64 protein-coding genes (1 of these 64 running past the window's edge) are annotated in these 57,671 nt (G+C 30.7%); 11 read left to right on the top strand and 53 right to left on the bottom strand.

The annotated features are described in order from the left end of the window. The 3 genes from AC5M21_RS02685 to AC5M21_RS02675 all read left to right on the top strand — a co-directional run. Positions 1 to 542, top strand: the 3' portion of a protein-coding gene (locus AC5M21_RS02685) for a DegV family protein (RefSeq protein ID WP_008787300.1). It extends 331 nt beyond the left edge of the window; 542 of the gene's 873 nt are visible here — the last part of the coding sequence; the start codon falls outside the window, past its left edge; it ends in the stop codon at positions 540 to 542. 99 nt (positions 543 to 641) lie between these two features. Further along, positions 642 to 2,393 carry a ribonuclease J1 gene (gene rnjA, locus AC5M21_RS02680; RefSeq protein WP_017143939.1) on the top strand — a complete coding sequence of 584 codons (1,752 nt, stop codon included), beginning with the start codon at positions 642 to 644 and terminating at the stop codon, positions 2,391 to 2,393. Then, positions 2,390 to 3,211 carry a metallophosphoesterase gene (locus tag AC5M21_RS02675; protein ID WP_008787298.1) on the top strand — a complete coding sequence of 274 codons (822 nt, stop codon included), beginning with the start codon at positions 2,390 to 2,392 and terminating at the stop codon, positions 3,209 to 3,211. The genes rnjA and AC5M21_RS02675 overlap by 4 nt, the downstream gene beginning before the upstream one ends. Before the next feature lie 7 nt (positions 3,212 to 3,218). On the opposite strand, the gene AC5M21_RS02670 is transcribed toward AC5M21_RS02675, so the two are convergent. The 11 genes from AC5M21_RS02670 to AC5M21_RS02620 form a co-directional block, all read right to left on the bottom strand. Continuing rightward, on the bottom strand, positions 3,219 to 4,031 hold the full coding sequence (locus AC5M21_RS02670) for a MurR/RpiR family transcriptional regulator (RefSeq protein WP_008787297.1): 813 nt from the start codon (positions 4,029 to 4,031) through the stop codon (positions 3,219 to 3,221). Beyond that, positions 4,028 to 4,789: a metallophosphoesterase gene (locus AC5M21_RS02665; RefSeq protein ID WP_008787296.1), complete on the bottom strand. Its 762-nt coding sequence runs from the start codon at positions 4,787 to 4,789 to the stop codon at positions 4,028 to 4,030. The genes AC5M21_RS02670 and AC5M21_RS02665 overlap by 4 nt, the downstream gene beginning before the upstream one ends. Positions 4,790 to 4,906: 117 nt before the next feature. Next, complete coding sequence (locus tag AC5M21_RS02660; protein WP_008787295.1) at positions 4,907 to 5,275, bottom strand: DUF11 domain-containing protein; 369 nt, start codon at positions 5,273 to 5,275, stop codon at positions 4,907 to 4,909. Positions 5,276 to 5,448: 173 nt separating this feature from the next. Then, entirely contained in the window at positions 5,449 to 6,504 is a 1,056-nt protein-coding gene (locus AC5M21_RS02655; protein ID WP_008787294.1) for a type IV pilus twitching motility protein PilT, read from the bottom strand. Between the two features lie 3 nt (positions 6,505 to 6,507). Next, entirely contained in the window at positions 6,508 to 6,888 is a 381-nt protein-coding gene (locus AC5M21_RS02650; protein ID WP_008787293.1) for a hypothetical protein, read from the bottom strand. Beyond that, positions 6,881 to 7,249, bottom strand: coding sequence for a hypothetical protein (locus AC5M21_RS02645; RefSeq protein ID WP_008787292.1), 369 nt, complete (start codon positions 7,247 to 7,249; stop codon positions 6,881 to 6,883). Before AC5M21_RS02645 ends, AC5M21_RS02650 begins: the two co-directional genes overlap by 8 nt. A 12-nt stretch (positions 7,250 to 7,261) precedes the next feature. Continuing rightward, positions 7,262 to 7,711, bottom strand: coding sequence for a DUF4860 domain-containing protein (locus AC5M21_RS02640; RefSeq protein ID WP_008787291.1), 450 nt, complete (start codon positions 7,709 to 7,711; stop codon positions 7,262 to 7,264). Continuing rightward, the gene (locus AC5M21_RS02635; RefSeq protein WP_236916420.1) at positions 7,708 to 8,004 is read right to left on the bottom strand and encodes a hypothetical protein; all 297 of its coding nucleotides are present in this window, start codon (positions 8,002 to 8,004) and stop codon (positions 7,708 to 7,710) included. The genes AC5M21_RS02640 and AC5M21_RS02635 overlap by 4 nt, the downstream gene beginning before the upstream one ends. Before the next feature lie 53 nt (positions 8,005 to 8,057). After that, a complete protein-coding gene (locus AC5M21_RS02630) occupies positions 8,058 to 9,086 on the bottom strand; it encodes a type II secretion system F family protein (RefSeq protein ID WP_008787289.1) in 1,029 nt (342 codons plus the stop codon). A gap of 15 nt (positions 9,087 to 9,101) precedes the next feature. Beyond that, positions 9,102 to 9,998: a transglutaminase-like domain-containing protein gene (locus AC5M21_RS02625; protein ID WP_017143940.1), complete on the bottom strand. Its 897-nt coding sequence runs from the start codon at positions 9,996 to 9,998 to the stop codon at positions 9,102 to 9,104. A gap of 327 nt (positions 9,999 to 10,325) precedes the next feature. Further along, positions 10,326 to 11,519 (bottom strand): AfsR/SARP family transcriptional regulator, encoded by a 1,194-nt coding sequence (locus AC5M21_RS02620; RefSeq protein WP_008787287.1) that lies wholly within the window; start codon positions 11,517 to 11,519, stop codon positions 10,326 to 10,328. A 354-nt stretch (positions 11,520 to 11,873) separates the two neighbouring features. On the opposite strand from AC5M21_RS02620, the gene AC5M21_RS02615 reads away from it, so the two are divergent. Next, positions 11,874 to 12,518 carry an immunity protein TriTu family protein gene (locus tag AC5M21_RS02615; protein ID WP_282768423.1) on the top strand — a complete coding sequence of 215 codons (645 nt, stop codon included), beginning with the start codon at positions 11,874 to 11,876 and terminating at the stop codon, positions 12,516 to 12,518. A gap of 13 nt (positions 12,519 to 12,531) precedes the next feature. On the opposite strand, the gene hflX is transcribed toward AC5M21_RS02615, so the two are convergent. Continuing rightward, entirely contained in the window at positions 12,532 to 13,758 is a 1,227-nt protein-coding gene (gene hflX, locus AC5M21_RS02610) for a GTPase HflX (protein ID WP_017143941.1), read from the bottom strand. A gap of 34 nt (positions 13,759 to 13,792) precedes the next feature. On the opposite strand from hflX, the gene AC5M21_RS02605 reads away from it, so the two are divergent. From AC5M21_RS02605 to rbr, 3 genes are all read left to right on the top strand, one after another. Further along, complete coding sequence (locus tag AC5M21_RS02605; protein WP_008787284.1) at positions 13,793 to 14,710, top strand: nucleoside recognition domain-containing protein; 918 nt, start codon at positions 13,793 to 13,795, stop codon at positions 14,708 to 14,710. 78 nt (positions 14,711 to 14,788) lie between these two features. Further along, positions 14,789 to 15,193, top strand: a complete 405-nt coding sequence (locus AC5M21_RS02600) for a Fur family transcriptional regulator (protein WP_008787283.1) — start codon at positions 14,789 to 14,791, stop codon at positions 15,191 to 15,193. A gap of 17 nt (positions 15,194 to 15,210) precedes the next feature. Next, a complete protein-coding gene (rbr, locus tag AC5M21_RS02595) occupies positions 15,211 to 15,798 on the top strand; it encodes a rubrerythrin (protein ID WP_008787282.1) in 588 nt (195 codons plus the stop codon). 39 nt (positions 15,799 to 15,837) lie between these two features. Here the strand turns inward: rbr and AC5M21_RS02590 are convergent, their stop codons facing one another. The 4 genes from AC5M21_RS02590 to AC5M21_RS02575 form a co-directional block, all read right to left on the bottom strand. Continuing rightward, a complete protein-coding gene (locus AC5M21_RS02590) occupies positions 15,838 to 16,404 on the bottom strand; it encodes a DUF2812 domain-containing protein (RefSeq protein ID WP_008787281.1) in 567 nt (188 codons plus the stop codon). Further along, positions 16,404 to 16,721, bottom strand: a complete 318-nt coding sequence (locus AC5M21_RS02585) for a PadR family transcriptional regulator (RefSeq protein ID WP_008787280.1) — start codon at positions 16,719 to 16,721, stop codon at positions 16,404 to 16,406. Before AC5M21_RS02585 ends, AC5M21_RS02590 begins: the two co-directional genes overlap by 1 nt. Before the next feature lie 203 nt (positions 16,722 to 16,924). Continuing rightward, positions 16,925 to 17,434, bottom strand: coding sequence for a GNAT family N-acetyltransferase (locus tag AC5M21_RS02580; RefSeq protein WP_008787279.1), 510 nt, complete (start codon positions 17,432 to 17,434; stop codon positions 16,925 to 16,927). Between the two features lie 10 nt (positions 17,435 to 17,444). Next, a complete protein-coding gene (locus AC5M21_RS02575; protein ID WP_017143943.1) occupies positions 17,445 to 18,068 on the bottom strand; it encodes a phosphatase PAP2 family protein in 624 nt (207 codons plus the stop codon). Between the two features lie 73 nt (positions 18,069 to 18,141). Here AC5M21_RS02575 and AC5M21_RS02570 point away from each other — a divergent pair, with 73 nt between their 5' ends. Then, positions 18,142 to 18,738, top strand: a complete 597-nt coding sequence (locus AC5M21_RS02570) for an HAD family hydrolase (RefSeq protein WP_008787277.1) — start codon at positions 18,142 to 18,144, stop codon at positions 18,736 to 18,738. A gap of 25 nt (positions 18,739 to 18,763) precedes the next feature. On the opposite strand, the gene AC5M21_RS02565 is transcribed toward AC5M21_RS02570, so the two are convergent. The 16 genes from AC5M21_RS02565 to aroE all read right to left on the bottom strand — a co-directional run bounded on the left by AC5M21_RS02565 (position 18,764) and on the right by aroE (position 34,329). Continuing rightward, positions 18,764 to 19,486, bottom strand: a complete 723-nt coding sequence (locus tag AC5M21_RS02565; protein WP_008787276.1) for a C39 family peptidase — start codon at positions 19,484 to 19,486, stop codon at positions 18,764 to 18,766. A 346-nt stretch (positions 19,487 to 19,832) separates the two neighbouring features. Next, positions 19,833 to 20,711, bottom strand: coding sequence for a DMT family transporter (locus AC5M21_RS02560; protein ID WP_008787275.1), 879 nt, complete (start codon positions 20,709 to 20,711; stop codon positions 19,833 to 19,835). A 21-nt stretch (positions 20,712 to 20,732) separates the two neighbouring features. Continuing rightward, entirely contained in the window at positions 20,733 to 21,218 is a 486-nt protein-coding gene (locus AC5M21_RS02555) for a pyridoxamine 5'-phosphate oxidase family protein (RefSeq protein ID WP_008787274.1), read from the bottom strand. 57 nt (positions 21,219 to 21,275) lie between these two features. Beyond that, positions 21,276 to 22,241, bottom strand: coding sequence for an SIS domain-containing protein (locus AC5M21_RS02550; RefSeq protein ID WP_008787273.1), 966 nt, complete (start codon positions 22,239 to 22,241; stop codon positions 21,276 to 21,278). 72 nt (positions 22,242 to 22,313) lie between these two features. Beyond that, a complete protein-coding gene (locus tag AC5M21_RS02545) occupies positions 22,314 to 23,150 on the bottom strand; it encodes a PTS system mannose/fructose/sorbose family transporter subunit IID (protein ID WP_008787272.1) in 837 nt (278 codons plus the stop codon). Positions 23,151 to 23,163: 13 nt separating this feature from the next. Beyond that, positions 23,164 to 23,961: a PTS mannose/fructose/sorbose/N-acetylgalactosamine transporter subunit IIC gene (locus AC5M21_RS02540; RefSeq protein ID WP_008787271.1), complete on the bottom strand. Its 798-nt coding sequence runs from the start codon at positions 23,959 to 23,961 to the stop codon at positions 23,164 to 23,166. Positions 23,962 to 23,979: 18 nt separating this feature from the next. Beyond that, complete coding sequence (locus tag AC5M21_RS02535; RefSeq protein ID WP_008787270.1) at positions 23,980 to 24,444, bottom strand: PTS sugar transporter subunit IIB; 465 nt, start codon at positions 24,442 to 24,444, stop codon at positions 23,980 to 23,982. A gap of 18 nt (positions 24,445 to 24,462) precedes the next feature. Further along, positions 24,463 to 24,888, bottom strand: a complete 426-nt coding sequence (locus tag AC5M21_RS02530) for a PTS sugar transporter subunit IIA (protein WP_008787269.1) — start codon at positions 24,886 to 24,888, stop codon at positions 24,463 to 24,465. A gap of 11 nt (positions 24,889 to 24,899) precedes the next feature. Beyond that, positions 24,900 to 27,623, bottom strand: coding sequence for a PRD domain-containing protein (locus AC5M21_RS02525; protein WP_008787268.1), 2,724 nt, complete (start codon positions 27,621 to 27,623; stop codon positions 24,900 to 24,902). Positions 27,624 to 27,861: 238 nt separating this feature from the next. Next, positions 27,862 to 29,232, bottom strand: a complete 1,371-nt coding sequence (locus tag AC5M21_RS02520; protein ID WP_008787267.1) for an MATE family efflux transporter — start codon at positions 29,230 to 29,232, stop codon at positions 27,862 to 27,864. Positions 29,233 to 29,349: 117 nt separating this feature from the next. After that, on the bottom strand, positions 29,350 to 30,066 hold the full coding sequence (locus tag AC5M21_RS02515) for a GntR family transcriptional regulator (protein WP_008787266.1): 717 nt from the start codon (positions 30,064 to 30,066) through the stop codon (positions 29,350 to 29,352). A 66-nt stretch (positions 30,067 to 30,132) separates the two neighbouring features. Continuing rightward, positions 30,133 to 30,780 carry an HAD family hydrolase gene (locus AC5M21_RS02510; RefSeq protein WP_008787265.1) on the bottom strand — a complete coding sequence of 216 codons (648 nt, stop codon included), beginning with the start codon at positions 30,778 to 30,780 and terminating at the stop codon, positions 30,133 to 30,135. A gap of 113 nt (positions 30,781 to 30,893) precedes the next feature. Next, positions 30,894 to 31,550 (bottom strand): TIGR01906 family membrane protein, encoded by a 657-nt coding sequence (locus AC5M21_RS02505; RefSeq protein WP_008787264.1) that lies wholly within the window; start codon positions 31,548 to 31,550, stop codon positions 30,894 to 30,896. Further along, positions 31,525 to 32,031, bottom strand: coding sequence for a tRNA (cytidine(34)-2'-O)-methyltransferase (locus AC5M21_RS02500; RefSeq protein WP_008787263.1), 507 nt, complete (start codon positions 32,029 to 32,031; stop codon positions 31,525 to 31,527). The genes AC5M21_RS02505 and AC5M21_RS02500 overlap by 26 nt, the downstream gene beginning before the upstream one ends. 418 nt (positions 32,032 to 32,449) lie before the next feature. Beyond that, positions 32,450 to 33,037 carry an XTP/dITP diphosphatase gene (locus tag AC5M21_RS02495; protein WP_008787262.1) on the bottom strand — a complete coding sequence of 196 codons (588 nt, stop codon included), beginning with the start codon at positions 33,035 to 33,037 and terminating at the stop codon, positions 32,450 to 32,452. A 5-nt stretch (positions 33,038 to 33,042) separates the two neighbouring features. Continuing rightward, positions 33,043 to 34,329, bottom strand: coding sequence for a shikimate dehydrogenase (gene aroE / locus AC5M21_RS02490; RefSeq protein ID WP_237713645.1), 1,287 nt, complete (start codon positions 34,327 to 34,329; stop codon positions 33,043 to 33,045). A 282-nt stretch (positions 34,330 to 34,611) separates the two neighbouring features. Between aroE and AC5M21_RS02485 the strand changes: the two genes are divergently transcribed. Together AC5M21_RS02485 and chbG are read left to right on the top strand one after the other, a co-directional pair. Then, entirely contained in the window at positions 34,612 to 34,776 is a 165-nt protein-coding gene (locus tag AC5M21_RS02485; RefSeq protein ID WP_008787260.1) for a hypothetical protein, read from the top strand. Between the two features lie 279 nt (positions 34,777 to 35,055). Next, the gene (chbG, locus tag AC5M21_RS02480) at positions 35,056 to 35,802 is read left to right on the top strand and encodes a chitin disaccharide deacetylase (protein WP_008787259.1); all 747 of its coding nucleotides are present in this window, start codon (positions 35,056 to 35,058) and stop codon (positions 35,800 to 35,802) included. A gap of 11 nt (positions 35,803 to 35,813) precedes the next feature. On the opposite strand, the gene AC5M21_RS02475 is transcribed toward chbG, so the two are convergent. The 21 genes from AC5M21_RS02475 to AC5M21_RS02375 all read right to left on the bottom strand — a co-directional run bounded on the left by AC5M21_RS02475 (position 35,814) and on the right by AC5M21_RS02375 (position 56,650). Next, the gene (locus AC5M21_RS02475; RefSeq protein ID WP_008787258.1) at positions 35,814 to 36,389 is read right to left on the bottom strand and encodes a sugar O-acetyltransferase; all 576 of its coding nucleotides are present in this window, start codon (positions 36,387 to 36,389) and stop codon (positions 35,814 to 35,816) included. Continuing rightward, positions 36,386 to 36,994, bottom strand: coding sequence for a PTS sugar transporter subunit IIB (locus AC5M21_RS02470; protein WP_008787257.1), 609 nt, complete (start codon positions 36,992 to 36,994; stop codon positions 36,386 to 36,388). Before AC5M21_RS02470 ends, AC5M21_RS02475 begins: the two co-directional genes overlap by 4 nt. A gap of 178 nt (positions 36,995 to 37,172) precedes the next feature. Continuing rightward, positions 37,173 to 38,597, bottom strand: coding sequence for a 6-phospho-beta-glucosidase (gene ascB, locus AC5M21_RS02465; RefSeq protein WP_117598749.1), 1,425 nt, complete (start codon positions 38,595 to 38,597; stop codon positions 37,173 to 37,175). A 12-nt stretch (positions 38,598 to 38,609) separates the two neighbouring features. Then, complete coding sequence (locus AC5M21_RS02460) at positions 38,610 to 39,593, bottom strand: sugar kinase (RefSeq protein ID WP_237713646.1); 984 nt, start codon at positions 39,591 to 39,593, stop codon at positions 38,610 to 38,612. A gap of 17 nt (positions 39,594 to 39,610) precedes the next feature. Further along, a complete protein-coding gene (locus AC5M21_RS02455) occupies positions 39,611 to 40,252 on the bottom strand; it encodes a bifunctional 4-hydroxy-2-oxoglutarate aldolase/2-dehydro-3-deoxy-phosphogluconate aldolase (protein ID WP_008787254.1) in 642 nt (213 codons plus the stop codon). Continuing rightward, entirely contained in the window at positions 40,249 to 40,542 is a 294-nt protein-coding gene (locus AC5M21_RS02450) for a hypothetical protein (protein WP_008787253.1), read from the bottom strand. The genes AC5M21_RS02455 and AC5M21_RS02450 overlap by 4 nt, the downstream gene beginning before the upstream one ends. Then, on the bottom strand, positions 40,542 to 42,257 hold the full coding sequence (ilvD, locus tag AC5M21_RS02445; RefSeq protein WP_008787252.1) for a dihydroxy-acid dehydratase: 1,716 nt from the start codon (positions 42,255 to 42,257) through the stop codon (positions 40,542 to 40,544). Before ilvD ends, AC5M21_RS02450 begins: the two co-directional genes overlap by 1 nt. Positions 42,258 to 42,274: 17 nt before the next feature. After that, entirely contained in the window at positions 42,275 to 43,711 is a 1,437-nt protein-coding gene (locus AC5M21_RS02440) for a glycoside hydrolase family 1 protein (RefSeq protein WP_008787251.1), read from the bottom strand. 1 nt (position 43,712) lies between these two features. Then, positions 43,713 to 44,747 carry a mannonate dehydratase gene (gene uxuA / locus AC5M21_RS02435; RefSeq protein ID WP_008787250.1) on the bottom strand — a complete coding sequence of 345 codons (1,035 nt, stop codon included), beginning with the start codon at positions 44,745 to 44,747 and terminating at the stop codon, positions 43,713 to 43,715. Between the two features lie 15 nt (positions 44,748 to 44,762). Further along, positions 44,763 to 45,524: an IclR family transcriptional regulator gene (locus AC5M21_RS02430; protein ID WP_008787249.1), complete on the bottom strand. Its 762-nt coding sequence runs from the start codon at positions 45,522 to 45,524 to the stop codon at positions 44,763 to 44,765. Between the two features lie 86 nt (positions 45,525 to 45,610). Further along, positions 45,611 to 46,942 (bottom strand): PTS sugar transporter subunit IIC, encoded by a 1,332-nt coding sequence (locus AC5M21_RS02425; protein ID WP_008787248.1) that lies wholly within the window; start codon positions 46,940 to 46,942, stop codon positions 45,611 to 45,613. Between the two features lie 706 nt (positions 46,943 to 47,648). Then, positions 47,649 to 48,446: a ChbG/HpnK family deacetylase gene (locus tag AC5M21_RS02420; RefSeq protein WP_117768931.1), complete on the bottom strand. Its 798-nt coding sequence runs from the start codon at positions 48,444 to 48,446 to the stop codon at positions 47,649 to 47,651. After that, a complete protein-coding gene (locus tag AC5M21_RS02415) occupies positions 48,421 to 49,848 on the bottom strand; it encodes a PTS transporter subunit EIIC (protein ID WP_236916417.1) in 1,428 nt (475 codons plus the stop codon). Before AC5M21_RS02415 ends, AC5M21_RS02420 begins: the two co-directional genes overlap by 26 nt. A gap of 64 nt (positions 49,849 to 49,912) precedes the next feature. After that, on the bottom strand, positions 49,913 to 50,761 hold the full coding sequence (locus tag AC5M21_RS02410; RefSeq protein WP_044927310.1) for a PRD domain-containing protein: 849 nt from the start codon (positions 50,759 to 50,761) through the stop codon (positions 49,913 to 49,915). Then, a complete protein-coding gene (locus AC5M21_RS02405; RefSeq protein WP_008787244.1) occupies positions 50,739 to 51,233 on the bottom strand; it encodes a PTS sugar transporter subunit IIA in 495 nt (164 codons plus the stop codon). Before AC5M21_RS02405 ends, AC5M21_RS02410 begins: the two co-directional genes overlap by 23 nt. Before the next feature lie 256 nt (positions 51,234 to 51,489). Further along, a complete protein-coding gene (locus AC5M21_RS02400; RefSeq protein ID WP_008787243.1) occupies positions 51,490 to 52,572 on the bottom strand; it encodes an ORF6N domain-containing protein in 1,083 nt (360 codons plus the stop codon). An 810-nt stretch (positions 52,573 to 53,382) separates the two neighbouring features. Further along, on the bottom strand, positions 53,383 to 54,090 hold the full coding sequence (locus tag AC5M21_RS02395) for an Rv2686c family ABC transporter permease subunit (protein WP_008787242.1): 708 nt from the start codon (positions 54,088 to 54,090) through the stop codon (positions 53,383 to 53,385). Then, positions 54,087 to 54,767 (bottom strand): fluoroquinolone export ABC transporter permease subunit, encoded by a 681-nt coding sequence (locus tag AC5M21_RS02390; RefSeq protein ID WP_008787241.1) that lies wholly within the window; start codon positions 54,765 to 54,767, stop codon positions 54,087 to 54,089. The genes AC5M21_RS02395 and AC5M21_RS02390 overlap by 4 nt, the downstream gene beginning before the upstream one ends. Then, a complete protein-coding gene (locus tag AC5M21_RS02385; RefSeq protein ID WP_017143946.1) occupies positions 54,764 to 55,609 on the bottom strand; it encodes an ABC transporter ATP-binding protein in 846 nt (281 codons plus the stop codon). Before AC5M21_RS02385 ends, AC5M21_RS02390 begins: the two co-directional genes overlap by 4 nt. Before the next feature lie 75 nt (positions 55,610 to 55,684). Further along, a complete protein-coding gene (locus AC5M21_RS02380) occupies positions 55,685 to 56,269 on the bottom strand; it encodes a TetR/AcrR family transcriptional regulator (protein ID WP_008787238.1) in 585 nt (194 codons plus the stop codon). A 114-nt stretch (positions 56,270 to 56,383) separates the two neighbouring features. Beyond that, positions 56,384 to 56,650: a hypothetical protein gene (locus AC5M21_RS02375; RefSeq protein WP_008787237.1), complete on the bottom strand. Its 267-nt coding sequence runs from the start codon at positions 56,648 to 56,650 to the stop codon at positions 56,384 to 56,386. Between the two features lie 123 nt (positions 56,651 to 56,773). Between AC5M21_RS02375 and AC5M21_RS02370 the strand changes: the two genes are divergently transcribed. Then, a complete protein-coding gene (locus AC5M21_RS02370; RefSeq protein ID WP_008787236.1) occupies positions 56,774 to 57,664 on the top strand; it encodes an Rgg family transcriptional regulator in 891 nt (296 codons plus the stop codon). Positions 57,665 to 57,671: the final 7 nt, after the last annotated feature.

Here is a 57,671-nt window from a genome sequence, read left to right as displayed (position 1 = left end):
TTTATGTTGTTGATTCTCAACGTATTTCTGTAACTCAAAAATATGATGTCCTTGATGCATTAGAACTCTCTAAACAGGGAAAGAACGCCAAAGAAATTCATGACATTTTAATGGAAAATAAATTAAATGCAACAATTTATATTACAGTCAATACCTTAGAATATTTAAAAAAGGGTGGAAGAATTACTGCTGCAGCTGCAGCATTAGGTGGATTATTAAAGATTAAGCCAATTTTGACTATTCAGGGTGAAAAATTAGATTCTTACCAAAAGACACGCACAATGGCAAAAGCAAATAAAATTATGATTGATGCTACAATGAAAGATATCAAAGAAAGAATTGATCCAGATACAGAAAATATGGATAATGCACGTATTATGGTTGCCTATACTTATGATAGAGATCAAGCCCTTGAATTAAAAAAACAAGTCGAGGAAGCATTTCCAAATCACGAAGTGATATGCGATCCGCTTTCCTTAAGTGTGGCTTGTCATATTGGTCCACATTCTCTAGCAGTGGCAGCTTGTAAAAAAATTATTTAGTATGTAGATGAGAATGGCTTCCATTCTCATTCATTTTATTATAAAATGTTGACGAAGTGGTATACTATAAAAAAACACAGAAAGAAAGGTGAAGTATCAATGGCAGATATGCCTCAAAAACGTTCTCCTCAACGTAGAAGAACGCCTTATAATAGAACCAAGAAATCGAATATAAAAAATGATAGCCACACTTTAGATACAAAAGTCTTCGCACTAGGAGGACTTAATGAAGTCGGAAAGAACATGTACTGCATTGAACATGATGATGAAATCATTATTATAGATGCTGGTGTTAAATTCGCTGAAGATGGACTACCAGGAATAGATTATGTTATTCCAGATTATTCGTACTTAAAACGCAATCAAAAGAAAATTAAAGCTTTATTAATTACTCATGGACATGAAGATCATATTGGAGGAATTCCCTTCTTATTACAAGTTGTACACATTCCTTTCATCTATGCCTCACCACTAGCATGTGCTATGATTCGCAGAAAACTTGAAGAAAGACGTTTAACACAGGCAACAAAACTTGTACAAATTGATAATTTATATCAAATTAAAACAAAACACTTCAATATTGGTTTCTTTAAAACAAACCATTCTATTCCAGAATCTTTAGGGATTATTGTCAATACACCTAATGGTCGAGTTGTGGCTACTGGTGATTTTAAATTTGACTTAACACCAGTTGGTGATCCTGCTGATTATCAGGTGATGTCATTCTTAGGTGAGACTGGTGTCACTCTCTTGTTAAGTGATTCAACGAATGCTGAAGTCCCTAACTTTTCTATTAGTGAAAAGCAAGTTGCTTACAGTGTTCAAGAAGAATTTAGAAAGACAGAAGGTCGATTAATTGTTGCAACATTTGCATCAAACGTACATCGTGTTCAGCAGATTATTGATGCAGCAGTTAAATTCAATCGTAAGATTTTAGTATTTGGTCGTTCTATGGAAAACAATATTCAAGTATCCCGTAAACTTGGATATATTAAATGTCCTGATCGTTTCTTTATTAAAAATGAAGAAGCAAAAAGATTACCAGATAATGAAATTTGTATTTTATGTACTGGAAGCCAAGGTGAAGCACTTGCAGCTTTAAGCCGTATTGCTAATGGAACACATCGTCAGATTTCTATCAAATCAGGTGATACTGTTTTATTCTCATCAAATCCAATACCAGGGAACGCAGGGAGTGTCAGCAAAGTTATCAATAAACTTTATCGTGCTGGAGCTAGAGTCTTAACAAATGAAGCTATTAATAATCTTCATACATCAGGACATGCTTCACAAGAAGAACAAAAATTAATGTTGTTATTAACAAGACCTAAATATTTCTTCCCAGTTCATGGTGAATATCGTATGTTAAAAATTCATGCCAAACTCTTTGAAGAGGTGGGATTAATAAAAGGAAATGCTTTTGTGTTATCAAATGGTGATTCTATATTATTAAGAAATGAAGAAGCACGTTTAGGACCACGTGTTCATGTTGATGATATTTATGTTGATGGAAATGATATTACTGGTTTATCAACCGCTGTTTTACGTGATCGTCAAATCTTAAGTGAAGATGGAATGGTTTCTGTTCTTATTTCAATGGATTCAAGAGCTGGATGCCTTTTAAACAAACCAATTATCATGTCACGTGGATTTGTCTATATGAAAGATAGCACTGAAATGATAAGAGAAGCAGAAATGCTTGTTGGTAAAGCGCTAACGCAACTTCTAAAAAGAAAGACGACCTTTGGTGAAATTAAAAATACAATTAGAGATACTCTTGGCCCTTACTTTTATCAAAAAACAAAACGTAATCCAATGATTATCCCTGTTATCATGAACAAAAAAGCATGAAAAAACTAAAATTGATAAGACGATTAATACTCTTGTTAATCGTCTTTGGTTTATTCTTTACTGCTTATTATACATATGCTATTTCACCAAATGATTACACTTTTTCCACATATAACTATGTCAACAAAGATGTAACATCGGCACTTAATGGTTTTAAAATTGCATATATATCAGATACAAATCTCACAGATAAAGAGAGCGTGAGCAGACTCAAGAAAATGATTGACAAACTCAATAGTTATCCCTTTGATATGGTTATTTTTGGTGGTGATTTATATGATGGAGCAATTGTTGAATCTAAAGATGTCTCTGCTGCTTTAAAAAGTATTGAATGCAAATATGGTAAATTTGCTATATTAGGAGAAAAAGATAATTCTTCATCATTAGAAGTGACACAAATCCTCAATGATGGTGGCTTTGAGGTGCTTGAAAACACAGCACGAACAATCCATTATAAAGAAGCCAGTTTTCTTCTTCTTGCATGTCATCAAGATACCGATATCTCCTCGCTGAAAGGAGATACCAAAACTATAAAAATTGGTATAACACATCAGCCAGATAGTTTTCAAAATCACAAAGGTAAACTTGATTTACAATTATCTGGACATAGTTACGGCGGTTCAATTTATATACCTTATTATGGTGCTTTACTTGCTCCTGATAATGCCAAAATATATAATCATGGAATTTATGAAGAATCAAATTCAGTTTTACTTGTCTCTAATGGTTTCCATGGACCTGCATCATTTCCATATAAGTTTCTTGCAAGAAATGAAATTAATTTTATTACTTTAAATACAAGTAGCAACTCCCAATAGAGAGTTGCTACTTTCTTGTTCCATATTTTAAATGATATAAAGCTTCTAAAACTTCAAAAATATAAGTTATAGAAAATTTGCCAATTAAAGAATAATGATTGTTTCCAACTCGTAAGATCATATCTACTCTATCACTAAATGAGAATTCTTCAAGTTGTGTGATAACAATAATATAGGCTGGAGTTTTCATTAATGCTCTCATAGCATCAGGATGATCTTGGAAGAATCCTCCTGCAATTGAAGAAACGATAATTAAATCATTACAATCCAATGATTTATATATCTCTTTTTGCTGTTCTAAAGGATACATAGCAGTACAATCTTTTCCTAAATATGATAAGGCAATTTGTAATTGCATAGAAACAGATTGAGTAAAGAAATTTCCTGCAAAACAAATTCTTTGTGACTCATGAATTTTATCAACAACTTTCATTAAATCTTCATACTGAATATTGTCATATGTATCTTGTAGATTATGAATAATATTTTGAAAGTGATCTTTAAAAATTTCTTTTCCTTCATTAATTGTTTCTCTTGCTGGTAACTGATGATCAAACAATAAACGTTTAGAATCCTGATTAAAGAAATTCAAATTCATTGTGACATCATTCTTGAAATCAGCAAAAGATTCATAATTAAGTTTTCTACACAAACGAGAAATCGTTGCAGTTGACACATAACACATATCAGCGACTTCCGTAATTGTACTCTGTGGAATTTGATATATATTTTGAAGGATTTTTTTTGCAGCTCCCCAATAAACATCATGCACATTTGTCATGTTGATAAAATTAATTAAGTTGTAAAATGCACTTCTCACTTAGGCTGCCCCTCCTCATACTTGATGACTGTCACTTCACCTGTTGTTAAACATAAACAGTTAAGCTGTCCTTTATTTCCAACTGCTAATCCCCCGTCAATAGCAATCTTATTGTGATAATCAGGATCATGCCATATATCAAATGAATGGTCATCATTAATAAAACAACAAGGGGTATGACCAAAAATGTATGTATAATTAGGATTTGCTTCATTTAAGTAGAAATATTCTCGAATCCAAGCAAGTATATCCTCATTATTCTCTTCTAAAGGAATTTCTGGATCAACACCTGCATGAACCAGAACATAATGTTTATCATTTAAATCTAACTCTATATAACTTGGTAATGAATCAATAAAAGCAATAACTTCTTTTATAAACATTTGTTTAAGATCAAAATATTCTTCATAAGGAATGCAATCTTTTTGAAGGTACTCTCTGATACTATTCACTGTTTTCTGTGCACCATTTTGTTTCCATAAACGATAAGGATTTGATCTTTCTGAATCCAAATCATTATATTTCAATGCTGTTTGCATAGACTGACGCATCATAATTTCATGGTTACCCTTAATCATATGAATATTATCCATTGCCTGTACAAAATAGTAAATATCTATACTATTAGGACCACGATCCATAATATCACCTAATATATATAATTCATCATTATCATTAAAACCAATGCGATCTAATAATAATTGTAATAATACAAATTGACCATGAAGATCTGATATAACAAATATTCTTTTTTCCATATATCATCACCCTATTATATTTTACCATAATTATTTTTTTTAATAAACCAAAGCCACTCACATTTTAAAAAATTATACAGGCAAAAGATTCACTGATGACAGTGAATCTTTCTATAATTACTCTCTCACTTGTACTTGGAATCGAATTACAACTGTACCCATTGGTTCAATAGTTGGTATTGTGTAATATAATGTGTAATCATCAATTGATGGAACTTGAGGCACATCATCAACTTCAAATGTGTTCAATATATAATCTGTACCATATGGAATGCGATCATTAAAGACAATATTCTTAAGTGGGCATAATGAATTATTCCTAATTGTGATTGTATAAGTCAAAATGTCTCCTACACATGCTTCACATTTATCAACTTCTTTATAGATTGTTGGTGGTATTCTCACAATTGTTTCTACTGTATTGCTATCAATAACCAAACAGTCAGATATAATTTGTGCAGTATTTTCAATTCTATTAATTGCCATAATAAAAACCTCCTTTCACTTTATCATATGAAAGGAGTTATTTTATTTCTGTTCATTCATCTTATATTTATAAGGAAGTTTTTTAATCAAAAATAATATTCATTGTTTTTTATGAATTATATTCTTATCTCTACAATGTCATCAATTGATTTTGACTTAAATCTTTGTTCATTTTACAGTTTATTTATCAAAAAAGTGGGATTTGTTGCATACATTAATGCCACTTCCTTTGTTATTTGCTTGTGTTTGTATAGTTCTAAAAGTGAATCATCCATTGTTATCATATTTTGATTTCTATTTGTTGCTATTGCATTATCAATCTGATGTGTTTTTCCTTCTCTTATTAATGTTCTAATAGCTTGATTACAGATCATAATTTCGAATACAGGAATCATTTTCCCATCTATACTAGGGACTAATTGTTGTGAAATAACTGCACTCAAAACCATAGCTAACTGTACCCTTATTTGCTGCTGTTGTGAAGATGGGAAAACATCAATCATACGATCAATTGTATTGGCAGCACCAATTGTATGTAAACTTGAGAAAAGTAAATGGCCTGTTTCAGCAGCAGTCACAGCAATGTCAATAGTCTCAAGATCTCTCATTTCACCTACTAAAATGACCTCTGGTGCTTCTCTTAATGCTGCTTTCAAAGCTGAAATGTAATCCCTTGTATCATGATAGACTTCACGTTGAGATACAATACTGCGATTGTGAGTATGAAGATATTCAATTGGATCTTCAATTGTTATAATATGTGCATCGCGTGTTTTATTAATTTGATCAATAATACATGCTAATGTTGTTGACTTGCCACTCCCTGCTGGTCCAGTAAGCAGAACCATTCCTTTCTTGAGTTGAGCTAAATTGATAATCACTTCAGGAATATGCAAACGTATAGGATCTGGCATCTCAAAGCTAACAACCCTTAAAACTGCAGCAAATGAGTTTCTTTGACGATAAACATTTACACGAAATCTACCAACTCCAGGAATTGAAAATGAAAAATCATCGTCTCCATTTCTAATAAATTGATCAATATCATCTTTATTGGCAATAGCATATATTTCTCTAATCAAGTGTTCTGTATCCTCTGGTTTCAATTTCTCCTGATTGTATTTTTGAATTTTACCATGAATCTTGACAGCACATGGTGATCCAGCAACTATAAAGACATCAGAAGCATTTCGTTTTACCACATCCATAAGCAATTCTTTAGCATCCATTTTCTATTCCCTCCCACTTATCTTTTTCAATGATATTATCTCTAGCTGATTATTACTTATTTCTATAATCATCTCAAGTTTAAAATCATTATTCATTGCTGCTTGTAAAACATATTGATTATTTTTCTTCTTATAATCACCTTCCCAATTCTTAAGTTTACTATCAATATTGTCAATATCTAGCTGATAGTAGAACTTAAAAAGCTGAGATTCTGCCTGATAATACTGATTTGTTATATTCATTTGACGAATTGTACTTTCATAAAAAGAATTTGCCTTCAAATAAGACAAAACTGATAAAATACACATAACCAAAATCACAAAAATCATAAAAATTAATGGTGCACCAATTCCAAGATGAGAAAATATACGTTTTTTAGCCATGAGAAGTCCCTCCCAATACAAAAGGAGTCTCACAAATGACATCATCTTGATTAAAAATACTTATCACGCCATGTTTAACCTGATCTTCCCATATTACGATTTTTATATTCTCTTTCTGATATGTATTCGTATCTATTTTCTCAACTTTAAAGAGTTGTTCCAAAGGAGTCTGAGGATAAGCCTGCATTGTTTCAATCATACTTTGCATTTCTAACATAGCATTTTGAATCATAACTCCATCCATTTGTTTTTCTTTTGCTTTGACTAAAAATGAAATACATACAGTTGTTGACAATGCAAAAAAGAAAATAACAATAATCAATTCCATCATAAACGAAAAAGATTGATTTTTTCCTTTCATAGACACCCTCCTCTAAGCATGTAAATAAACTGATAACCTTTTTTGATACTGCTCTTTCTTAACTATAAAAGTATATAAATTCTCTTGTCTATCTATCTGAAAATCATCAAGAATAAATAAATTTGTTCCTTCATCTAAAGAAGGAAGATAATCTAAATCTGTATATAATTCCTTCAAGTATCCATTGAGATAATATATATAAGTTGCTGTTTTCGTAGTAACCATTTTCAAACATTTTCTGCCTTGTATAGATACAACTGAAATAGCCCCTTTTTCATCCATTGCCTTCAACTTTGTATTTAAATAAGCTAATGGTATATTCAAATCATCTTCTAAAAGACATTGTTCATTTAACTTTTGATACCCTTTAATCTCATATGCTACAACAAAGAATGAACCAAGGACAAACAGTAAGAATAATGTTAATGATAATAATATATGTATATGATGATGCCTACTCATAATGTCTTCTCCCTTTGATGAACCTCAATAGTTGGTTGCAGATTATCTCCCTCATAATGATAAATAATGGGATATTCATCCTCATTTAACAACAACCCATAATGTTCTTTAAGATAATAAATATCTTGAGGATATCTTCCTTCTATACTATAACACTTTAAACACAATGTCCAAATTGTCTCTTTAATTCTCAAAAGCTCCTCCTCTTCAGAATAAGATTGTGCAGATTGGAATCCAAAAACAATCATGAATATAACCGTCATAAAAATAACAATTTTTATTATTTTTTTCATAATTCCCTCCATCTCTATCCACCATATCTACTAGACACTTATAAATTAAGTTTCTACAAAGAAGACATAATACTGACTAATGGCAACATCACTGATAATAAAACAACTCCAACAATCACTGAAAGAAAGGTCACTATAGCAGGTTCTATAATATTTAAAAAGTGAGCTATTGATTGACTGACTTCATCTTGATAATGATTAGACAATGTTTTCATAACTGCATCTACCTGACCAGTTTGGAAACCAATCTGAATCATATTTAATTTCATTCCTTTATAGATTTGATGTTGTGAAACAGCATCAACAAAAGAAACACCTTGTTCTAAATCATGATAACATTGTTTCAACTGATTTTGTAATTGAGAATTATCAACTAATTCAATTGTATAATGAACTGCTTCCTGTAAATCATAGCCACTTGAAACAAATAATGATAATGCATAAGTCAATTGTGCATGATTCATATGATTCGCAATTTTTTTGGTTATCCAAGATTTTTGAACAAACATAACCATAATATCTTGATGCGATTTTTTGGCATATACATAAAAAGAAATGATCATAATCATAAAGATACCTAAAATCATAAATCCTAACATAGAAAATATTTGACCAAAATTCATAAACCGACTTGCAAAAGAAGACAAATGACTTCCTAAGCTCATAAGTACATTTTCAAAAATAGGTAAGACTTGAAAAACAACAACTCCCACAACAACAAACATCATTATAAAAAGAATAATAGGATAAGTCAGAGCTTGCTGGAGTTGAGAAGTCATATCATCCATTCGTAAATAATATTCACCCAACGACTCCATAACATCATCAATATGTCCGCTCACTTCTCCAACTTTTAATAAATGAACCATATAATCATCAAACATTCCTGTTCTTTCAATCGCTAGGCTTAAATGAGCATCTTCTTTCATATAACCCAAAATAGCTTCTAATGCTATTTTTAGATTTTGATTCTCTAAATCTTGCTGCATCATTTCAATACCCTGCTGTACACTTAATCCTGCTTTTAAAATCATTGCCATCTGATTGGAAAACTGATATTTTTCTTCTAAAGATAATCTCATCTCAAATAGCCTCCTTTAGTAATAATAAATAGCTTGATACTTACCATTATAATCAAATTTTGAACTTGCAAAAGTGGGATCCATTCTCGTCCAAGTTCCTTTATCCATAAAGATATCTGGATTAATCCATCCTTCACCTTCTATATAAACTTCTACCCAGGCATGATATTCCACATCTGTATCACCACAAATTAAACGCGCAGGTATATGGTTTATTCTTAGCATAGCTACCATCATAGAAGCATAATCAAAACAAATACCTGTTTTATTTTTTATAATATTGTTTAGATTTGGGATTAAATATTTTTGAGTTGCTTCCACTGCCTTTTCATCGTCATATGTTATATTATCTACAACATAATTATAGATATTTTGAATCCGTTGCAGATCATTTTTATCCTTTTTCACTATATCTATAGCTATTGAAGTAATCTTATCACCTGGCTGATAGTCAACCAATTGATTAGGATATAAAAATGGAGAAAGTTCATCTTTTATTTGAACATCTAATGTAAGTGATTTTTTCATAGCATAGTTATCACCTTCAACATTTTCATATATACCTAAATAATATTTACCATTTCCCATCTGCAGTGGAAAAGCAACAGGATTCTGATTGATTAAATCATAATAATAACTTTTTTCACCTTTACGAATTAATAACTTTATTTTCTGCTCACTTTTATGATTAAGCGAAGCAGTAACATAACCTTGATCTATATGTGAATAATTTACGTTTGCAATATCTGAAGACAAAATTTTTTGTCCTGAATTATCTGGATAATAAATATCATCAATTCCATAACCTGAAGAATCAGGATAATCACTCGGATATTCTTTTACATCTTTTTGCGAACTACATCCAAAAAGGAAACAGGATAATGTTAACATCAACAAAAAAACTTTTTTCATTTTGTTCACTACCCTCCTTTTCCCCCATTATACACCAATTTATCCCATTGAGGAATTCTTTCCTACAACCCCTATAAAAAATATAACTTATAAGTCATCAAGACATAAAAATCAAGACATTAATCTTGATTATCGGTTCTAACCATTCTATTGTCCCTTGCTATGAATTATTGTATAGTCATAGAAAATTTTAAGTATACTGATTATATTTTATATGTTTTGAGTTTTTTGGATATTAAATAACAAAAGCAACATATGTTTCCACTCTGTGACTTAATATCATTCATTTAAACAAGTCATCTCATATAATAAAGCAGAAGCCATTTTTTAAGCTTCTTTTAAACTCATTAAACCCACTTCTTCTATTGATATATCTATGATCATCTTTTTTTGTATTGCTGAAGTTATGACAGTGTTTAGTACTCTTTCCATGACCATATTTGCGTTCTTAAAGTCACATGCTGGTAATAAAACAATAAACTGATTAAAACTGTAACGTGAAACAATATCACCAGTACGGAGCTTATGTATAAGAGCATTTTGAATTTTCTGCATGATTTTCTTGATATACTCACTTTCTAAATCCGTATAGAGAAATGATGTTTTTATTGTTATTAAACATAAATGTGCACAAATACCTAATCTATCCATCATTCGCATTTGCATATTATAAATATCTTTAAATGCACCATATTCACAGAAAAATGCTCCCTCTTTATTCTCTAAGGTCAAATCCTTTTGAATATCATTAATATGACCCTCATCATGACTTTCTTGTCTAATAATTTCATATAAATCTCTCATTTTAGAAGAGGGTTGAACTCCCATTGTTTTGTATAATAAATCTGTTGTTGCACGATATGTTTCAATTGATTCATGATATTTTTGCTGTAAATACAGAGACTCAATTAAAATAATGTATAAATCCTCATTAAGATTGTCAATTGCTAGGGCACCTTGTGCTAATTTTTCCATCATTGTATATTTTTTCTGTTGTTTTAATAATTTTGCACAATCTATGACTCGAGATAAATAAAGCGTATGATAGTAGGCATTTAATGATAAAATATGATAATCATCAATGTCAGATAAAAAATATCCTGTATAAAGTGTTAAAAATTTGTTATATAACTCATTCTCCTGATGTCTTGATACCAATTCCAGATTATATTTTTCAAACAGATAAGCATCAATTTCAATTGTATATTGCCGATTAATTAAGTATCCACCTTGCCCTGTTATTACAAAATCATACAAATTCAGTTGCTGTTTAAGAAGTGTACGTAAACGATAAATAAGATTTTTTAAAGCAGCAATAGGATTTTCAACTTCATCTTCGTACCAAAGAATATCTATTAATTCCTCTGAAGAAATAAACCGTTGATGATAATAAAGCAAATAAACCAACAGTTTAAAAAGCTTTTTAGATTTCATTTGATCCTTTCCTAAAATGATATTGTTATAATTCATAGTAAAATTATTAAACATTGTGACATATATAATCTGATCCTGCATCTTCATAGCCCCTCCTCATATATATTGTACCTTTTATGAATGGCGATTTCTACATTTCATAACTTTATTTCCAACTTTTATCCATATTTCATGACAAAGCCATCAGAATCACAGTGAGAAATTCTTACACTCTCATATCTATCGACAATCACATACATTACATATCACACTTCCCTTTGACGAAACATAAAGTTTATTCAATAACCACATCCCAATGCCTTTGCTTATAAAATTTACAATAGAGATGACTGTCAATATGATGAAAAACGTCTATATAAAAAAATTGACTTTCAAGACAAGAAAATTTTGCACAAAAAGATTATATTTGTTTTATGATATAAGAAAGAAGGTGAAATCATTATGACAACAGAAGACTTCTATCAATCACTATATCATGATATTTTTTTAAAATGGATTTTATTAAATGCCCAAGATTATATGAAAGATAATATAACTTGTCAGGTGCAAGAAGAAAGCGATATATCTACAACACTTTTATTTCATACAAATAAAATGATTGGACGTGTAACAATATGGCATAACAATATTGTTGAAGAAGAAATTAAACAAAAGAACTGTCAAGATAATCTTTTCTATCTTCATTATAAAATTGTTGATCTTGGTCAAGCAAAATCTTTATTTAAAGAATTTTATCACACTTTAATGAAACATAATCAACAAAAATTAATAAAGATTGGAATTTGTAGTAGTGATGGTTTTTCAACATCTCTATTTGTAGAAGAATTAAAAGCAATTATGAGTATGGAAAATATAGAATTTGCGTTTGATTCTCTTTCATTAGATGAACTCTATCAGAGTTATCGTCATTATGATCTTTTATATCTTGCTCCTCAATTAGCCCAAAAAGAACCTGAGATAATTCTTCATACTCAACATCTTGTTCCAATTCATGTCATTGATGCAACCGATTTTGCAACAAAAGATTATCAAGCTATTCTCAAAACAATTCAAAAACATCTGAGTTATGTAAAATGCTATCAATAACGATAGCATTTTTTTAGTTCAATGGATGATAAATATATTGTTGATATTTATGTTTTTGTTTCATATCTATGAAAAATGAGATATAAATACCAGTTTCTAAATACTCCTCTTTTATGAATTCATAAGTCTGTTGAATTTGTTGAAAGATTTCCCCATGATCATAGGGAATATATAATTCAATTAATTCATAATCTTTAAAGAGAGTTTCAATCATCAGTTCTTCTAATTTATCTAAGTTGATTTGTTCCTTAACAGAAACAAAAACATATGGTTGATGTGGTTGTAAAAAAGCATAACGATCTTTATCCACTTTATTATAAACATATATAACAGGTGTATCTTTAACTCCTAATGCTTCTAAGACTTGTTGTGTTGTCTCAATTTGAATATCACTGTATGCTGAAGATGAGTCTACAACATGCAGTAATAAATCTGCTTCTTTGACTTCTTCTAAAGTAGAGCGAAATGCTTGAACCAGATGATGAGGCAGTTGATTAATAAATCCAACTGTATCACTCATAATAATTTCTTTATGACCTTTTAAAGTGACTTTACGAGAAGCTGTTTGGAGTGAAGCAAATAACATATCTTCTTGAAATACCTTTTTATCAGTAAAATAATTTAATAAAGATGATTTTCCGCTATTTGTATAACCAACCAAACATACAACCTTTTGTTGATTACGTTTACGCAATTGCCTTTGCGTCTGTCTTTGTTTAACAATTGATTGAAGTTCTCTCCTTGCCTGTACCAATTGTCTATGAATGACTCGACGATCAAGTTCAATTTGCTTTTCTCCACTACCTCTAAAACCTGAACCACCTTGTTGAGAATAAAGTTCTTCTTTCATTCCAGCTAGTCTCGGTAAAAGATATTGATTTCTTGCGATTTCTACTTGTAACTTTGCTTCTTTTGTCTGAGCACGTGATTCAAATATCCTTAAAATCAAATCACTGCGATCACTAACTTCTACATCTAGTTCATCCGTTAGATTTTTTATCTGCATGGGTGAAAGCTCTTCATTAAAAATAACCATATCATCATCAGTTAACATATCTTTCAATTCCTGAACTTTCCCTTTTCCAATATAATATTTTGGAGATATTTGTGATAGTCTTTGAATCATAACATCTTTCACTTCAATTTGACATGCTCTTGCCAATTCCTTTAATTCTTCCATTGAAATATGAAGATCATAATACATATGATCATATTCTACACCTACAAGTATCGCCTTCACATTCTCACCTCTTTCTCTATTATAAGGAGTCACTATGAAAAAAGCCAACTATTATTTTACTTTATTTCTTGTTTTATTCACAACCATATTTTCATTTATGAATATGTTTCAGATTGTAAAAGTTTCAACGAATGTCATTCAAATTGTATTATCCAATCTTTTACCATCATTACTTCCATTCATGATTTTAATTTCATTATGTTTATCATTAGGATTATTTCAACTCTTTAGTTATTTCATCCAGTTTCTTTTTTCACCATTATTTCATTTAACTCCACACATGTCCTCATTATATTTTGTATCTTTTTTCTGTGGTTATCCAACCAATGCCAAAATTATAAAAGAATCCTATGAGTTAGGATATATTAATATAGATCAACTTCAACATCTTTTATCCATAGCTTCTTTTTCTTCTTTAAGTTTTATTTTTGTTTCACTTAGTTTACCACTTGATAAGGCACTCTTAATATATCTTTGTCATATTATTCCAAGTCTTATCAAAGCAATTATTCATAAAGAGGATTATCAGTTTTTGAGTTTCAGTGAAACTCTTTATTCTTTAAAAAATCCCCATATGACTTTTGTTCAAGCCTTAAAACAAAGTATTATGTCTTCATTAACTGCGTTTATTTTTATTCTTGGGTATATGTTGGTTTTTCAATTTGTAGGATATAGCCTTCATTCTATTATTCAAAATGAATTTATATTAGCAGTTATACAAGGCTTCTTAGAATTTAGTTCAGGTGCTATTCAATTATTAAAATTCAATCACTTTTTAGTATATCCATTTGTTTGTTTCTATCTGTCATTTTCAGGTTTGTCTGTTTTAATGCAAGTTGATAATATCTTAGAAGGAATTCCTTATTCATTTCAAAGATATTTTAAAGATCGTCTTGTTCATGGATTAGCGTCTTTTCTACTATGTACGCTTATTATGTTATTGTTATTTTAAATCTATAATATACATTATTTGACATTCATGAAATATATGTTAAAATAATAGTAACCATTATTAATAAGGAGGGAAAATATGTCAGATACAAAATTAAGATACTCCAAACAAAGAGAAACTATCTATGAAGTCTTAAGGGAAGATCCATCTCATCCAAATGTAGATACAATATACATGAATGTGAGACAGATTATTCCTGATATAAGCCTGGGGACGGTTTATAGAAATTTAAATCTACTTGCTGATCAAAAACGAATCTTGCGCCTTGATGTTGGTGATGGTGCAGTTCATTTTGATGCAAGATTAGAACCACACTATCATATGGTTTGTGATGAGTGTGGAAGTATTCAAGATTTATTCTTAGATGAAACTCTTATTTCTCCTCTTATCGATAAGGTTCAACAAGTTTGTGATGATCAAATTACATCGGCGGAAATATTATTTCATGGAACTTGTCGCCACTGCTTAAAAAAGAAACATTAGAAAGGAGGGCATATCAAATGCCTACATTAAAAGGAACAAAAACTGCTAACAATTTATTACACGCTTTCGCTGGAGAATCTCAAGCAAGAAATCGTTACACTTACTACTCTTCAATTGCTAAAAAAGAAGGATATGTACAAATCGCTAATATCTTTGAAGAAACTGCTAACCAAGAAAAAGAACATGCTAAAAGATTAATGAAATTATTAAACACTGAATTAAAAGGTGAATGTTTACATGTTGAAGGAGATTTCCCAATCTTATTAGGGACAACTGCTGAATGTTTAAAAGCTGCTGCAGCTGGAGAAAACGAAGAATGGACAGATATGTATCCTGAATTTGCTAAAATTGCTGATGAAGAAGGATTCCCTGAAATTGCTGAAGTATGCAGAAGTATCGCAGTTGCTGAAAAAATGCATGAAGCAAGATATTTAAAATTATTAGAAAACTTGGAAAATGGAACTGTATTTGAAAAAGCTGAAACAGTAACATGGAAATGCAATAACTGTGGATTTATTTTTGAAGGAACAAAAGCTCCTGAAAGATGTCCAGCATGTGATCATCCTCAAGCTCACTTCGAAGCTTATACTTTTTTCTTGAAATAAATATAAAAAATTGCCCTTAGGTTGGTTGGACCTAAGGGTTTATTTTTCGTCTAAAGGGTTTTGCATTTCACCTATTAATTGATTTAATTTTATAACATTATGAACACTGATTCCTAAAAGAAATGCCATAAAAAGTGCATAAACAATCCATACAATCTGAAATCCTAAATCATTTTTTGAAAATCCATTCATCATTTCATAATTATATAAAAAGAAGAAGAATATAATAGGCAACATGATAATCAATTGCTTCCACATGACTTTTTTAATCATATTTAGTTTTGAATCACGATCACTAAATATTTCATTATCTGATTGATTTATATAAGATTTCTTTTTTCTAAAATAATACCAGGTCTGATATTTCATAATATATTCCCAGCCACAGTCATCAAACATTTGAAGATAATCCGTTTCATCCTTATTTTCTTCATTATAATCCAATCGATAAACATAGTCTTCTGGTTCAACCTTTTCAAAAGTATATTTTCGTAACCACTGAAATTTTTTAAACTTCCACCCATTACTATGTTGTTCTTCTAAAAACTTTTGTTCATCAAGGAAATCTGCAAGTCCAAAGAATTTCTTGATTATTTTCGTTTCCATCACAATACCTCCTCTCTACTATTCTTATATAACCTTTCTATCCTTTTTAATTCAATGTTTAATATCTCTTGTCCCAATTGTGTTATTTGATAACACTTTCTTTTTCCTTCTTCTTTTGTAAAACGAATGAGTCCATCCTTTTCCATTTTAGATAAACTTCCATACATTGTCCCAGCCCCTATTTGAATTTCTCCATTTGTCATTTGACTGACTCGTTGAATAATGTTATAACCATGCATTTCAATTTGCAGACAGAATAAAATATAGAATCCTGTTTCAGTCATTGGTATATATACTCTTTTAATTTTTTCTTCCATTTTTACCATCCCTACTGTTAATATAAACGATAGTTATTGCAACTCCAATTCCTATAGTTATCCAAGGAAATGCAGCTGATAAAAAATCTATAATCATATTTACGCCCCTCCTTTTATATCGCACTTTGATATATCACAACACTATTGTATCGTACTGCGATGTATATGTCAATAAAAAAAAGAAAAGTTTCTCTAACCTTTCCTTATTCTAAAACAACATATCCACCACATTTAGTAAGAACATTTTCAACTAATTCTACTGCCATAACAAATTCATCAGGAATCTCACTTCGATTTTCAATTCCATATGATCTTGTTGAACGAAATCCAAAACGATGATAATATTCAGGATTCCCAACTAAAAACAAGGAAGTATATCCAAGTTGAAGAGCACGTTTCATTGCCTCTTCCATTAGCCTTGAGCCAACTTTTTGATTTCTATACTCTTTCTTGACACATAAAGGTGCTACTAACAAACCATGACTTATCCCATCAATGCCATGTATGACTTGTTTTGTCAACATCACATGCCCAACAAGTTCATTCTGTTCTTCCATAACAAGTTCTAAGGATGGAATATATCCTTCACGCTTTCTTAATTCATAAACAAAATCTTGTTCACTTCCATCACTGACTTGTGCTGTTAAAAAGGCTGTTTTCACTAAATTATAAATCTCATTATAATCAGATGTTTTTGCTTCTCTTATCTTCATATTTTCTCTCCTAGTATCCATATTTTCTGTTTCCAATAACATAAATAATAATAACCAAAATCATAGCTACAATGACATCTATAAAAGCATGTTGCTTAATCATAACTGTAGATAAACAAATGAGGAATGCCAATCCTATAATTCCTATTGATAATATTCTATGTATTTTTATTTTATCACTTTTCAATAAAGAAATCATCATCATTAAACTATTATAAACATGGATGCTTGGACACACATTAGTTGATGAGTCTATAGAGTAAATAAAAGCAATAATATCTTGGAATAAATTTTCATGTTGGATATCTACTCTTAAATTCTGTCCATTTGGTAAAATAAAATAAATGAACAAAGAGATACTCATTCCTAAAAATAAATAGAAACAAGTTCTTTTTAATCCAACTTGATCAATAAAAACAAAGTAAGCAAATCCTAAAGCAATAAATACAAACCAGAATAAGTAAGGAATTACAAAATATTCATTAAAAGGAATATATTTATCTATCCATGAATCAGTTATTATCATGTATGGTGATGTCCAGTTTTCTAAAGATATAAATCCTATCATATAAATAATGAAAAAAATTATTATATATTTAATGCTAGTGTATTTTTCTAAAAATGCTTTCATCATGAATACCTCCATGTTAGAATATATAAGAACATAATGGTTATTTTATGTGAACTTTGTATGAATGGAGTCTTTTATGAAAAATATTATTTTTGATATTGGTAATATATTATTAAGTTTTCAACCTGAATTATATCTAGAAAAACATTTTTCTCCTCCTCAAATGGGAGATTTAATGATGATTATATTTGCAAGTGATGAGTGGGTTGAATTAGATATGGGGACAATGATGATACAGGATGCTATTGATTCATTAACTTTAAAACACCCTCACTATCATGATGAAATTATTTCTGTTTTAGAAAATTGGACACAAATGTTAATTCCAATAACAGAAAATGTTGAAATAGCTTATGAATTAAAAAAGAAAGGTTATCATTTATATCTCTTATCTAACTTTCATAAAGAAGCAATTCAAACAATGTATCAACAATATGATTTCTTTGATATCTTTGAGGGTGGTGTTATTTCAGCTGAAGAAAAAGTTGTTAAACCAGATGAAGAAATCTATACGATTCTCTTAGAACGTTATCATTTAAATCCTGAAGAATCACTTTTTATTGATGATTCACTAGCAAATATAAAAGCAGGAAATCGATTAGGTATTCAAGGTATTCACTTACCCTATCTTGCGAATTTAAAAGAAGAACTTAAAAAAATTGGTCTTTTATAACCAATTTTTTATTATTTCTTACATATCATATAATGACAATTGCCTGTGAAGATAATTGATGATATCTTTTGATAAATAAATCCATATCATATTTAACAGAACCTTGAAGTGGATCACTAACATAAACAATATTATCAGTTATATTATAACCAGTTAAGACAACACAATGTTCATTTGCTAACCATTCAATATGATGACCATTGATTTCCCATTCCATTGTACTATATGGTTCATTTAAATCAATTGTTGTCCATACGATAACTGGTATACCTTTTTGAATATAACGCAATAATGTCTTAAAATCAGTAGAAGTCAGATTTAGAACTTGCACTTTAGCATCAATAGATGTCAGGTAATCCTGAGCACATTCTTGAATAACATTAGCATAGCATCCATAGCCCTCATCATCTCTTGGATTACCTACAAAGGCTTCTGAAAAATCTGTGCTTCCTATTTCTCCTTTATTTAAGAAATCATCAGCCAATATGCATTTATCAATTTTATAACCTAGATGATTTAAAACCATAGCTAATGATGTGACTTCACATCCTGTAGGAAGTTCAGGATTTTGTTGTATATTTTGAAAATCAATCATAAACTGATTATACTCTAGACTTTCACTTTCTATTTGTGATATAAAGTTTTGAATATTTTGTTTTTCTGTTTCACTAGGAGATTGCCTGTTATTTTGACAACTACATAATATCAAACAGAAAATCAAAAAAACATACTTGATTATTTTTTTCAATTTATCACCCCACTCTTTTTAATTTAGACAAATGAACATAATTATATCCCTCATCACAAGAAAGAAAATTATTTTTCATAACTTCATGACATCATTCTATTGTTACATAGATAATAAAGTATTCCCACTTATCAATAAATATCCCTTGATATTATATTTCATCCTATAACTCCATTCTTTCAAATATAAAAAATTGGATAAAGAAAAGATATATGGCAAATATACTCATTTTACACTCAAAAATTTCTGTACTATTATAAAAAACAGTTAATCATACAGTACTAAAAGCAAACATATTTATATTTATAACTAAAAAACATATCACTTTTATGATATGTTTTCTCATTTATTCTTTTTTCATGACTTTGTTGATAACAATTTTAAGGGAGGATGTTTGAACAAGTATCACTGACAAAAGAATAAGCAATCCACCTACTAATAAATGAATATGAATACTCTCATTGAGTAAAATAACTGAAAAGATAACTGCAAATAGACTTTCAGTTGATAAAATTACTGAACAGCTACTTGCACTGGCAGCTTGTTGTGCTTTTGTTTGTAAAAAGAAACAGAGAAAGGTTGCAAACACAACAATATAAAGGCAAGACATAATAGACATTAATGATATATCAGTAGGCGTTCTTGAAAAGAACAAAGTACAAGGAATTGATAAAATAGCACTTGTTAAAAGTTGAACAGCATTGATGACACGGCTATCTTCTAAAACACAAGTATATTGTAAAGAGACAAGATGTATAGCAAAGAAAATAGCACATCCTAAGGCAAGAATATCTCCAACTTGAAAAGACATTTTTGATGATGTTAAAATAGCAATTCCAATCAAGCATAAACAGGAACTTAAGATTTGTATTGTGTTTGGTTTTTTCTTAAAGACCAAATAACAAAAATAAGGAACCATCACAACACCTGAAGCTGAAAGAAATGCATTATTACTAACACTTGTTAATGTTTGTGCATAAGTCTGTAATGCATAAGCAATAAATAAGAAAGTTCCATTAATGACACCTTTTTTAACTGTTTTGATATGAATCTTTTTGATATCTTTAATAATGAGTAACCATGCTAATATAGATGAACCTAGAAAACGTATAAGCAAAATATCAAAACAAGAGAATGATAGAAGTGCTTGATCAACTGCAATAAATCCTAACCCCCAAATAACAGCAACAATCCCACAATAGAAATGTGCTTTACCTTCACTCATATCTATCACTCTCCTTTATCATTATGTTTTGTTTTTCAGTTCAATAGACTCTTTTCCACTCATATATTCAATGTCTAAAACAATAATAACTGTTTGTTTAAACAATTTATGAATCTCTGCTAAACGTCCTTCTTGATCATTTGGTGAGTATTTAGCAGCTAATATTTCAAATGCTTTTTGCTTTTCTTTTTCGTCAAGTAGAATATGTGTCCTTCCAAAAACAATGACACTTCGAAAGTAGGTTGTATATTCTTTAGGAATAATAATATCTTGATCAATGACACAAAAAGAAACTTTATCATTTCTCAAAACACTCTCTAATTTATGCCCTGTTTTGGCACAATGAAAAATCAAACGTTTATGATCAAATGCAAAACTCATGGGAACAGCATAAGGATACCCATCTTCTCCACTGACTGCTAAAACACCTGATGTGGCTTTTGTTAGAATATCTTTATTTTCTTGTAATGATAGTTTTTGTAAATGACGTCGCATCTCTTTAAACATATTTATCACCCCTTTTAAAGAATGAATCTGACAGTCTTGACTGTCAGATCGTTCACTCTAATATTGATATTTCCACATATATTTTCTTTTACTTAATGGATGGTCTCTCATATCAGCAAGTAAATGATTGAAAACGCCTAACATAGCTGTATGGAAATCATAGTCAAAATACTCACTCACTTCACCTAATTCGTTCATACCATATTTTTCTGCATCAATAACTGTAAAATGATGATTATATTGACTTAAGAAAGAAATTGCTCTTTCGTCTAATGGTTTTGTTTTACCAGTTGATTTTAATAATAAGAATGCTGTATCTGGATTAGTGATTTCAAATGGTCCATGGAAGAATTCACCAGTATGGATAACTGCAGAATGAATCCATTGCATTTCCATTAAAATACAGATTTGTTGTTGTTGAGCAGCTGACCAAGCAGTACCAGAACCCATTGTGTAGATAATCTTATCATCTTTATAGTTGATTGAGAACTTAATTGCTTCTGGAATAATTGCTTTTTCAGCAGCTGGGATAAGCGTATTCATTTTTTTCATAGCATCAAGCATCAATTCATAATTTCCAGTTCCTTCAACCTGATGTAGTGTTTCAATAGCAATACGTAAGATATATCCAGTTTTGCTGACCTCATAAACATCCTCAGATAAATCTTTAAACAAAATGACATAGTCAGAAACCTCATGAATACCGTTATCCCCTTCTTCATGTGTCATTCCAATAACAGTTGCACCTAATCTTTTTGCAACACGCCCTGCCTCAACTGTTTCAGCAGTATTTCCACCACGAGATGAAATCACAACAATAGAGTTTTCACCAATACATGATGGTGTATCATGAACAAATTCATTAGAAGAAGTATAACTTGTTGTTACATTTTTCGCTTCTCTACTTACATAATAGTATGGTGCATAGAAACAAGCAAGTGAACCTCCTACTCCTGTAAAACTAATGTTTTTAATTTCCTTTTCTGAAGTAATTTCTTCAATCATTTTTTTAACATCGAACATTTTTCTTTTCCTCCTCTTTTATCTTTTTCTAACGTTCAATAATATATGAATTAACTTATTTCTAAGTTAGTTCTAAGCTGCTAATATACCAAAGTAATTTAAGATAATTCCAGCAATAAAACAACAAATAACAATAACAATTGGATGAACTCCTTTTTTCACTAAGAAATACATAAATCCAGTTAGTGCTAATGGTAACATCTGTGGCATAATACCATTTAAGATATCTTGGACAACTAATGTTTCGCCATAAGCCAATGGTGTTGTCACATTCACTAATGTTGCGGCCATACCACCAACAACCATCAATCCTGCAATTGAACAACCATACATTAATTTATCCATTAAATTGCTTTCTGAAATCTGGCGAATTAATTCCTGCCCTTTCGTATATCCTAATTTTGCTCCATACCAGGTGATTGGAAAACTGACACCAAATGAAATGAGCATAGCGAGAATTGGTCCTAATATAGATCCCTGTTGGGCTAAAGATATTCCAATACTCATTGCAATAATTCTCACAGTCCCTTGGAATAAAGAATCACCAATTCCTGATAATGGTCCCATTAATGCAGTTTTTACTGAAGTAATCATCTTAGGGTCAAAGACATCTGGTTTTTCAGCATATTCTTCTTCCATTGCTGCTGTTAAACCTAATACAAATGCACCAAACTGTGGTGTGATATTGAAGAATTCTAATGAAGCTCTATATCTTTCTTTTTTCTTCTCTTCATCTTTTGGGTCTGGATATAAACGATCTAAAGTTTTAGAAATTCCCCACATAAATGCTGTATTCATTTGTCTTTCATAATTCCAGTTTGTCTGCATACACCAGCCACCCCAGAAAAACTCTCTGACTTTTTTATGTAACGGATAATTTCTTTGTGTTTCTAATCCCTTTTGTGACATCTCTCTTTCCTCCTTAATCATCAAGTTCATCATCTAGTTCATCTAACTCATCAACAGAAGCTCCTGCTCCTTGAAGAGATGAACCATCACCATATTTAAATTGATAAAACAAGATTGCCATAATCACTGAAATAATTGCAATAGCTGTTAAACTCAATCCTGAATAAGCTGCAATGGCAAATCCTAGGAAGAAGAATATAGCATTTTTCTTAGTAATCATAACTGATAACAACATAGCAAATCCAAAGAATGCAACCAAATTAGCCCCCAAAGTAATACCATCTAATACAAATTGTGGAACTGCATTCACAATTGCATTAATCACATCTGCACCTAAATAGACTGCCATGAAAACTGGTATAAAAGTACAAACAGCATATAATAATGGTCCCCAGAAAATATCAACAAGTTTAGCCTTTTGATATTCACCTTTTTCCACATAATTATCACACATATGTGTCATACTGATACGAACAACACTTGCCCCTGTTTCAATAAGTGTAATCAATAAAGTCATTGGTGTGGCAATTGCCAAAGCTGTTTCAATATTCGCTCCAGTCATGATAACCAAAGCACATCCTGCAATAGACCCCATATTCATATCAAATCCAGAAGCCCCAATACTCATAAATCCTAAATTTACCATTTCCATTGATGCCCCAACAGCGAGTCCTGTTTTTACATCTCCTAAGAAGAGACCTACAAGTGTACATGTAATCAATGGTCTTTCAAAGTTTAAACGCCCTAACATACGTGAATCGATTCTTGCAAAGACTGCAATCAATCCAACAACAACTGCATTCAATAACATCCTTTTTCCTCCTCAATTCTATAATTTTAATTCTTCTCTCTTGGTTGTAGGAAGCTGTTGCATAAAGACAGAAGTTCCACAACTCATAATTTTCTTTGTATCTTCTCTCTCTTCCTCATTCAAATAAACAACATCTCCATATGATTTTGAACCCTCTTTTTTAGCAATTCCTCCATAATTAATCTCTTTAAAGTTTGGATATTGTTCAATAAATCTTGCTGCATCTCTTGTACATCCAAAGATGATAAAGATAGTATCATTCAATGTTTCCACCTTTGGCATCTTTGATAATGCTTTTTCAACAGTAAAGATATTCAATTTTACACCTGCTGGTTTTGACATATTTAATGCCATTTTTTGAAACTCATCATTTGCCGCTTTATCATCAATGACAATAATTCTTGTTGCTGCTAAGAAATGTGTCCAAGTAAATGCCACTTGACCATGTACCAAACGATGATCAATTCTCACTGCTTTAATCATTTTTTCACCTCCGTTCTTTTATAAATCATCTGCTTCATGAAAGTTTTCAACCATGCTATTTATATATTTCACAGATACCAGTTCCTCTTTCGCTTTTTTGGTTAACATTTCTTTATTGATACCACCAGGTGTTAAGAGTAAATCAACTAAAAATGCTAAGTTGGTATTTGTAATCAAATGAAATGGGTATTGCCCTAAATATTTCACAAATCCATTATTCACACTTCCCCCCATCATATCTGTACAAACAACCAGATCATGAGTTTCAAAATTATGATTATTCATGATTTCCTGAACTGTTTCATCTAAATTAAAATCTGATGATGTGTATCCACAAACCGTTTTCACCTGTGGTAGCTCTCCAACAATAATTTGCAGTGCACTTACCAATCCATCTGCGAGATGGCCATGTGTTACTATCACAACTTTTTTATCACTTTTCATTTCTCTTTCCCCTATTTCCTATCTAATTTTGATAATAATTCTCCATCTTCAAAACCTTCTTCATCAGCTGCAATAAACTCATAAAGATATGCAATTTCACTTGTTGGAATCGTAATATTATATCTTTTTGATAACGTTTGAAAGGAATCATGAACATCTTGAATAAAAACATGATTATCTTTTTTGAAATCTTCTAAATTATTAAATTCAGTAATAGCTGATTTTGTAACAAGTCTTTCAATCAGGCAACAAACATGAATATATATTCCAATCAGTGTTTTTCCACCAAATCTTTTTTGAAGATGCTCTTGTAATGTTTCAACTGCTAAACTAACATTATCTAATAAGACTTTTGGATTTAAGATTGTTAAATAACCAACGACATTTTGAAGAGTAAAATTCTTTCTTAAATCATCAAGTAATTGATTTAACTCATCTGGTTTTAAGTATTTAGATAAACGATTCATAATGACATCTATGTTATTACCAGAGATAATTTCCTCTAAGGCTATAAAGATCTGACCCTCAATATGTGGATTTGCTGTTCCAGTCATAAAGAGAACATTGTTGCTAGAAAAGAATTCATGATTTGCCCCACTTGCAAGCAATTGATTATAATCACATACCTCTAAATCAACTGGAACTTGAAGTGGAAAACTATTTTCAAATAATTCACGCATTCTTTGTGCCATATGAATGCCACTTTCACTTATAAATAAAATCGTATCATTCTTTTTACGATCAATGATTGTATAATGAGCAAGTGAATTTTCACTGACCTTTTGCAATGTTGTTTTGAGGTCTTTATCATTTAAAATACAGTTACCAACATTGAGTGCTAATCTTGTAGATACATTATTAATAACACCAACATTACAGTTAATTGCTGTACTTAGACTTTTTCCTAACTGTTCTAAAGACCCCATGTCCACCATAACAATAACATCAGCATTATGATTCATACGATTTAATCTTTCCATCAGGATTTCTTTAATCTCATCAACTGTGATATCTAATGGCATATCTACTGCATCAAAAACATATGTTTCAAGTAAACTATTCACTGCATCTGCAATACTCGTTGCAGTTGAATAGCCATGACAGACAATCATACCAAAAATCTTACGATTGGTTATTTCTGAATTATAATGATGTATATAAATCATCATAATTGCTGATAAGATATCCGTTGTATTGATTTCAAGATTTGTATACATGAGTCTTGTAATATCTTCAACAATCATAGATTCATTGAAAAGATGTGTTTTCATCTGATTTAAAGCATCATCAATTAAATTTCGATTATCCTGACGCCATTTTTGGATTGATGAACTATAAAGGTCATGTATATAAATTAATTTAGCTAAAGTACAACAAAATCCACTTGGTAAATTCATATAACGTTTCTTTAAAACAATATCTAAGATATTGGATAAAGAAATCTCTGTTCCTTTGATTCTCACAGGTGGAATTCTTTGTTTATAAGAAAGATAATCACCTAATAAATCAAAGTTATGTTTACTTTCTGTTAATGCTTCAAGAAAATGTTCTGTTTTTAAAAAAGGCTTAAAGATACGATTGAAATAATCTAATATAAAATCAATTTGTTCACTTTTTTTGTAAGTTGTTGTATCTATGTAAATAACATCTTCATCAATCATAATGGGCATTGTTGTTAAAAGGTGTTCTGGTAAATGATATGTATGTATAATAGCTTCACTTTTTCCTGCACTTTCTCTGAGTGCACTTGCACACATAATACGAATGGTTGATTGAAGTCCAATCATATTGTTATCATAGTCACCATTGACAAGAGCTCTGAGAACGACATTACTGATTTTTATTGTTTTCTCCATTTTCTTGCCTTCTTGTTGAATAAAGTGAATGATTAATTCTTCTTTTTCTTCATTGCTTTTCTCTTTTAATGATGGAACATTTAAAATAACAGGTATATTTTTAAGAAGTCTTTCATTTATGAATAAGTTTGGATTTGTATCACAAATAAACATATAACGAATAATTTTATTTTTGTATTGACCTCTATAGTGACTTTTATCCATTTCAATCAATTGACATAATCTATTTTGAAAATCTTCTGACATATGCTGTATTCCACAAAGCATAAAGACAATATGATCATATGAATCAATCATGCCTATTTTATTCTTCTGTCCAAAAACTTTATGAAGTAAATCTTCATTATGTCCTGGTGAAAATTCTAGTTTCATCAGTTTTGTATTTTCATCAATGACTCCTTTTCTTGCTGCATTATCAAATATCGTTGTACATAATGTCCGTTTGCCAGTTCCTCTTTCTCCATATACAATCATGGGTAATCCAGATGGTGGATATTCAAAGCTTTCTCTTAACTGTTTAATGACTCCAGCAAGTGATTTATCACTACCAATAATTTGTGAATAATCACCTTCCCCTTTTGAATGTGTAGCAACATATTCTTTGACTTCTTCTAAATCATAGAAATCTTCTTCTTGAAATGTTGTTTGATAGAGTTCTTCCATCTTTTTACGATGAAAGAAGTAGACTGGTCGTGAATTAATCTTCATGACTGATTTCTCTTTGACAAGTTCATTGAGATACTGACTTGCAAGGCTTCTGCTGATATGCATTTCATCACTTATTGATGAAGCAGTGAAATGATTGACTTGAGTAAAGTCGAAGTTCTCACTCAGATCACTCAGATAGCTTAATATAAGATCTTTTGTACTGTTGGCCATTTTTATCATCCTTTCATGAGTTTTCTGATTCATCCCTGCCTTACACTTCCAATATATCGTATTATGACATCTTATAACAATAGTGTTGAATTCTTTGACACACTTTCTCGTTTTTTTGATATTCTTGATTATTTTCAACACTCATCAACACATTTCGACACTGAAACAATGAAATTGTATAAGAGAGACGAATCTATCATTATTTTATCAATGCATATCAAGACTCTCAATTTTTTTCTTATTTAGAAATAAGAGTTGTTAAGTTAATAGCCCAATTCCCTTGGTTATAACGTTTCATTCCAAAATAAACACGAATCACTTGTTCCAGCTGACAAATGAAGAATACAAGTGCAATACTTTGAATATGAAAGAGATGTACACTTATAAAAGCTAAAGGAATACCAATAAGCCACATGAATCCACTATCTAAAATGGCCAATATTTTTGAATCACCACCCGCTCTTAATGATGAGAACACAATAACAATAAACATTCTCAAAGCAATTTTTAATGAGAAAACTTTGACAATGGCGATTGCTTGTCCAACAACATAAGAATCTTCTAACTGAAATATAGAGACGAGTTGATGCGAACATCCAAAAATAAAAACAATAGACATAACAGCCAAAATAGCTGCCATTCCAACAAAGTAGTTCCCTTCTTCCCTTGCTTTTTCTACATCACCAGATCCTAATGCAACGCCTAGCATAACTGCTGTTGCATTAGATATACCTGTCACCAGTGCATTAAAAACATCTGATAATTTCGCACCAACATAATACGCATCCATTGAACTTGTTCCTAGTGCTCCAAACGCTTTGACAAAAAGTGTTGAACCAAAGCCAAACATCAATTCATTCCATATTAATGGCTGAATTTTACGCATGATTGGCCTCACAAAGTGATAATCCAGCGAAAACATTTCATGAAATGTCCCAATGAATTCTTGCTTTGTTGCATAAGCATAAACAATATTGACAATAAGAACAAAACTTTGTGCTATGAGAGTCCCTATTGCTGCTCCTTGTATTCCTAATTCTGGGAATCCAAAATATCCAAATATTAAAACATAATTGACAAAAATATTGATTCCCATTGCAGCTATACCAATGATAAGAGGTACCTTTGTTTTTTGAATACTGCGATAAATATAACTAAATGAGAATCCTAAAGATAATGGTATATATGAAAACATGGCAATCATTAAATACTGATGACTATTTGCAATCACGTTAGGGTCCTGTATATAAAAAGCGATAATCTTTCTACCAAAGAGTGCTGCAATGAGTAGCCAGATAAGACCTATGCCAAGACCCAGAATAACGCTTAGTCCAAATGTTCGCTTGAGATTATCATGATCTTTAGCACCATAAAATTGTGCTGAAAAAATACCAGTTCCAGCAATTGCACCCCATGCAACTGCACTACATAATGTCTCAATTTGGACAGCTGTTCCAACTGCTGTCACCTGATGAATCCATGAGACCATTAAAGAATCAATAATTCCCATACAACTACTTACCAGTTGTTGAATGGCTAATGGGATAGCTAATAAACTCGCTCGTTTATAAAATGCTCTTGTTCCTATATAATGTTTCATAACATCCATTTTCACTCCCCCTTTCAACATAATATCATTATAAATTTTTATAAATAAAATAAAAAAAGTGTTTGAAGACTCAACACTTTTTTGAGAATTCAAACACTCTTTTTCCTTTTTTCATAATTATCTTACAAATGAATATTTTTCACCAACAATATACTGTAAACTATAATGAACAGGGAATCCATTTTTATCCCCCATAATACCATCCATTACAAACAATGGTGCACCTACTGGAACTTGTAATAACTTCACATGTTCACCATTTGCAGTCGTGACAGTAATAACAGTTTTTAATGAGCGGTCACAAACAATTCCCTTTTTTTCTGCTAATAACTCATAAAGTGAACCAGTTAAAGGTTCATTCATTAAAAATCTATAATTCTGATAAGAATAATAATTATTCTCTATCATCAATGGAATACCATCTGCTAATCTTAATCTTTGAATATACAAAACCTGATCATTATCATTTAATTTTAAGAAGTTTTGCATACGATCATCTAATGGCAAAACCTCTCTTTTTAAGACAATTGAAGAACTTTGCATTCCTGCATTTTTACATGATTCAGTGAAACCAATACTATCTTCTAAAGGTCTAAAAAGTTTAGGTGTTGTTGCAAAGGTTCCCTTTCCCTGTTTCTTAATCAAATAGCCTTCTGACTCTAATTCAGCAAGTGCGTTTCTAACCGTAATACGACTGACATTGTATTTCTCACAAAGTTCATATTCTGATAAAATTTTCTCTCCCTTTTTAATTTCACCACTGTCGATTAATCCTTTAATCGTATTTTTTAATTGTAAATACAGGGGCATTGAATTATTATCATCTAATTTCATATTCTTACCTCACTTATGATACTTCTATTATATCCTTATTCAAAAGAAAAAGCGATACTTTACAGTTTATTCAAATAATTCAATAACCTCATGTAAAGAAGATAAAATAGCTATAGTCTGTTGTTGTTGAAGAGCTTGTGCGCCAATTAAATCCGGAATCATAATACAAGGTATATGAGCACGATAAGCCGCTTCTACCCCTACAGTTGAATCTTCTAAAACCAGGGCCTTATGACTTTCAACACCAAAGTGCTGAATCACTTTTTGATATATTTCTGGATTTGGTTTTCTGTGAGTCACTTCATCACCACATAGCATATAATCAAAGTGATGAAGCAAGTTCAGTCTCGTTAATCTTTCTATTGTTAAGTCTCTATCGGTCGCAGTTGCAACTGCTTTAGGAATTTGAAGATGATCTAAAAGTTCTAATAATTCATAGATCCCTGGCTTTGGATCAATTCTTTCTGCCAATAATTGTCTACCATAAATACGAGCTTCTTCCAAAATCATTTCTGCTTGTTGAGAACTATTCAAATCCTCAACAACAATTCTCTCAACTTCTTTACCGTTTCTTCCAACACATCTTAAAAAAGTTGTATACCCCAAATCACTAATCCCATGTTTTAAACCAACTTCCTGCCAAGCTTGTTGCCACCTTGCTTCAGTATCTAACATTAAGCCATCAACATCAAAAATAACAAGTTCTGGACGCATAATTATCCCTCTTTTCTTTTTATTTATTACATCTTATAACAAATTACATTCACAATATAACATTATATAACAAGTTAGTCAATGAATTTATAAAAAAACAGGATAACTTCATCTTATCCTGCGAGTATTTGATTTCTCTTCTTTTTATACAGTACATAACAAAGAACACTTATCATAATAACAATCACAATAATCATCATGAAACAATGCATAAAGAATGATTCAGGTAAAATTGTAATCACTGGATCAGTTGTATAATCAAAAATCCAATAATCATTTCTAAAGACAATGTTGTGAAAAATAACAAATGCTTTATCAAAATCTAATGCAACAAAAAATCCTAATACGGATGGAATAGCAACAGAAAAGAATGATGTTAATGGTAAGAAACGATATTCTTTTTGCTTCACATTCAAATAAATCATGACTGCTGATATAATTCCTGTAACAACAAAAGTGATTTGTATCATTTCAAAAACTCTTTTGACTTCTTCAAAATGAATTCTCCCTGTATTTGACATCACAAAGTCTGGCAAATTTAAACTCCCCTGATAGAAAATACTTTGATACTGAATAAGAACATCATAATTTTTTTGAATAACTTCTCGAGAAAGACCAGTTGATTCTGCAATCTTTAAATAATCAATATCAAAATAATATAACTGTTTAAAAAAAACAGTTATAATGACAGCTAAACAGATGATAAAGACTGTTAAGAAAAGCGCTAAGACAATATCCCTCTTTCTACTCTTCGTAAATAAAGTCTGCACCTTTTTGAACCTCTACTTTTGATAATTTTGGATAATTTTGCTGACGTAAAACCTCATATATACCAATAGCCACGCAGTTAGATAAATTGAGGCTTCTAGCATTCCCATCCATTGGAATACGAACACATTCATCCAGATGATCTTTTAAGATATCATGCGGAATACCATCATGTTCATGCCCAAATAAAATATATTGATCTTGATCTGATACATAATTTTGATCAGTATAACAAAGTTTAGAATAACGTGTAAAGAAATGATAATCACCTGGATTTTGTGTTACAAATTCTTCCCAGTTTTCATAGATTTCCATTTCTAAATCTTTAATATAATCTAATCCTGCTCTTTTCATATGTTTATCATCTAATGAAAAGCCCATTGGTTTAATAATATGTAATTTTGAGTGTGTTGCTACACATGTTCTCATGATATTTCCAGTATTCTGTGGAATTGCTGGATGGACTAATACGATATGATTCATTTTCTACCTCCATTGACTACATCTTCTGTATTTTATCATAACATTACTAAATAAGAAATACCAAAACTATGTTTCTTTATTTGATGGAGAAAAATGTCAATTTTATTATTTGAAAAGTGATTGTTATAATGGAGTTATTGGATAGAGATGGAAGTGTTCTTATGAAAGTCATTTATCCTTATATATCAAAATAGTTTGAAAAAATTCCTTTTTGCATTGCTCATACCAGCTATATGATATCTGTTATTTTTATAACATTTGACTTAATTGTTACATATAGTGCATTTGCAGAAACAACCTTTCGAAATCAAGATCAGGTGAAATCTATGACCAAATATATAATGATGAATTTATGTATCATCAGTTTCATGTCATGGAACCAGATAATGAATAAAACAAAAGCAAATCATAGAAGAAATTATGGTTTGCCTTTTAATATTTGATATAGTTTTCTTAAAGCTTTTGCACGATGTGAATATTGATTTTTTTCTGCTAATGTTAATGCGGCAGATGTTTTATGTAACTCAGGTACATAGAAAATAGGATCATACCCAAATCCATTTTCTCCTTCTATATGATCATATATCTCACCATAAAAATATTCTTCAATTAAGATAGGATCTTCATGAGGTATACATAAAGCCATTGCACATACAAATCGAGCACCTCTTTCTTTACCTTTGACAGCATCTATAATATATTGATTCTTTATATCATAACTTGTATCATGTCCCATAAATCTTGCTGAATAAATACCAGGTGCTCCATTTAAGGCATCAACTTCTAAACCTGAATCATCTGCTAATGTTGGTTTATTGATCATATTACAAATTGTTTGCGCTTTAATCAAAGCGTTCTCTTGAAATGTTTGACCAGTTTCTTCAATATCTATTTCTTTTTCAAAAACATCTTGAATTGAACGAACTTCAATACCAATTTCATTCAACATTGCTTTTATTTCCTTGATTTTCCCTTGATTGGTAGATGCTATAACAATTTCTTTCATATTTTTCACTCCATTCCTAATGCAATTTTTACTTCCTTAATAGGCATTTTTTGCCCAGTCCAAAATTCAAAAGATACAGCCCCTTGATATAAAATCATTCCTTCACCATTCATATACTCTAGCCCCAATCTTTCTGCCATTTTTAATAGTTTCGTTTGAGCTGGCTTATAAATGATATCTGCTACTTTTAATTGATGAGACAAATACGATTCATCAATCAAGCACTGATCAACATTTGGACTCATCCCAACATTTGTTGTTTGAACTAATAAATAGGCATCCTTTAAATCCTGTTTTAACTCATCTTTATTACTCAAAGATTTTAAATGAATATCACAATTTAACTTTTGATTAAGCTCCTTTATAAAAGGTTTCTCACTACGATTATAAACAACAATCTCTTTTGCACCTTGTAACGCCATCTCTACAATGATTGCACAAGCAGCCCCACCTGCCCCTAAAACAACAATCTTTTGATTTTGAATATGCCATTCTCTTTCTTCACATGCCATGACAAATCCTTTTCCATCACTGATATGTCCAATTAATTTTCCATTCACATTTTTGACTGTATTAACTGCCTGACAAAGTTTTGCCTCAGTTGTCAAATCATCTAAATAATCCATAATTTTTAATTTATATGGCATAGAAACATTAAATCCTTTGATATTTAATGTTTTTACACTGGTTATATAATCAGATAGCTGATTTTCTGCAACTTCAAATGCTAAATAAACATCATCTATTCCTAATGTTTGAAATGCTGTATTATGCATCATTGGTGAAAATGAATGTCTGATTGGATTCGCAACAATCCCATATAAACCTGTATATCCTGTAATCCTATTTTTCTTCTTTTCCAAAAGCTCCTCATCCCCTTTTTGATATATACTTTGAAATCCATATGACTCTAATATCTTTTTAGATGGTATATTTAGCGGATCAATATAAGCAACTATTCTTTGAACTGTCATTGTCTCTACAATCTTCATCAGCTCATAACAAATCTGCTTCCCATACTCTTGACGCCAATATCTTGGATAAATCATATATCCAACTTCAACACCATGAGAATATGGTTTTAAACATCCAACACCTACTAAAAGATCTTGATCAAAGCCTAAATAATATCCATATTTGAGATCATGGTTCCATGAAGTGATTATTTCCCATTTCTCTTTCATTTCCTGTTCACTCAAAACATCTCCTGTAATCATCTTCATAACATCTTTATCTTGATAAAAAGATTTGATAATTGGATAATCATCATAAGTCATAAGTACAAGTTCCACAGAAATCACTCCATTCTCCTCTATTATATAGCAAACTTCTTCTACAACAAAGAAAAAGTAACAACTTTTAAAGCACCTTATATAGATTTTAAACAACAATAAAACATTTAAAGCCATATATCTAAAATTATTTATTTTGAGAATATAAATATTGATTTTATTATAATTTGAAATTATTTGTAACTTTCAATCATTTTTTATAAATATTAGCCAGTAAAAAAACTAATTGAATTTATTAATTTATAAATAATATGAGTTATATTAAAGATAGGAAGAAACTTCATGAACAACAAAGAAGGGATTGATTATGTTAAAATTGGTGATTGTATATTCGTTTCTGAATCAGACAAATCGCTATTGATGATTTATAAAGTTGATGGCAAATGGATTTCAAGTGTATATCATTTTCGTGGTCATGAATTTGTTTATTTTGAACATACAGATTAATCTTTCATGTAAGTGTTTGTATGTTTGATGTGAAAAAATAGCTTAGTATGAATTCATTTATAGTGCTTTAAATAATTAAAAGTAAAATGGGGCAAAATTTATTTTGTCTCATTTTTTATGAAAGAATACACTTAAAAACAGTACAATTGGAAATAAATAGGTAACAAATGTTTATAAAATCCTATAATATAATAAATTCTTTTTTAGATTATGAAAATAATTTCCCTTTTCTCTCTTTTCTTTATATAATAGATACGTAGATTACGGGAGGATATAAAAATGATTAAAAAGCTCATTATGAATGCTGATGATTTTGGAATGACTCAAGGAAATTCAATTGGAATTTTAATGGCTCATGCGCAAGGTATTTTAACTTCTACAACATGTATGATGAATATGCCCTATGCTGAGTTTGCACTAAAGGAAGCTAAAAAATTTCCTAAATTAGGCGTAGGAATACACTTTGTATTAACTGTTGGTAGACCTTTAGTAGAAGGTGCTAAGTCTTATACTGATAAAGATGGTAACTTCATTAGACCTAAAGACTATCCAGACAAACAACCACATGCTGATCCTGAAGAACTTTATGTAGAATGGAAAGCTCAAATGGAAAAATACATCGAAGTCGCAGGACATAAACCAACTCACATTGATTCTCATCACCATGTTCATTTATTACCATGGCATGTAGAAGTCGCAAAAAGACTTGCAAAAGAGTATGATTTACCAATGCGTCAAAGAGAACAAGTCTTAGATACTTATGAATATGCACGTTGTGATGATCGTATGTATGGAGATGATGCTAATTATGACTTTGTAACAAAAGCATATAGTGTAGATGATGAAATATTAGAATTCATGTGTCACCCAGCATATGTTGATCAAAGACTTTATGATATGACAAGTTATTGTTTACCTCGTATGAAAGAACTGGAATTAATTCTTTCACCTGAATTAAAACAATTTGTAGTTGATCATAATATTGAATTAATTAATTTCTCAGATATCAAAAAAATGGCCGAATAGCCATTTTTCTTTTACCATTTTTTATGTACATCTTCCTGTGTAATAGATCTAATCACTTCACAAGGGTTACCAGCTGCAATAACATAAGGGGGAATATCATGGGTTACAACACTCCCAGCCCCTATAATTGCACCTTGATTAATTTTAACTCCTAGTAAAATGGTCACATTTCCACCAATCCATACATTATCATAAATAGTGACTGGTTTTGCATATTCTAAACCTTTTATTCTTTGAACTTCATTATATGGATGAGCAGCAGTATAAATCTGCACATTAGGTCCCAGTATAACATTATCACCTATAGATACTTTTGCCTTATCTAATATTGTTAGATTGATATCACTATAGAAATTCAAACCAATTTCAATATTATATCCATAACTACAATGAAAAGGCTGTTCAATACATAATTCACCTTTACATTTTAAGAGTTTCTTAAGAATCAAATCTCTTTCATCTCTATGTAAAGGACTTAAACGATTATATTCATATAACATACCTTGACAAAACTCTCTATCTTTATAGAGTTCACTACTATAAGGTTGATAGAGATGCCCATCAAGCATCTTTTCTTTTTCGCTCATACTTTCACCTCACTTTGATAACACTCTTCTATTTGGTCTAATAATGCCTGACAATCATAAGTTGCAAAAGTGATTGGATTAATACTTTTCACAATAATAGGCTTGTATTGTTGTGCCAATTGAATCACTTTATAACGTAGTTGTGGAGCAACTAAAATGATATCATAGTCATGATAAACATCATCTAAATGATATGCTGGTGATGCTTTAATAATATAAGGCAATTTATTCAATTCACAAAATGTATTCATTTTCTCAGCAAAAAATCCTGTTGTCATTCCCCCTGTACAACAAAGTAATATCTTCTTTTCCTTAACTTGATTATCTTCAGTAAGTTTATCAATCATTCTATAAAATAAGTCTTTAGCAAAATGAAAATTAGAAAATTGATAATGTAAATAAAACAATAATTTCTCATCTTCCTTGATAGCTTCTTCAACAATACCAATTGGCCATATCACAAGCCTTGCTACCTTTTGCTGATAAAAGATTTTATATGTTCTTTCATCGTATTCTTCAAGTGTTAAACGAGGATCATTAAGGACTTGAAAATATACCCATTTCTTAAATACTTCTATATTCTCTTTACGATAGAAATCATCCATGATCCTCACCTCTTTTTTAATTATACTAAAATCTATGAAAAAAAGAAATGCCAAGAAATAAACTTAACATACTTTCTTCTTTTAAAAACAAAGATTTTTTAACAATACAAAAAAGATAAAACAATTATTAGATATCTACTTATAATTATTTCATCTTCAAAATATTATTATTCTTCTTTTAAAATGAGAGTTTTTCTCCATTGCTTTCAATAACTTTTTTATACCAGTCAAATGATTTTTTCTTTCTTCTTTCCAATGTCCCTTGTCCTTGATCATCTTTATCAACATAAATAAAACCATAACGCTTACTCATTTCACCTGTACTGGCTGCTACTAAATCTATACAACCCCAAGTTGTATAACCCATCAAATCGACACCATCTTCAATCGCATCTTTCATTGCTTTGATATGTTCTCTTAAATAATCAATACGATAATCATCACTAATTGAACCATCCTCTGCAATTTCATCTTTAGCACCCAATCCATTTTCAACAATAAACAATGGTTTTTGATAACGATCATATAAAGCATTTAAAGTAATTCTTAGTCCTAAAGGATCAATTTGCCATCCCCAATCAGATGTTTGTAAGTAAGGATTTTTAACAGACTTGACAACATTCCCATCTGTCATTCCCATTTTTGGATTTGCACTGGCACAACGTGACTGATAATAACTAAATGAAATAAAATCTACAGGATATTGTTTTAAAATTTCTAAATCACCATCATGAATATCCAAATGAATATCTTTTTCCTTGAATACTCTTTGTGAATAACTTGGATAATATCCTCTTGCTTGAACATCTATAAACATTAGGTTTTCTCTATCCTTATTCATTGCTAACCAAACATCATTAGGATCACAACTATATGGATAGAATTGTCCACCTGCTAACATACATCCCACTTTATTATTTGGATTGATTTCATGTGCTATTTTTGTAGCCAAAGCACTTGCTACTAATTCATGGTGAGCAGCTTGATATTTGACTTGTTCACGATTTTCACCTGGCTGAAAACTAATTCCCGCCCCTGAAAAAGGTGAATGTAATAAAATATTAATTTCATTAAATGTTAACCAATATTTGACTAATCCATCGAATCTTTCGAAACAGACTTTCGCATATTTCGTAAAACAGTCAATCATTTCACGACTTTTCCATGAATCATATTTTCTAACTAAACCCATTGGGACATCAAAATGACATAATGTAACTAACGGTTCAATACCATACTTTTGACATTCTTTAAACATGTCAGTATAAAAAGCAATTCCTGCTTCATTAGGCTTTGATTCATCACCATTTGGAAATATTCTTGCCCATGCAATAGATGTTCTGAATGTTTTAAATCCCATTTCAGCAAATAAAGCAATATCTTCTTTATAATGATGGTAGAAGTCAATCGCTTCATGACTCGGATAATTTTCACCAGGTATTTCTTCAACTGGATACATATCTCCCAGTTTTACAAACATTCTCTTTTCACCATGAGGAATCATATCAACAGTTGTTAAACCTTTGCCATCTTCAAGATAAGCACCTTCAGCCTGATTAGCAGCAATCGCTCCACCCCATAAAAAATCTTTAGGAAATCCCATAACTTCTCTCCTTTATCTGTTAATTCTTGATGTTCCTGCTTCCATAAATGATTCAATTTCAGCAATATGAAACGTATTGGCATCGCCATGAATTGTATGTTTTAATACTGAAGCACAACATCCAAATTCCAAACTATAATTAATATCTTTCTGATTCAATAATCCATAAAGAACCCCTGAAAGATAAGCATCTCCTCCACCTACACGATCAACAATGTCATCAATATGATAAGTTTGAGAAATATGTAAACAATTATCATATAAATAACCTGTTAAATCATTCACACTTGTTGAAAGGATATCTCTTTTTGTACATGTGATATATTGAATATTTGGATACATCTTTTTTATTTGTTGGTAATAATCTGCTAATTGTTTTTCAAAAGTCTCTTTAGAACTTGTTAATCCAAGAAAATTTTGTGCATCTAAATGTCCTGCTGATAAAATAGTCACATAAGGTAAGATTTGTTTGAAAGCTTGTCCAGCTTCCTCAATTGTCCACATTTTGGCACGATAATTACTGTCATAAACGACACATTTATTATTTCCTCGGCAATATTCAAGCATTTTCAGCACAGCCTGACGCACTGTCTCATTTAATGCTACTGTTATACCAGATACAACAAAAATATCAATATCCTTAAAAAGGTCTTCCATGTCAATGTCATCCAAACAAAATGATGTCATGGCACTATACTTACGATCATAAATGACCTGACTTGTACGATTGCCACTGCCATTTTCTAAAAAGTAACTGCCAATTCTCATATCATTTCTTAAAATCTGTGTTGTATCAACATCATACTTTTTTAAATATGAAATGATTGCATCTCCTAATGCGTGATTCGGTAATTTGGTTAATAATGTTGTATCAAAGCCATACTGTGCTAAACTTACAGCAATATTTGTTTCACTTCCACCAATATGAACTTGGAAATCAAGTTCACTAAAGCGATGTCCTTTATGTGTTGAATATCGCAGTAAAGTTTCTCCCATACATAACACTCTCATGGTTATTTCGCCTCTCTTGTACGACTAACATACTGACTTGCTATTTCAGTGACTTCATCAAACTTTCCTTGAGCCCCCAGTTTATTTAATTCGCCACCAACACCAATTGCATCAACACCAGCCTTAAACCAATCCTGAACATTGTCTAAATTGACACCACCAGTCACCATTAAAGAAACTTGTGGCAAAGGAGAGCGAATAGCCCCTATATATCCAGGTCCAAAGGCACTGCCAGGGAATAATTTAATGATTTCACTACCTGCTTCCATTGCTGTGACAATTTCTTTAATTGTCATACATCCAGGAATATACGGAATACCATAACGATTACAAAGAATAGCTGTCTCTTTATCAAACGAAGGAGAAACGATATATTTTGCACCTGCAAGAATAGCCATTCTGGCTGTTGGTGCATCTAAAACAGTCCCAGCTCCAATACACACTTCCTGATCTTCTTTATAGATTTCACAAAGCTGTTTGATAATTTCAGAAGCACTGGTATTTGTATAAGCCATTTCAATAGCTTTTAATCCACCTTTAATACAAGCTTTAGAAATTTCAATTCCTTCTGATAAACTGTGACCTCTAACCACAGCAACAACACCTTGTTTTTTTAATTCCATAATTGTTTCTGATTTTTTCATGATGACATTCCTCCTGTTAATAATGTAAATAAGACAATCATATAAATAATACAGACAGCTGTTTGTATCCCTTTTTCATTTTTATTAAATTCTGAATTTTTGTTCCATATACGATACAAGGCATAGGGAGGAAACAAAATATTAAATATATAGGTAATGATTTTATATAGTGTAAATACACGAATAGCATTAGGATCAGGTTTATTTAACTTTTCACGTAATTCAACGATATGTTTTTGACGTTCTGTTAAGCCATCCATTTGACCTTTCTTTTGTTTCTTTGTTGCCATTATTTCATATACCCACCTTTCATTGGTGAAACTGCATGCTCTGTATAAAGTGCCAATACACCTTTTTGATATTTAGGTGTTTTAGGTTGCCATTTGGTTTTTCTTTCTTTTAAAATTTTATCAATCAAATCCAATGGTGTTCTCTTTCCATGAATACCAACAATATTTAAAGAACGATTTTTCACGCTAATTTCAATCAAATCACCATCTTCAACAAGTGCAATTGGGCCACCACTGGCAGCTTCTGGTGATATATGTCCAATCGCTGGTCCTTTACTTGCTCCTGAAAAACGTCCATCAGTTAATAAAGCAATAGAAGCAGATAATTTAGGATCACTAGAAATAGCTTCCGTTGTATAGAACATTTCAGGCATTCCACTTCCTTTAGGTCCTTCATAACGAATAAATACAGCTTCCCCAGGATGAATATAATGTTTTAAAATAGCATCAATAGCATCTTCTTCACAATCAAACACACGAGCTGATAAAACGACTTCATGCATTTCTCTAGGAACTGCAGAATGTTTGACAACTGCACCTTCAGGAGCTAAGTTTCCTTTTAATATGGCAATTGCACCTTCTTCATTTAAAGGTTGTGTGATAGGATAAATAATATCTTCTCTTTTCACATGAATATCTTTTAAGAAAGCATAACATTTTTCATAATAGCCATTGCATTTTAACTCTTTTAAGTTTTCACCTAATGTTTTTCCAGTGACAGTCATCACATCAAGGTGCAAATGTTCTTTGATTGCTTCCATGATGGCAGGTGTTCCTCCTGCATAGTAATAATATTGAGCAGGATAGAAACCACTCGGTCTTAAATTAAGTATATATGGAATTTTACGATGAATTCGATCAAAATCATCACCTGTTAATTCAATTCCTGCTTCATGTGCAATTGCTGGCAAATGCAATAATGCATTTGTTGATCCAGCAATGGCAGCATGAACCATAATTGCATTTTCAAAAGCATCTTTTGTTAAAATATCAGAAGGTTTAATATCTTTTTCAACCAAGAATTTCATATGCTCACCGATGTTTTTCGCAACATCTTTTAATGCTTCACTTGTTGCTGGAAGTAAAGATGAACCTGGCAATGCCAAACCAAGTGCTTCAGCCATGATTTGCATTGTGGTTGCTGTCCCAATAAAACTGCAGGCTCCACAACTTGGGCAAGCATTGTGTTTATAATAATTAAACTCATCTAAAGTAATCTCACCACGCTGATATTGAGCAGAATATTTACCAATCTGTTCTAATGTTAATAAATCTGGTCCTGCATTCATGACACCACCAGGAATCATAATAGCTGGTGCATTCAATCTCGCAATTGCTTTTAAATGAGCGGGTACAGCTTTATCACAACTTGATAAAAAGACACAGCCATCAAATGGTGTCGCACAATACTGAATTTCAATCATATTGGTCATCATTTCTCTTGAACATAATGAATAATTAATCCCATCATGACCTTGAGCTTCTCCATCACAAATATCGGTTGTATAATATTTTGCACCTTTGGCATTGACTGCTTGAAGACTTTCTTCAACATACCCTACCAATTCATTAAGATGCACACTTCCTGGGTGAGAATCCCCATAGGTACTTCCAATAAAAATTTGCATTTTTTCTAATTCTTCTACTTTCCAACCTGTTCCAATTCTTAATGGATCTAATTCAGGTGCTATCTTTCTTAATTCCTGGCTTTTCAATGCTCTAACCTCCTTCTTTATTTATAAATGTTCTCTTCATCCTCTATTTCAAATTCTCTTGTTTGAATCATATTTTGATAAAAGTAAGCTGATTTTTTAAGATGTCTGTTACGGTTATCTTCTAAATCTATTTCAACTAATCCATAACGATTTTTAAAAGCATTCATTGGAGAAACATTATCTGTAAATGCCCATAACATATAACCTTTACAATTTGAACCTTCTTGAATACCTCTTAATAACCAATCTAAATGCATCTTGATAAATTCAATACGATAATTATCTTGAATCATACCTGTTTCATCTTTATACTGCTTTTCATTTTCCACACCCATGCCACTTTCAGCAATAAACCATTCAAAGTTATTGTAATGATTTTTCATACGCATTGCCATATCATACATGATTTTTGGATAGATTTCCCAGCCACGATGAGGATTCATCTTCTTTCCTGGCATATTAAAATCTTCATAGTAGAAATCTGGATGGAAAGGCGCATCGGGATGAATCGCTGTTGTACGTTCCTTGACACGATTTGGATGATATAAGTTAATACCAACCCAATCCACTGTATTGTTTTGGATAATTTCTAACTCTTCTGTCGTATAATCCATTAAAATATCATGTTGATTGAGTAAATCAAAGAATCCTTCTTCGTAATGTCCTAAAATGGCAGGATCTAAGAATACACGGTTATAGAATAAATCGTATTTATCAGCCGCCTCTAAATCTCTAGGACTATTACCTCTAGGATAAGCTGTTTCTACATTGACAATTGTCCCAAACTTGCCACCATCAATGCGATAACCACCTTCCTTATAAACTTTCATAATCATATTTGTGGCAAGAGCCTTGTTATAATTCCACTGCATCCATGCTTTACTATCCTGATAAAATGGATAACGTAAAGCATCTAAATGAATTCTTGTTTGAACAACCACAGGTTCATTAAAAGCAAACCAATACTTCACTTTATGTCCAAATCTTTGAAATGCTTTTTCAGCATATCTTACAAATAAGTCAACCACATGTTTGCTGGCAAATCCATCATACTTTTTGAATAATTCACCTGGTATTTCATAATGTTCTAAACATACCATTGGTTCTATCCCTTGAGCAATCAATTCATCTAACATAGCATCATAATAAGCAGCATAATCTTCATCAACAATCACATTCTCATAATCAATTAAAAATCTTGACCAATTGAGTGATGTTCGATAACAATTCATGCCAATCTCTTTCATATAACCAATATCTTCCTGATAACGATGATAATAATCCGTAGCAATTGCTGGCCCATAACCGTTGTGCCATACATCTTTATTTTCTTTATACCATAAATCTATATATGAATCTTGATGTTCTTTTTTTCCTGTCCAACCTTCAGTCTGCCAAGCACTGGCAGCAGCCCCTAAGAAAAAATCATCAGGTAACTTTATTCTTCTTTTCATCTTATTTTCCTTTCAAAGCATCAATAATCCCACCTAAGTACATAGCTCCAAGTGCACGATCATATAAACCATAACCTGGTTTTCCTTTTTCTCCCCAAATCATCCGTCCATGATCTGGTCTTATATAACCTTCAAAACCAGTTTCTATATATGCTTTCATTAATTCAACCATATCAAGTGATCCACAACTTGAATAATGAGCGCTTTCTTCAAAAGAACCATCTGCCAATAATTTCACATTTCTGACATGTGCAAAGTGAATTCTTTTCATTGCTCCATATTTTCTAATTAATTTTGGCATATCATTGAACGTAGCACACCCTAATGAGCCACTACATAATGTGAGACCATGATGAATATCATCATATAAATTGAGAAATCTATCTAGATTTTTTTCATTTGTAATAATTCTTGGTATTCCAAAAATTGACCATGGTGGATCATCTGGGTGAATGGCCATATTAACATCACAAGCACTTGCAACTGGCAAAATTTCTTCAATAAAATATTGTAAATTTTCCCATAGCCCTTCTTCTCCTTGAATTTTATAGGCCTCTATCAATTCACTAACCTCTTCAACAGAATAAGATGCATCCCACCCTGGTAAACTTAGTTTTGTTGGATCAAGTTGATCTACTTCTTCTTTATAATAAACCAAAGCATATGAACCATCAGCTAATTGGTGATCTATTGATGATCTTGTCCAATCAAAAACTGGCATAAAATTATAACAAATACATTTGATTCCACACTTTGCTAAATTTCTAATTGTTTCTTTATAATTATCAATATATCTTTGATAATCATTTCTTTTTAATTTTATATCCTCATGAACTGGTACGCTTTCAATCACTTCTAATTCCAATCCAGCATTATGAATAACTTTTTTTAGTTCCTGTATTCTCTCTATTGGCCAAACTTCACCAACAGGTATATCATAAATAGCACTAACAACTCCTGTCACATTAGGAATCTGTTTAATATTCTCTAAAGTCACTGAATCATCTTCGCCATACCAACGAAACGTCATTTTCATATTTTTATACCCCTTTTACCCAAGAGTGTAACCAAGTTTTACTGAAATTTTATCAGCAACATCCTTAACTACTAACCCTAAATCATCTAAATCAATTTGGCTCTCATAAAAACCAACACAGCTGATTGCTGCAATGACTTTACCATCATGATTTCTGATTGGTGCAGCTGCTGCAACTTGCTGTAATGTATCTTCACGATCACTTTTAGCATATCCTTTTATTCTTACTTCTTTAAGTTGATCTAAATACTTTTCAACAGATGTAATTGTATATTCTGTATAAGCAACAAAATCTGTTCTTTGAATAGCTCTCTTTAAATCTTCATCTGTTCCAAAAGCAACCATAACTTTTCCAAGTGCTGATGAATGAATAGAACGGCGACTTCCAATATTAGCAGTCGTGATGATTGTTTTTTCTGATTCATACTTATATAGATATGTCACCATATCATCATCTAATATTGACATAAATGTTGTTGCCTGCATTCTATTTGCTAAATCAATTAAATCGTTTTTAGCTATATTGACGATATCTGTATCATTTAAATAACTGCTTCCAATTAAAAAAGATTGAAGACCTATTTTATATTTTGTTATACCTGACTGATTATCTTCAATAACCATGTTTTTGTAAACAAGTGTCTTCATAATATCGAAGATACTTGATTTGGGAGAATCTAACATAGACGATAATTGAGCTAGAGTATATCCCTCTTTACTTTTTGAAAGAAGTTCTAAAATATCAATAGCTCTTAATAATGTTCTGTTTAATTTCATGGTAATATCACATCCTTTATATATAACATAATCATATCATAGGTCTATCTAAACATAAATACAAACCACCCTTAGGGTGGTCATATTTATTCTGCTTCAGCATTTTTCAATTGTTGTTTATTTGCTGCCATAACAAATGGAATGTAAATCAAAATTGATACAGCAATACAAAGCAATTGAGTAATGACAGCTGTCATACTTCCACCAGTGGCTAACCAGGCACTTAAGATTGGTGGTGTTGTCCATGGAATAGCATAAACCAAAACATCAGCAAATCCTATAACTGTCAAGAAATAAGCAATTGCTCCAGTAATTAATGGTGTAATAATAAATGGAATAGCCATAATAGGATTTAACATAATTGGCAAACCAAATGTCATTGTTTCATTAATATTAAAGATACCAGGAGCAAGAGAGAGCTTGGCAATTCCTCGATAATCTTCACGTTTAGAGAATAAGAAAATTGCAACAACCAAACCAATAGTCACACCAGAACCACCCATAGACATGTAAACATCCCAAAATGACATATTGATAATATTTAAATCACCTCGTACAAAATTTCCAGAGTTAACCAAATCAGTGTTAGCAATAATTGCAGCATTCAGCAATGGTTCACGAACTGGTTTAATAATTTGGTTACCATGAATACCAATAACCCAAAATAATTGAGCAACTAACATTAAAATCAATAATCCAGGTAAGCCTTGCATAACAGCTTCTAATGGTTTTTGTAACATTGTATAAATAATGTCATATAAAGTCATTCCAGTCAGTTGAGTGACACCAAAATTAACTGCTGAACATAAAATAATAGTGATCATAGCTGGAAATAACACGTTGAAAGATGTTGCAACATTTCCTGGTACTGAATCTGGCATTGAAATTTTTAATTTTCCAGATTTAACAAACCATGAGAAGAATTCAACAGATATCATAGCAATAACCATACCTAAGAATAATCCTCTTGCAGCAGTATAGTTCTTACCAAAAACATCTGCAACTTGAATAATATCCCCACTTTCTAGTGTAAAGTCAATTGTTGTAGGACAACAAGCAACATATGAACACAATGCGATAACAGCTGGAGCAAATGTATTAATACCATTTTTCTTACCAAGTTCTAACCCAATAAGGACAACTGCTCCAATTGTAAAAAAGTTTAATGTTGCATAATTTGCAGCATTGAAGATAGGTGATAAAACTTCTAGCCAAGCAAATCCTGATACTTTAGCCAAAGAAATTCCATCTGTTGTTGTAGAACAAATAACATTTGTAACAAGTGTACAAAATGCTCCAGTAATAATGACAGGCATTAATGTTGAGAACGCATTTTTGATAGCACTCATATATTTTTGATTACTGATTTTATCAGCAATAATGAGCAACTTCTCAGTTGCAGCTTCGGATAACCCCATTTCCTTTTCCTCCTCTTATCCGTATTTACGAATACTATACGTAATTTCGTATTACATATTTAATATAACCGCTTTCAGATAATTCGTCAATGCTATTTTGATAAATTTCTACACTTTTTTCACACGTCCAAAATGACGAATAATGATATGCGAATATACGGAAAATAAAAGGAAATCTCTTATTTTAAGAGCTTTCCTTAGTCACTTATTTTCAATTGTTCAAAATGTAATTCTTAAATTCTTGATAGATTATATTCTGATAAATCAAATACTTTATCTAACTGTTTAAAAGAGCATTGTTCTAACCAATATGTTGAATTATCTGAATATTTTTCTGAACAATTGTTTGATATGATTCTCATTTTGCTTTTCTTCTCTTTCAATATTATAATATGCAAGAAAATTATCTTGGAACTTTCTTTATTGAAGCCATATGTATTTCAATAAACGACTTCTGCTTTGTGACGATATCATTATAGCCTAAAACATAATCACATAGTCTCCTACGAAAGTTCTTTCTATGGTGCAAAAGTAGTAAAAGAAATAATCAGACAAAACAGCGAAATTCTTTCTTTTATTTTTATGTTCTGAGTCATTTGACTTGTAATTCTTTCTAAAGAAATAATCCCTCTACTCATATAAACTCATTTTTCTTATTATCTATAATAATTATATAATTTCATATAAGTTCATGTCTTCTTTTCATTTATTTTAAATTCTTATAAGTGATTAATTTTATATCATGATTATGAATATAAGAGATAATATCTTTATCAAGCATTGCTTGTAAATCCTTTATTCTTCTTAATGTTAATGTTGTTTCTTCAAACAACTGATAATCAATATAACCACAATGTCCAATATAATAATAGGTTTGATTGTTTTTTAATACAGGTAAATCATCTTCAAGCAAATGCTTTGTAATATCAATATCTATTTGATCTTGTAAGTTGCTTCCTTTTGTACCCATGAATGTTGTTGGTAAACAAGGATAGTGTAACATCATATCCATTGAATGATAAATTCCATATTTTTGAGCAATTTTCTGCGCTGCTTTATATGTATTTGGTGTCAATAATGAATGGGGATGGGTATACTCTGGTAAACGACCTATAATCTCAATAAATCTTTTGACTTGATTTTCTGTCTCTAGGTAGATTTCATGATAAGGATAAGGATCGATTTCAAATGTTGTGATAAGATTTTCATAAGACACTATTTTATGTTTTTGAGAAATATCTGTTGATTTATAAAAATCTCCATTTTCATCAACGAGATGAGGAATAAGTTTGGGATCACTGACTGGTTTCCCACACACATAATTAATATCTATTCCTAAACAAACATCCATATTTTTAATATCTTGTGCCGCCTGATAGGAACAAGGCATATTGATAAATATTCCAGTATTTCTAATGATTCCGTTTTGAATACCTTCTCTAATTCCAGCTGAAACACCAGGCGTAATTCCATAATCATCACTTTGTACTAATAACTGAATCATTGTTTCTTCCCTCCTTTTTATCATCAAATCCAAAAATCATCGCTAAGGAAAGTGTCAAAACAAATGCAATCACACAAGCAATAATTCCCTGTGGTAAACTGTTTGCGTTCTCACCTGCAAAGCCTAGTGCAATTGCAATATTTCCTGAACCTACAAAGTAAACAGCTACATTCATTAAACCTGCATAAAATCCTCCTGCAAAACCACCTGCTAACATATACAAAATTGCCTTTTTATATCTCAATATAATACCAAATAGAGTCGGTTCACTAATTCCACCAATTGTAAGCGTCACAAATGAAGTTAAGGCATTTCCTTTTTCTTCAGCTCCCTTAGATTTCATTAAATATGTTAAACCAATTGCAATCATAGGATAATTAGAAATAAATGCACCGACTAAGATACTATTATCAAATCCCATTGTTGCAATATATGTTAACGCAATTGCAATTAAAGCCTGATGCATTCCAGTAACAATTAACAATGGCCAACAAGCTGCAATAATAGCAATTGAGAAAGGTCCTACCAATGTATGTAAACTTACCAATCCATCTGCTATTCCTTTTCCTAAAATCGCTCCAATTGGTCCTAATATACACAATGCAATTGGTAACATAATTAATAATGTCAATAAGGGAAAGAGTAATGCTCTTAAAGCATTTGGAATAACTTTGTTTAAACCTTTTTCAACATAAGACATCATCCACACAATCAAAATCATAGAAACAAAGTTAGATGAATATGTTGTTAAATACATAGGGATTCCATAAACGGTAAATGCTTCACCAGTATTGACAATTTCTATTAAAGTTGGATGTAGTAACACACCAGCAATAAATAATGCCATAGGAATATTTGTTTGAAACTTCTTAGCTGCTGCATAAGCCACATAAATGGGGAAGAAATAAAATCCCGCATCTCCTACAAATGTGAGTAAGCGCATGAAATCACTTGTTTCACTCATGATATTCAACATAGATGGCCCTAATACCGCAACAATCAGTTTCACCAAACCAGCCGCAGTAATAATTGGTAACATAGGAGCCACACATCCGCCAATCACATCTAGTACATTATTTAAAATAGATTTTGGTGTTAGTTTCTCTTTCTTTTGAGATATATCATCCACAATCTCATCAATTCCTTCATGAATTTCAAAGCCAGCAATTTGGCATAATTCTTTATAAACATTTTCTACTTCTGATCCAATAATAATTTGATATTGTGTTCCAACTGTTTTTGTTCCAACAATACCTGTCATTTTCTGAATGTCTTCATCTTGAATCAGTCCTTTATCTTTAGGTGTAATACGTAATCTTGTCATACAATATGTCACATATGTGACATTGTCCTTTCCACCAACAAATTCTAATATACGACCCGCTTTTTCTTGAATGTTCATCATTTTTCTCTCCTTTTTCGTTGTTATTATAAAAACCCCATTCCACATAGATATCTTTCTATCATTAGGGAGTGGGGTTATGCTCTTTACGGTTACAGTCCTCACGTGTGCATAATCTATTGACATGCATCATCAAATATAATTTTTCTTCTTCATTCATATAAAGATTTTTCTTTTTTAAAACACTTTCTATAATATCCACACATCTTTTCACTTCTGGATAATCTATACTGACCATCTGATATAATCGTATATTATCAGTAGATATAGTTTGACCTTCAGTCATTCTTCTTAACAAATAATGAAGATGTGTTACAAATCTTGAATAATGAAAACTATCTCTTCTGATTTTCATATTCATTGACCTTTCTACTATAGATGTACATAAATCAACCAATTCTTCATGATGAGAATTGTTATCATTTTGATATAATTCACTATTAATAATATTCATTGCAATGCCTGTTTTCTCTGTATCAGGCAAAGGAATCTGTAGATCTTCTAAAATGAATTGAAGAGCATATTCAGCAACCTTTGACTCTTTTGGATATAGATATTCAATATCATAATAAAGTGGCATTTTCATATCTATGTTCTTTTCATATCTTTCAATACTAAACTGAATATGATCGGCAAGGATAAATGTCAAATTAGGATTGATTTTATCACCAATCATTCTTGAAGCAAGTTCAAATATCTTTTCACAGACTTCTAAAACAGTTTCAGGGACTTCATGTATTAAATCTATATATTGTTCTTTGGTATTATAGTATGTACGCTTAACCTCTGATAAATCAGTGATTTCACAAGGCATTTTATGAAACCCAATACCTTTTCCTTCAACAATAATTTGCTCTCCTTGTGAATCAAGTGCTAAAGCATAATTATTGTTAATCTTTTTTATCAATTTCATACTCATCTATCCCTTCAAAAACAACATCTCCAATATTAATACTCTCATGAAGACAAATTTTATGAAAATTTTTCCCATTTGTCACAATCATCATTGTCGTTGAATCATAATTTTCTTTAATAAAATCAAGATCAACCTCCACAACAGGCTCACCCTTCTTCACTCTTTGATTGACCTTTTTAAGAACATTAAATCCTTTTCCTTCCAGATTCACAGTATCAATACCAATATGAATTAAGATCTCAAATCCATTATCAGCTTTGATTCCAAAAGCATGTCCTGTCCTAAATATCATTTGCACTGTCCCATCACATGGTGCTGCAATGATATGAGTATCAGGGATAATCGCAATACCATCTCCCATACTCAAAGATGCAAAACCAATATCATTCACTTCTGTAATATCTATACATTTTCCTTTTACAGGTGCATAGATATTTTTATCAACTTTAGACTTAAATAAATTAAACATTTTGACCTCCACAAAAAAACTCATAATAAGCAAACCAAAAACAGCTGTTTAATTGGTTATGCCTCTTATGAGTAACAGTCCAACACTTAATTTACAAATTTATGATATCATGCGCATCTTAAAAAAGCAAGCGTTTTCATACTTTGAAAATATGAGTTAATTCTCTTTTTTTATGAGTATCCTCATTTAAATATAAATTATATATCCATGAAATTAATAATTTAACAATTATACATATATTTCATTATCTTCCTATTTATTCAAATATATAATCATCATGCATTAACAATTCATCAATAATTGAATAAATAATATCTGATGTTGAAAGTAGGCTTATACAACAAACTTTCTTTCCAGCATCTTTACTTGATGCTCCACAATGATATATTTTTTCTGTATCTGTTTGATAATCTATAATGATAAATCTATCATGGCATCTTTGATTATTCTTCTTAATAGACAAAGTTGGATATTCTCTATTAAAGTTATCAAACTCTAATTGATTTAATTTTCCACTACCTCTTCCCTTATTATCTGAGAAAACAATAACATTAACTTCCTTTTTCTTTGCAGACAATAAAGATAAAGTATGACAATTAATATAATCATCTACAATATAAATAGAATGTTTTGCTTCTTTATAGATATCCATATAAGCAACATTTGCTTCAAATGGCTGACTATCCTTAAAAACAAATTGTTTCAATTCTTCTTTAGGAATAAAACTATTTAATACTTTATTCATAGAAGCCTTCATATCATTTTTAGTGACCATATTTTCTTTAATCCCATCAATTTCTGTCTTTAGTTCTTTATGACCGTTGTACATTTCTTCTTTAATCTTCATATTATCTTGTATTAATGAGTTCAATAGATCTGTACTACCTAATAATTGTCTGTTTTCATTAATATAATGTCTCATCTTTTTAAATGTTCTCATAATCATTAAACTCTGATGGACTGCAACTTCCCCTTTTAATACAGTCGCAAGCATATAAACACCTTGTTCAGTAAATGCATTAATTTTATAAGTTCTTCCACCTTTAATACCAAATGTCTGTATCGAGGTCGCAAATTGCGACCTCGATAATTCAAGCATTTCATCTTGCGTTAATGGAAACATAAAATCTTCTGGAAATCTTTCTTTATTTCTTTTGACTTGCTCATTAAGTCTTTTAACTTCATATCCATACAACTTCGCTAAATCAAAGTCAAGCATAACTTGTTGTCCACGAATTTCATATATCATCCCTTGAATATCTAAGTCATTATATGACGGAAGAAATTCTTCTTGATTTTCTTTATTTTTCAATGCAATTGCTGTTTTGTCTTTATCCATTTTTTACCTCCAATTTATAATATTATTTGTATTTATCACTGTGAATCTTCTAAAAACAAGGGGAGCAAAACAAAGCACATAAAATACATGTATCATTATCTAACCCCAAACATTTCCATACTCTTAGTATATCACAATTAGCAAACAAAGAAAATGCTATAAGCAATTTTTTGCACAATTATAAAAAGGAAACTGACGCAAAATTTATTCAAATAGGCATACTCTTGTATATAATATTGAAATTATATTAATGGAAAACATGAACAAATGACGACTTCTCCCTTTCATACCAAATATCTGCATCGAGGTCGCAAATTGTGACCTCACGAAATTTATTTCTTCTCTAGTTAATTAAACATAAAATTATCTAGGAATCTTTCTATATTTTTCTTACCTATTGATTCAATCTTTATATCATATCTATATAACATTGCTTAATTAGACTCAAGCCCCACTTTTTACCCTCGAATTTCATATACCATTCCTTGGATATCTAAATCGTTATATTTAAGAATAATAACTTCATTATCTCCTTTTTTTACTGCAATTATCGTTATGTCCCTATTTTCTCCATGTTATTATCATCATTCTACTTACCCAAATATATCTCTAATTTATTATTCTTGTGTTAATATATTTATAAAATAAAAAAAATAATGGAGCAAAACAATGATACATCAACAAGATATATAATCATTTTACTCCGAAATCTTCCATATTCACTGTTTAACACAATCAGCAAACCATAATAATACTTAAAACAGTTATTGGCTATCTAGATTTTTAAACTTCAAAGACATATGCATATCCTTATGCTAATTTTCGATTAAACACAAATACAAGTATCACTATCCATAAAACCGATATGAATAATCCCATAAGCATAAAGAAAACTTGTTCATTGACTAATCCCTTTCCTATCCAAAAAGTTGGAACCCATGCAAACAAATATGAATATGCACTGTGCATAAAATAAGGGATTAATACAACAAATGATTCTAGCGAAGCCATTTTTGCTACTGCCATTCCTTCTAATTTATGTGATGATAAACTGACAACCAGTAAAGAAACAATCAGCCCTTGCATACATCCCAATATACAAATCAAAATCATCATATCAAATGGCAAAGATGAAATATGAAATATTGGTAATAATATACATGTAAAAATGAAACTCATCAATGTTGGTATTCCTAACCTCGAAATTAAATACCCTATCTTCCCTAATGGAGTCACAAATAAACCATTGATTATATGATCGTCTCTTTCTTCTAGGATGATTAAAGCAGAAACAATACACAGCATATCAGAAATGAGTATTCCATAAAAAGTATCAATCAAAGAATAATACTGATGAAAATCAATCTTAAAATATTGTATAGACATTTGATTGAATATTGGAACTCCATAACGAAAGATAAAACCACACAATATAGGTACAAAGCAAATCAGTAATAACATTTTATCCTTTTTAACCATAAATAATAATTGTTGAAAACTTATCAAGAGAGATTTCATAGATGAACACCTCCTACGCTTTTCCACATTTTCTTTGTCATATAAACAGCAATTTTCCATAAACAAACAAGCATAATCACAACAATCAATATACTTAATAAATCATTCTGACTTTTTCCATTGATAAGTGATAAACAATGTGTCATAGGATAGACCATTAAATATTGATTTTCAATAAAAATAGAAGCAAGAGGTGGAACAAAACAGAGGATTTCAACTGGAACTGTCCATAAGATAAACTGATTAAGACTGTGAATCTTTGTCGATACGATGAGTCCTAATAGGCTAAAAATAAATGAAGATAATAATGTTCCAATAAAAACCATAATGAGATTTTGATGATGGGAGATAACTGCTAATATCATAGCAACTATTTCTGAAATCAAAGCAAGCGAAATGATTTTTGATAAAATATATTCTGAAATATGAATAGGTGAAACAGCTAAACTATTGAGAACTCTTTGACTCTTTTCAAATAGGACAATAGCTCCCATAAAGAATAAACCCATTGCAGCAGGATCAGAATATATCATTAAACTCGCAACTGTTTCCTGCCAAGTCTCTGGTAAAATGACTAAAACAAAAGCATAAAGAACTGTAAAAACAACATAGAGGAAATAAAAACCATATTTGATTTGAAATACAATATCTCCTTTTATCAAATGAATTATTCTCATAATAAAGTTCTCCCCGTTAATTCTATGAAGATATCATTTAAAGTTGGTTCGCTACTATGAATAGAAAGAATCTTATTCTGTTGCATGAGTTGATGCAATCTTTGATCATCTGATATTTGCTGCAATAAACAGTTGGCTGTTTTGAATCCATGATCTTCATATGTGTAAGTCACCTGTTTGGCACCATGAGATAAAATTAAATTTTGAGGACTGTCTATTGCACATATTTGCCCATTAATGATAAAAGCAACCTGATCACACAATTCTGTCGCATCTTCCATGTTATGGGTTGTTAAAATAATTATTTTACCCTTGTTTTTTTCTAATAGAATCAAGTCTTTCATCATACGACTATTGGTTGGATCTAAACCACTTGTTGGTTCATCTAAAAAGAGGATATCTGGATCATTAATTAACGCTTTGATAAAATTCAATCTCGATTTCATTCCTTTAGAATAGTCGCTGACTTTTTTATCAGCATCATTTTGTAATCCAACAGATTCTAACAACTGATCTATAGAACGCGTCTGGTGAGTATAGAGTGATGCAAAAAATTTAAGATTCTCTCTGGCGGTTAGTTTCTCATATAGTGTTGGAAACTCAAAGTCTACACCAATATTCTCGTAAAAAATATTCGTATGATGTTTACATTCCACACCATTCACAATCGCATGTCCTTTATAGTTTGTGATTAATCCTGTTAATATTTTCTGTAATGTAGATTTTCCTGCACCAGATGGTCCCAAGAAACCAAATATCATCCCTTTCTCTACTTTAAAATTGATTTCTTTGATAAATTCATTCTTGTTATAACTGAATTGTAAATCTTTGACTTCTATCATATTTATCTCCTTTTTTGACTGTTTATATATATTTAGTCAAATAAATATATAAATGAACTTGGTTCTATGACCAAGTTATTGTTTTAAAAATTGTAAGACTAAACCTTGTATTAACATCTTTAATGATTGCTCGTCTTGACAGCAATCCGAAAACATAAACATAAATAAATCTCGAAATGCTCCAGATAATGCCTTGATATCTATATCTTCCTGATGAGGAATATACATCAAAATCTGTTCTAACATCTGTTGATCATGTTGAAAATGTTCATTCACTATATCTGGAGGTAGTTTCATTGTAAGTAACTCTAATTCTCCAGATGTTAAGGCTTGAAATAAAGGGTTATCTTTGGCTTTTAGAAAGAAGTCAAGAATAAAATCAGTAAGTTGATGAACATCCATATGTTGAAAATCCAACTGTGATAATGCTATTTTCATATCTTTTTCAAAGATTTCATGAAACTCAAGTAGGACCTCAAATACTAATATTTCTTTAGATTTATAAAACAAATAAAATGTTCCTTTAGGAATATTGACTTCTTTTACAAGTGAATCAACTGTTGTTTTTTTAATCCCATTCATTGATAAACTTTGCCTTGTCGCCTCTTTTAATCTGCCTTTAATATCATCTTTTTCACTCTGAGAATAAACCTTTGGCATTTCATCACCTCTTTTTTGACTAAATATCTATTTTTAGTCATTATAAATCTATAAAGATAAAAAGTCAATACAAGAAATATCATAACAACTTTTAGAACTTCTTTTTAATTGTAATTATTCATTTTTAAAGATGTTTCTAAGTTTGTCTTTGATTCTTTGAATTATTTGACTTGTTTCATCAAGCTTAATAATCCATACACCTTTTGATAATTGATTCAATTGATAGTCGACGATTGTATCATCAATATATTCAAGCTCTTTCTCTAACATATCCATTAAACTTTCCTGTCCTTTTTCTTCATCAATTTCTCTAACTTCAACGACCCAAAGTCCTGGTGATAATTCACTCACCTTCCATTTTTCATCATTTTTACTTTTCATAAACTTTCCTCCTTATATATTTACTTTAACTTATAATTGCTTATTTTAATCAAAAAGTCCGAATACTCATACCAAATTTACTATAAAATTATATTATGATAAAATGATCTACGAGGTGTAATTATGGAAAAATATGGACTGACAGTTCGTCAAATCAGATTAAATAAAGGATTTAAACAAAAAGAAATTTATACAGGATTATTAAGCAAATCTTTTTCTATTGACTTTGAAAAAGGATTATATGATATTAAGTTTTCAATTATGCTAAACATATTAAAACGATTAATGATTTCAATAGATGAATTCATACTTATACATAATCATTATCATGAAAATTTAATCAATCAGACTTTGGTAGAAATTAATGAAAAAAAGTTTGAAAATGATGATCATTATGCCCAACTCATAAATGATATTATTAAAGAAGAATCTAAAAAAAGTCAGGATCCTGCTAGCCGAGTAGCATATTGGCAAATGCTCATCCTACAATCAATATATTCTGATACGGATTATCAACACTCAAATCATTACTTACATGCAAAACAAGAAATCCAAAACTATTTATTCAACATAGAAACATGGACATTATCAGAATTAAGAATATTTTCTAATATGCATTTTCTTTTTGAAAATAATGAAATAAAGACAAGTTTATTTCTTACAGCATGGAAATCTATAGAAAAATATCAGTATCATCCAGAATTCCTTACTTATATAACTCATCTTTTAACAAATCATTTATTCTCACTTATTTATACTCAACAATATTCTCTTGCAGCTAAAGTTATCGAAAGATTATATGAATTAACTGAAGATATAACAATGATGGTGTGGAAAGTTATGTTATATTATTTAGAAGGACTTTACTTCTATGCCACTGATGAGCAAGAAAAAGGATTACAACTTATTAATAAAGCAAAACTAATCTGTGAACTTACAGATAATGAAAACATAATTAAACAAATAGAAGCAGGATTAAGAGCTATTCAAAATGATAATCATATATCTGTTTAACCATAAC

It is taken from the genome of Coprobacillus sp. (assembly GCF_984815275.1).
Note: the sequence above shows the minus strand (reverse complement) of the source record. Positions and strands in the feature narration are given on the sequence as shown.

Bases quoted from the DNA above. Each gene is read 5' to 3' on its own strand.
- AC5M21_RS02455 (WP_008787254.1), bottom strand. From the start codon at position 40,252: ATGAAAAAATCAGAAACAATTATGGAATTAAAAAAACAAGGTGTTGTT.
- AC5M21_RS02590 (WP_008787281.1), bottom strand. From the start codon at position 16,404: ATGGAAACGAAAATAATCAAGAAATTCTTTGGACTTGCAGATTTCCTT.
- AC5M21_RS02400 (WP_008787243.1), bottom strand. From the start codon at position 52,572: ATGGATAAAGACAAAACAGCAATTGCATTGAAAAATAAAGAAAATCAA.
- AC5M21_RS02510 (WP_008787265.1), bottom strand. From the start codon at position 30,780: ATGCGTCCAGAACTTGTTATTTTTGATGTTGATGGCTTAATGTTAGAT.
- AC5M21_RS02405 (WP_008787244.1), bottom strand. From the start codon at position 51,233: ATGTTTAATTTATTTAAGTCTAAAGTTGATAAAAATATCTATGCACCT.
- AC5M21_RS02625 (WP_017143940.1), bottom strand. From the start codon at position 9,998: ATGAAAAAAGTTTTTTTGTTGATGTTAACATTATCCTGTTTCCTTTTT.
- uxuA (WP_008787250.1), bottom strand. From the start codon at position 44,747: ATGAAAATGACGTTTCGTTGGTATGGCGAAGATGATTCAGTGACTTTA.
- AC5M21_RS02430 (WP_008787249.1), bottom strand. From the start codon at position 45,524: ATGAAATTAAACAGAACATTATTAAGAGCTATTGATATTTTAGAACTT.
- AC5M21_RS02395 (WP_008787242.1), bottom strand. From the start codon at position 54,090: ATGAAATCTCTCTTGATAAGTTTTCAACAATTATTATTTATGGTTAAA.
- AC5M21_RS02530 (WP_008787269.1), bottom strand. From the start codon at position 24,888: ATGAAAAGTGATAAAAAAGTTGTGATAGTAACACATGGCCATCTCGCA.
- ascB (WP_117598749.1), bottom strand. From the start codon at position 38,597: ATGGGATTTCCTAAAGATTTTTTATGGGGTGGAGCGATTGCTGCTAAT.
- AC5M21_RS02515 (WP_008787266.1), bottom strand. From the start codon at position 30,066: ATGAAATTAGATGATAATAATTCAATGCCCCTGTATTTACAATTAAAA.
- AC5M21_RS02380 (WP_008787238.1), bottom strand. From the start codon at position 56,269: ATGCCAAAGGTTTATTCTCAGAGTGAAAAAGATGATATTAAAGGCAGA.
- AC5M21_RS02460 (WP_237713646.1), bottom strand. From the start codon at position 39,593: ATGGGAGAAACTTTACTGCGATATTCAACACATAAAGGACATCGCTTT.
- AC5M21_RS02550 (WP_008787273.1), bottom strand. From the start codon at position 22,241: ATGTTCGATGTTAAAAAAATGATTGAAGAAATTACTTCAGAAAAGGAA.
- AC5M21_RS02535 (WP_008787270.1), bottom strand. From the start codon at position 24,444: ATGATTAAAGCAGTGAGAATTGATCATCGTTTGGTACATGGTCAAGTG.
- AC5M21_RS02620 (WP_008787287.1), bottom strand. From the start codon at position 11,519: ATGAAGATGCAGGATCAGATTATATATGTCACAATGTTTAATAATTTT.
- AC5M21_RS02520 (WP_008787267.1), bottom strand. From the start codon at position 29,232: ATGGATGTTATGAAACATTATATAGGAACAAGAGCATTTTATAAACGA.
- AC5M21_RS02615 (WP_282768423.1), top strand. From the start codon at position 11,874: ATGACAACAGAAGACTTCTATCAATCACTATATCATGATATTTTTTTA.
- AC5M21_RS02665 (WP_008787296.1), bottom strand. From the start codon at position 4,789: ATGGAAAAAAGAATATTTGTTATATCAGATCTTCATGGTCAATTTGTA.
- chbG (WP_008787259.1), top strand. From the start codon at position 35,056: ATGATTAAAAAGCTCATTATGAATGCTGATGATTTTGGAATGACTCAA.
- AC5M21_RS02390 (WP_008787241.1), bottom strand. From the start codon at position 54,767: ATGAGAATAATTCATTTGATAAAAGGAGATATTGTATTTCAAATCAAA.
- AC5M21_RS02630 (WP_008787289.1), bottom strand. From the start codon at position 9,086: ATGAGATTATCTTTAGAAGAAAAATATCAGTTTTCCAATCAGATGGCA.
- AC5M21_RS02675 (WP_008787298.1), top strand. From the start codon at position 2,390: ATGAAAAAACTAAAATTGATAAGACGATTAATACTCTTGTTAATCGTC.
- AC5M21_RS02640 (WP_008787291.1), bottom strand. From the start codon at position 7,711: ATGAGTAGGCATCATCATATACATATATTATTATCATTAACATTATTC.
- AC5M21_RS02660 (WP_008787295.1), bottom strand. From the start codon at position 5,275: ATGGCAATTAATAGAATTGAAAATACTGCACAAATTATATCTGACTGT.
- AC5M21_RS02605 (WP_008787284.1), top strand. From the start codon at position 13,793: ATGAAAAAAGCCAACTATTATTTTACTTTATTTCTTGTTTTATTCACA.
- rnjA (WP_017143939.1), top strand. From the start codon at position 642: ATGGCAGATATGCCTCAAAAACGTTCTCCTCAACGTAGAAGAACGCCT.
- AC5M21_RS02555 (WP_008787274.1), bottom strand. From the start codon at position 21,218: ATGTTTAAAGAGATGCGACGTCATTTACAAAAACTATCATTACAAGAA.
- AC5M21_RS02545 (WP_008787272.1), bottom strand. From the start codon at position 23,150: ATGTCACAAAAGGGATTAGAAACACAAAGAAATTATCCGTTACATAAA.
- AC5M21_RS02650 (WP_008787293.1), bottom strand. From the start codon at position 6,888: ATGGCTAAAAAACGTATATTTTCTCATCTTGGAATTGGTGCACCATTA.
- rbr (WP_008787282.1), top strand. From the start codon at position 15,211: ATGCCTACATTAAAAGGAACAAAAACTGCTAACAATTTATTACACGCT.
- AC5M21_RS02485 (WP_008787260.1), top strand. From the start codon at position 34,612: ATGAACAACAAAGAAGGGATTGATTATGTTAAAATTGGTGATTGTATA.
- AC5M21_RS02655 (WP_008787294.1), bottom strand. From the start codon at position 6,504: ATGGATGCTAAAGAATTGCTTATGGATGTGGTAAAACGAAATGCTTCT.
- AC5M21_RS02560 (WP_008787275.1), bottom strand. From the start codon at position 20,711: ATGAGTGAAGGTAAAGCACATTTCTATTGTGGGATTGTTGCTGTTATT.
- AC5M21_RS02585 (WP_008787280.1), bottom strand. From the start codon at position 16,721: ATGGAAGAAAAAATTAAAAGAGTATATATACCAATGACTGAAACAGGA.
- AC5M21_RS02540 (WP_008787271.1), bottom strand. From the start codon at position 23,961: ATGTTATTGAATGCAGTTGTTGTTGGATTGATTGCAGTCTTTGCAAGA.
- AC5M21_RS02425 (WP_008787248.1), bottom strand. From the start codon at position 46,942: ATGGGGTTATCCGAAGCTGCAACTGAGAAGTTGCTCATTATTGCTGAT.
- AC5M21_RS02420 (WP_117768931.1), bottom strand. From the start codon at position 48,446: ATGATTCAGTTATTAGTACAAAGTGATGATTATGGAATTACGCCTGGT.
- AC5M21_RS02415 (WP_236916417.1), bottom strand. From the start codon at position 49,848: ATGAACATTCAAGAAAAAGCGGGTCGTATATTAGAATTTGTTGGTGGA.
- AC5M21_RS02580 (WP_008787279.1), bottom strand. From the start codon at position 17,434: ATGAAGATAAGAGAAGCAAAAACATCTGATTATAATGAGATTTATAAT.
- AC5M21_RS02375 (WP_008787237.1), bottom strand. From the start codon at position 56,650: ATGAAAAGTAAAAATGATGAAAAATGGAAGGTGAGTGAATTATCACCA.
- AC5M21_RS02570 (WP_008787277.1), top strand. From the start codon at position 18,142: ATGAAAAATATTATTTTTGATATTGGTAATATATTATTAAGTTTTCAA.
- AC5M21_RS02600 (WP_008787283.1), top strand. From the start codon at position 14,789: ATGTCAGATACAAAATTAAGATACTCCAAACAAAGAGAAACTATCTAT.
- AC5M21_RS02500 (WP_008787263.1), bottom strand. From the start codon at position 32,031: ATGAATCATATCGTATTAGTCCATCCAGCAATTCCACAGAATACTGGA.
- AC5M21_RS02370 (WP_008787236.1), top strand. From the start codon at position 56,774: ATGGAAAAATATGGACTGACAGTTCGTCAAATCAGATTAAATAAAGGA.
- AC5M21_RS02575 (WP_017143943.1), bottom strand. From the start codon at position 18,068: ATGATGAAAGCATTTTTAGAAAAATACACTAGCATTAAATATATAATA.
- AC5M21_RS02475 (WP_008787258.1), bottom strand. From the start codon at position 36,389: ATGAGCGAAAAAGAAAAGATGCTTGATGGGCATCTCTATCAACCTTAT.
- AC5M21_RS02385 (WP_017143946.1), bottom strand. From the start codon at position 55,609: ATGATAGAAGTCAAAGATTTACAATTCAGTTATAACAAGAATGAATTT.
- AC5M21_RS02450 (WP_008787253.1), bottom strand. From the start codon at position 40,542: ATGGCAACAAAGAAACAAAAGAAAGGTCAAATGGATGGCTTAACAGAA.
- AC5M21_RS02470 (WP_008787257.1), bottom strand. From the start codon at position 36,994: ATGGATGATTTCTATCGTAAAGAGAATATAGAAGTATTTAAGAAATGG.
- AC5M21_RS02645 (WP_008787292.1), bottom strand. From the start codon at position 7,249: ATGAAAGGAAAAAATCAATCTTTTTCGTTTATGATGGAATTGATTATT.
- AC5M21_RS02440 (WP_008787251.1), bottom strand. From the start codon at position 43,711: ATGAAAAGAAGAATAAAGTTACCTGATGATTTTTTCTTAGGGGCTGCT.
- AC5M21_RS02410 (WP_044927310.1), bottom strand. From the start codon at position 50,761: ATGAAATTGATAAAAAAGATTAACAATAATTATGCTTTAGCACTTGAT.
- AC5M21_RS02525 (WP_008787268.1), bottom strand. From the start codon at position 27,623: ATGGCCAACAGTACAAAAGATCTTATATTAAGCTATCTGAGTGATCTG.
- AC5M21_RS02635 (WP_236916420.1), bottom strand. From the start codon at position 8,004: ATGAAAAAAATAATAAAAATTGTTATTTTTATGACGGTTATATTCATG.
- AC5M21_RS02495 (WP_008787262.1), bottom strand. From the start codon at position 33,037: ATGAAAGAAATTGTTATAGCATCTACCAATCAAGGGAAAATCAAGGAA.